The sequence below is a fragment of the Mesorhizobium sp. CNPSo 4661 genome, assembly GCF_057784215.1.
The window spans coordinates 160381-215752 of sequence record NZ_JBWGIO010000008.1; the positions used below are offsets into that span (position 1 = coordinate 160381).

Annotated in this window: 53 protein-coding genes (1 of these 53 cut by a window edge); 26 read left to right on the forward strand and 27 right to left on the reverse strand. The window is 65.2% G+C overall.

Annotated features, from left to right (window positions below):
* Together AC0YKC_RS13980 and AC0YKC_RS13985 are read left to right on the forward strand one after the other, a co-directional pair.
* A protein-coding gene (locus AC0YKC_RS13980; RefSeq protein WP_488511453.1) for a DUF6456 domain-containing protein crosses the window boundary here: on the forward strand, window positions 1–275 show its 3' end. It extends 322 nt beyond the left edge of the window; the window shows 275 of its 597 coding nt (coding positions 323–597); the start codon falls outside the window, past its left edge; the stop codon is at window positions 273–275.
* Window positions 276–356: 81 nt separating this feature from the next.
* The gene (locus AC0YKC_RS13985; protein ID WP_320296035.1) at window positions 357–1229 is read left to right on the forward strand and encodes an NmrA family NAD(P)-binding protein; all 873 of its coding nucleotides are present in this window, start codon (window positions 357–359) and stop codon (window positions 1227–1229) included.
* Between the two features lie 331 nt (window positions 1230–1560).
* On the opposite strand, the gene AC0YKC_RS13990 is transcribed toward AC0YKC_RS13985, so the two are convergent.
* The 4 genes from AC0YKC_RS13990 to AC0YKC_RS14005 all read right to left on the reverse strand — a co-directional run bounded on the left by AC0YKC_RS13990 (window position 1561) and on the right by AC0YKC_RS14005 (window position 4237).
* Entirely contained in the window at window positions 1561–2826 is a 1266-nt protein-coding gene (locus AC0YKC_RS13990) for a DUF763 domain-containing protein (RefSeq protein WP_488511454.1), read from the reverse strand.
* 136 nt (window positions 2827–2962) lie between these two features.
* Entirely contained in the window at window positions 2963–3277 is a 315-nt protein-coding gene (locus AC0YKC_RS13995) for a hypothetical protein (protein WP_320296033.1), read from the reverse strand.
* 125 nt (window positions 3278–3402) lie between these two features.
* Window positions 3403–3744 carry a hypothetical protein gene (locus AC0YKC_RS14000; protein ID WP_488511455.1) on the reverse strand — a complete coding sequence of 114 codons (342 nt, stop codon included), beginning with the start codon at window positions 3742–3744 and terminating at the stop codon, window positions 3403–3405.
* Between the two features lie 178 nt (window positions 3745–3922).
* A complete protein-coding gene (locus tag AC0YKC_RS14005; protein WP_488511456.1) occupies window positions 3923–4237 on the reverse strand; it encodes a hypothetical protein in 315 nt (104 codons plus the stop codon).
* Between the two features lie 254 nt (window positions 4238–4491).
* Here AC0YKC_RS14005 and AC0YKC_RS14010 point away from each other — a divergent pair, with 254 nt between their 5' ends.
* Together AC0YKC_RS14010 and AC0YKC_RS14015 are read left to right on the forward strand one after the other, a co-directional pair.
* Window positions 4492–6522, forward strand: coding sequence for an AI-2E family transporter (locus tag AC0YKC_RS14010; RefSeq protein ID WP_430699258.1), 2031 nt, complete (start codon window positions 4492–4494; stop codon window positions 6520–6522).
* Window positions 6523–7245: 723 nt separating this feature from the next.
* A complete protein-coding gene (locus AC0YKC_RS14015) occupies window positions 7246–7599 on the forward strand; it encodes a cupin domain-containing protein (RefSeq protein WP_320296030.1) in 354 nt (117 codons plus the stop codon).
* Window positions 7600–7651: 52 nt separating this feature from the next.
* On the opposite strand, the gene AC0YKC_RS14020 is transcribed toward AC0YKC_RS14015, so the two are convergent.
* From AC0YKC_RS14020 to AC0YKC_RS14035, 4 genes are all read right to left on the reverse strand, one after another.
* Entirely contained in the window at window positions 7652–9640 is a 1989-nt protein-coding gene (locus AC0YKC_RS14020) for an acyltransferase family protein (protein WP_488511457.1), read from the reverse strand.
* Window positions 9641–9906: 266 nt separating this feature from the next.
* Entirely contained in the window at window positions 9907–10128 is a 222-nt protein-coding gene (locus AC0YKC_RS14025) for an alkylphosphonate utilization protein (RefSeq protein WP_040980560.1), read from the reverse strand.
* Window positions 10129–10214: 86 nt separating this feature from the next.
* Window positions 10215–10700: a RidA family protein gene (locus AC0YKC_RS14030; protein WP_488511458.1), complete on the reverse strand. Its 486-nt coding sequence runs from the start codon at window positions 10698–10700 to the stop codon at window positions 10215–10217.
* Window positions 10701–11005: 305 nt separating this feature from the next.
* Complete coding sequence (locus tag AC0YKC_RS14035; RefSeq protein ID WP_488511459.1) at window positions 11006–11227, reverse strand: hypothetical protein; 222 nt, start codon at window positions 11225–11227, stop codon at window positions 11006–11008.
* 236 nt (window positions 11228–11463) lie between these two features.
* Here AC0YKC_RS14035 and AC0YKC_RS14040 point away from each other — a divergent pair, with 236 nt between their 5' ends.
* From AC0YKC_RS14040 to AC0YKC_RS14050, 3 genes are all read left to right on the forward strand, one after another.
* Window positions 11464–12396, forward strand: a complete 933-nt coding sequence (locus AC0YKC_RS14040; RefSeq protein ID WP_320296026.1) for a hypothetical protein — start codon at window positions 11464–11466, stop codon at window positions 12394–12396.
* A gap of 176 nt (window positions 12397–12572) precedes the next feature.
* The gene (locus AC0YKC_RS14045) at window positions 12573–12668 is read left to right on the forward strand and encodes a putative RiPP precursor (RefSeq protein WP_320296025.1); all 96 of its coding nucleotides are present in this window, start codon (window positions 12573–12575) and stop codon (window positions 12666–12668) included.
* Between the two features lie 563 nt (window positions 12669–13231).
* The gene (locus tag AC0YKC_RS14050; RefSeq protein WP_488511460.1) at window positions 13232–13615 is read left to right on the forward strand and encodes a hypothetical protein; all 384 of its coding nucleotides are present in this window, start codon (window positions 13232–13234) and stop codon (window positions 13613–13615) included.
* A 46-nt stretch (window positions 13616–13661) separates the two neighbouring features.
* Here the strand turns inward: AC0YKC_RS14050 and AC0YKC_RS14055 are convergent, their stop codons facing one another.
* Together AC0YKC_RS14055 and AC0YKC_RS14060 are read right to left on the reverse strand one after the other, a co-directional pair.
* Window positions 13662–13889, reverse strand: a complete 228-nt coding sequence (locus AC0YKC_RS14055) for a hypothetical protein (RefSeq protein ID WP_488511461.1) — start codon at window positions 13887–13889, stop codon at window positions 13662–13664.
* A 515-nt stretch (window positions 13890–14404) separates the two neighbouring features.
* Entirely contained in the window at window positions 14405–15304 is a 900-nt protein-coding gene (locus AC0YKC_RS14060; protein WP_434722156.1) for a LysR family transcriptional regulator, read from the reverse strand.
* Between the two features lie 132 nt (window positions 15305–15436).
* Between AC0YKC_RS14060 and AC0YKC_RS14065 the strand changes: the two genes are divergently transcribed.
* Window positions 15437–16924, forward strand: a complete 1488-nt coding sequence (locus AC0YKC_RS14065; RefSeq protein WP_488511462.1) for an MFS transporter — start codon at window positions 15437–15439, stop codon at window positions 16922–16924.
* Window positions 16925–17032: 108 nt separating this feature from the next.
* Here AC0YKC_RS14065 and AC0YKC_RS14070 read toward each other — a convergent pair whose 3' ends face one another.
* Entirely contained in the window at window positions 17033–17434 is a 402-nt protein-coding gene (locus tag AC0YKC_RS14070; RefSeq protein WP_488511463.1) for a low affinity iron permease family protein, read from the reverse strand.
* Between the two features lie 318 nt (window positions 17435–17752).
* Between AC0YKC_RS14070 and AC0YKC_RS14075 the strand changes: the two genes are divergently transcribed.
* The 5 genes from AC0YKC_RS14075 (at window position 17753) to AC0YKC_RS14095 (ending at window position 22919) form a co-directional block, all read left to right on the forward strand.
* The gene (locus tag AC0YKC_RS14075; protein WP_488511464.1) at window positions 17753–17947 is read left to right on the forward strand and encodes a hypothetical protein; all 195 of its coding nucleotides are present in this window, start codon (window positions 17753–17755) and stop codon (window positions 17945–17947) included.
* A 120-nt stretch (window positions 17948–18067) separates the two neighbouring features.
* Window positions 18068–18376 carry a hypothetical protein gene (locus AC0YKC_RS14080; protein ID WP_488511465.1) on the forward strand — a complete coding sequence of 103 codons (309 nt, stop codon included), beginning with the start codon at window positions 18068–18070 and terminating at the stop codon, window positions 18374–18376.
* A 185-nt stretch (window positions 18377–18561) separates the two neighbouring features.
* On the forward strand, window positions 18562–19932 hold the full coding sequence (locus AC0YKC_RS14085; RefSeq protein WP_488511466.1) for an NfeD family protein: 1371 nt from the start codon (window positions 18562–18564) through the stop codon (window positions 19930–19932).
* Complete coding sequence (locus AC0YKC_RS14090) at window positions 19929–20687, forward strand: slipin family protein (RefSeq protein WP_488511467.1); 759 nt, start codon at window positions 19929–19931, stop codon at window positions 20685–20687. Before AC0YKC_RS14085 ends, AC0YKC_RS14090 begins: the two co-directional genes overlap by 4 nt.
* Before the next feature lie 312 nt (window positions 20688–20999).
* Entirely contained in the window at window positions 21000–22919 is a 1920-nt protein-coding gene (locus tag AC0YKC_RS14095; protein ID WP_488511468.1) for a diguanylate cyclase, read from the forward strand.
* A gap of 66 nt (window positions 22920–22985) precedes the next feature.
* On the opposite strand, the gene AC0YKC_RS14100 is transcribed toward AC0YKC_RS14095, so the two are convergent.
* The 3 genes from AC0YKC_RS14100 to AC0YKC_RS14110 all read right to left on the reverse strand — a co-directional run bounded on the left by AC0YKC_RS14100 (window position 22986) and on the right by AC0YKC_RS14110 (window position 24178).
* Window positions 22986–23474, reverse strand: a complete 489-nt coding sequence (locus tag AC0YKC_RS14100) for a hypothetical protein (RefSeq protein ID WP_488511469.1) — start codon at window positions 23472–23474, stop codon at window positions 22986–22988.
* A gap of 66 nt (window positions 23475–23540) precedes the next feature.
* Window positions 23541–23930, reverse strand: a complete 390-nt coding sequence (locus tag AC0YKC_RS14105) for a VOC family protein (protein WP_434722161.1) — start codon at window positions 23928–23930, stop codon at window positions 23541–23543.
* A gap of 38 nt (window positions 23931–23968) precedes the next feature.
* Window positions 23969–24178: a hypothetical protein gene (locus tag AC0YKC_RS14110; protein ID WP_434722162.1), complete on the reverse strand. Its 210-nt coding sequence runs from the start codon at window positions 24176–24178 to the stop codon at window positions 23969–23971.
* Between the two features lie 223 nt (window positions 24179–24401).
* Here AC0YKC_RS14110 and AC0YKC_RS14115 point away from each other — a divergent pair, with 223 nt between their 5' ends.
* The gene (locus AC0YKC_RS14115; RefSeq protein WP_320296012.1) at window positions 24402–24779 is read left to right on the forward strand and encodes an SgcJ/EcaC family oxidoreductase; all 378 of its coding nucleotides are present in this window, start codon (window positions 24402–24404) and stop codon (window positions 24777–24779) included.
* Window positions 24780–24892: 113 nt separating this feature from the next.
* Here the strand turns inward: AC0YKC_RS14115 and AC0YKC_RS14120 are convergent, their stop codons facing one another.
* The gene (locus AC0YKC_RS14120; protein WP_488511526.1) at window positions 24893–25822 is read right to left on the reverse strand and encodes a LysR family transcriptional regulator; all 930 of its coding nucleotides are present in this window, start codon (window positions 25820–25822) and stop codon (window positions 24893–24895) included.
* Between the two features lie 184 nt (window positions 25823–26006).
* Here AC0YKC_RS14120 and AC0YKC_RS14125 point away from each other — a divergent pair, with 184 nt between their 5' ends.
* Window positions 26007–26933, forward strand: a complete 927-nt coding sequence (locus AC0YKC_RS14125) for a zinc-dependent alcohol dehydrogenase family protein (RefSeq protein WP_488511470.1) — start codon at window positions 26007–26009, stop codon at window positions 26931–26933.
* Between the two features lie 148 nt (window positions 26934–27081).
* On the opposite strand, the gene AC0YKC_RS14130 is transcribed toward AC0YKC_RS14125, so the two are convergent.
* Together AC0YKC_RS14130 and AC0YKC_RS14135 are read right to left on the reverse strand one after the other, a co-directional pair.
* Window positions 27082–30747, reverse strand: a complete 3666-nt coding sequence (locus AC0YKC_RS14130; RefSeq protein ID WP_488511471.1) for an autotransporter outer membrane beta-barrel domain-containing protein — start codon at window positions 30745–30747, stop codon at window positions 27082–27084.
* Between the two features lie 222 nt (window positions 30748–30969).
* On the reverse strand, window positions 30970–31917 hold the full coding sequence (locus AC0YKC_RS14135) for an AraC family transcriptional regulator (RefSeq protein ID WP_488511472.1): 948 nt from the start codon (window positions 31915–31917) through the stop codon (window positions 30970–30972).
* A gap of 291 nt (window positions 31918–32208) precedes the next feature.
* Here AC0YKC_RS14135 and AC0YKC_RS14140 point away from each other — a divergent pair, with 291 nt between their 5' ends.
* From AC0YKC_RS14140 to AC0YKC_RS14150, 3 genes are all read left to right on the forward strand, one after another.
* Window positions 32209–33354, forward strand: a complete 1146-nt coding sequence (locus tag AC0YKC_RS14140) for a LuxR C-terminal-related transcriptional regulator (protein WP_488511473.1) — start codon at window positions 32209–32211, stop codon at window positions 33352–33354.
* Window positions 33355–33464: 110 nt separating this feature from the next.
* The gene (locus AC0YKC_RS14145; RefSeq protein WP_488511474.1) at window positions 33465–34307 is read left to right on the forward strand and encodes an outer membrane protein; all 843 of its coding nucleotides are present in this window, start codon (window positions 33465–33467) and stop codon (window positions 34305–34307) included.
* 73 nt (window positions 34308–34380) lie between these two features.
* Window positions 34381–35100: an outer membrane protein gene (locus AC0YKC_RS14150; RefSeq protein WP_488511475.1), complete on the forward strand. Its 720-nt coding sequence runs from the start codon at window positions 34381–34383 to the stop codon at window positions 35098–35100.
* 87 nt (window positions 35101–35187) lie between these two features.
* Here the strand turns inward: AC0YKC_RS14150 and AC0YKC_RS14155 are convergent, their stop codons facing one another.
* From AC0YKC_RS14155 to AC0YKC_RS14165, 3 genes are read right to left on the reverse strand one after another with little or no spacing between them, the layout of a single operon-like run.
* Complete coding sequence (locus tag AC0YKC_RS14155) at window positions 35188–37482, reverse strand: xanthine dehydrogenase family protein molybdopterin-binding subunit (RefSeq protein ID WP_488511476.1); 2295 nt, start codon at window positions 37480–37482, stop codon at window positions 35188–35190.
* The gene (locus AC0YKC_RS14160) at window positions 37479–38462 is read right to left on the reverse strand and encodes an FAD binding domain-containing protein (RefSeq protein WP_488511477.1); all 984 of its coding nucleotides are present in this window, start codon (window positions 38460–38462) and stop codon (window positions 37479–37481) included. The genes AC0YKC_RS14155 and AC0YKC_RS14160 overlap by 4 nt, the downstream gene beginning before the upstream one ends.
* Window positions 38459–38998 carry a (2Fe-2S)-binding protein gene (locus tag AC0YKC_RS14165; protein WP_488511478.1) on the reverse strand — a complete coding sequence of 180 codons (540 nt, stop codon included), beginning with the start codon at window positions 38996–38998 and terminating at the stop codon, window positions 38459–38461. Before AC0YKC_RS14165 ends, AC0YKC_RS14160 begins: the two co-directional genes overlap by 4 nt.
* A 484-nt stretch (window positions 38999–39482) precedes the next feature.
* On the opposite strand from AC0YKC_RS14165, the gene AC0YKC_RS14170 reads away from it, so the two are divergent.
* On the forward strand, window positions 39483–40079 hold the full coding sequence (locus AC0YKC_RS14170; RefSeq protein WP_488511527.1) for a TetR/AcrR family transcriptional regulator: 597 nt from the start codon (window positions 39483–39485) through the stop codon (window positions 40077–40079).
* A 15-nt stretch (window positions 40080–40094) separates the two neighbouring features.
* On the opposite strand, the gene AC0YKC_RS14175 is transcribed toward AC0YKC_RS14170, so the two are convergent.
* Window positions 40095–40367, reverse strand: coding sequence for a hypothetical protein (locus AC0YKC_RS14175; RefSeq protein ID WP_320296001.1), 273 nt, complete (start codon window positions 40365–40367; stop codon window positions 40095–40097).
* A gap of 223 nt (window positions 40368–40590) precedes the next feature.
* On the opposite strand from AC0YKC_RS14175, the gene AC0YKC_RS14180 reads away from it, so the two are divergent.
* Window positions 40591–41421, forward strand: coding sequence for an aldo/keto reductase (locus AC0YKC_RS14180; protein ID WP_488511479.1), 831 nt, complete (start codon window positions 40591–40593; stop codon window positions 41419–41421).
* 7 nt (window positions 41422–41428) lie between these two features.
* Here AC0YKC_RS14180 and AC0YKC_RS14185 read toward each other — a convergent pair whose 3' ends face one another.
* The 5 genes from AC0YKC_RS14185 to AC0YKC_RS14205 form a co-directional block, all read right to left on the reverse strand.
* Window positions 41429–43507 carry an alpha/beta fold hydrolase gene (locus AC0YKC_RS14185; RefSeq protein WP_488511480.1) on the reverse strand — a complete coding sequence of 693 codons (2079 nt, stop codon included), beginning with the start codon at window positions 43505–43507 and terminating at the stop codon, window positions 41429–41431.
* Between the two features lie 84 nt (window positions 43508–43591).
* Complete coding sequence (locus AC0YKC_RS14190; protein ID WP_320295998.1) at window positions 43592–43951, reverse strand: hypothetical protein; 360 nt, start codon at window positions 43949–43951, stop codon at window positions 43592–43594.
* A 125-nt stretch (window positions 43952–44076) separates the two neighbouring features.
* Window positions 44077–44376, reverse strand: a complete 300-nt coding sequence (locus AC0YKC_RS14195; RefSeq protein WP_488511481.1) for a hypothetical protein — start codon at window positions 44374–44376, stop codon at window positions 44077–44079.
* A gap of 182 nt (window positions 44377–44558) precedes the next feature.
* Entirely contained in the window at window positions 44559–45344 is a 786-nt protein-coding gene (locus AC0YKC_RS14200; protein WP_320295997.1) for a DUF2270 domain-containing protein, read from the reverse strand.
* A 121-nt stretch (window positions 45345–45465) separates the two neighbouring features.
* Entirely contained in the window at window positions 45466–45672 is a 207-nt protein-coding gene (locus AC0YKC_RS14205; RefSeq protein WP_320295996.1) for a hypothetical protein, read from the reverse strand.
* Between the two features lie 338 nt (window positions 45673–46010).
* Here AC0YKC_RS14205 and AC0YKC_RS14210 point away from each other — a divergent pair, with 338 nt between their 5' ends.
* From AC0YKC_RS14210 to AC0YKC_RS14235, 6 genes are all read left to right on the forward strand, one after another.
* Window positions 46011–48305: a cation:proton antiporter domain-containing protein gene (locus AC0YKC_RS14210; RefSeq protein ID WP_320296389.1), complete on the forward strand. Its 2295-nt coding sequence runs from the start codon at window positions 46011–46013 to the stop codon at window positions 48303–48305.
* A gap of 158 nt (window positions 48306–48463) precedes the next feature.
* Window positions 48464–49594, forward strand: coding sequence for an ROK family transcriptional regulator (locus AC0YKC_RS14215; RefSeq protein WP_488511482.1), 1131 nt, complete (start codon window positions 48464–48466; stop codon window positions 49592–49594).
* Window positions 49591–50394, forward strand: a complete 804-nt coding sequence (locus AC0YKC_RS14220; protein WP_488511483.1) for an ABC transporter permease — start codon at window positions 49591–49593, stop codon at window positions 50392–50394. Before AC0YKC_RS14215 ends, AC0YKC_RS14220 begins: the two co-directional genes overlap by 4 nt.
* A complete protein-coding gene (locus AC0YKC_RS14225; RefSeq protein ID WP_488511484.1) occupies window positions 50391–51173 on the forward strand; it encodes an ABC transporter ATP-binding protein in 783 nt (260 codons plus the stop codon). The genes AC0YKC_RS14220 and AC0YKC_RS14225 overlap by 4 nt, the downstream gene beginning before the upstream one ends.
* Window positions 51174–51222: 49 nt before the next feature.
* On the forward strand, window positions 51223–52185 hold the full coding sequence (locus AC0YKC_RS14230) for an aliphatic sulfonate ABC transporter substrate-binding protein (protein ID WP_488511528.1): 963 nt from the start codon (window positions 51223–51225) through the stop codon (window positions 52183–52185).
* A gap of 106 nt (window positions 52186–52291) precedes the next feature.
* Window positions 52292–53788 (forward strand): sulfatase-like hydrolase/transferase, encoded by a 1497-nt coding sequence (locus AC0YKC_RS14235; RefSeq protein ID WP_488511529.1) that lies wholly within the window; start codon window positions 52292–52294, stop codon window positions 53786–53788.
* Window positions 53789–53838: 50 nt separating this feature from the next.
* Here the strand turns inward: AC0YKC_RS14235 and AC0YKC_RS14240 are convergent, their stop codons facing one another.
* Window positions 53839–55047: an MFS transporter gene (locus tag AC0YKC_RS14240; protein WP_488511485.1), complete on the reverse strand. Its 1209-nt coding sequence runs from the start codon at window positions 55045–55047 to the stop codon at window positions 53839–53841.
* Window positions 55048–55372: the final 325 nt, after the last annotated feature.

Genomic DNA, 55372 nt, shown 5'->3' on the forward strand with positions numbered 1-55372 from the left:
CGCAATCCTGGAGCGAGCGCATCGACAGCGGCCGGGTCGGCGGCGGCATCCCCGACCGCGTGCTGTCAGCCGGCCGGGCCTATGCACATGCAGCGTCGGCGCTGGGCCATTGGGAGGTGGCGGAGGTGGTACGAAAAATCTGCCTCGAAGGCCGGTCGGTGAAGGCCATCGCCGAGCGCACCGGCGACGGACGCGACGTGGTGGTAAAGTTGCTGAAGCTCGGGCTGGACCTGCTGGCGGTGCACTACGGGACGATGGGGAGGAAGGCAGGGTGAGCGTCACCACCTGTCAGCATCGTTTGAACCCTTCGCGCCGCCTGCCATTAACCCGGTATGGAAAAACGCGAGGACCAATCCATGCATATCATTCTGGGTGGCACTGGCCATGTCGGCTCGGCCGCGGCGGCGACGTTGCTGCGCCACGGCGAGGCGGTGACGGTGGTGACGCGCGATGCGGGCAAAGCGGCGCATCTCGTCGAACAGGGCGCCGAGGTGGCGGAGGTGGACGTGCGCGATGTAGAGGCGCTGCGCAAAGTGCTTAAGCGCGGCCGCCGCGCCTTCCTGCTCAACCCGCCTGCTGATCCTTCGACCGACACGGATACCCGGGAGCGCGAGACCGTGGCGGCTATCACCGCCGCGCTTGAAGGTTCGGGGCTGGAAAAGGTGGTGGCGGAATCGGCCTACGGCGCGCAGCCGGGCGAGGGCATCGGTGACCTGTCGGTGCTCTATGGCCTGGAGCAGAAGCTCGCGGCGCAAGCGCTTCCCGCCAGTATCATCCGCGCCGCCTATTACATGAGCAATTGGGATGGAGCGCTGGAGACGGCGCGGCGCGACGGCGTTGTCAACTCGTTCTTCCCGGCCGATTTCCAACTGCCCATGGTGGCGCCGCGCGATCTCGGCGAGGCAGCCGCGCGGCTGCTGCTGGAGCCGGTCGGGCAGACCGGTATTCATTATGTGGAAGGTCCCAGGCGCTATTCATGCGCCGACGTCGCGCGTGCTTTCGCGGAAGCGCTGGGCAGGGATGTGCGCCTGGTGTCGACGCCGCGCGAGCGGTGGGTGGAAGCGTATCGGCAGCTTGGTTTTTCCGAGGCAGCGGCCAAGGCTTATGCCCGCATGACCGCCGCCACGCTGGACGAGCCGGAGGAGCCTGAGAGGCCGGAGCGCGGCAAGATCAGCCTGGAAAACTATATCGCGGCCCTTGTGGGCAAGCAGAGCGCGCTTGCGATGTGAAAACAGACGCTTGGGGCGGGTAGGTGATCGAAGTTTGGGCTGGGGCGCGAGTCTGCTCAGCATCGGCGCTGCTCTCCATCCGCCCTTCTGGCACCTTCTCCCCGTAACTAGAGCAATTCCAGGAAAAGTGCGTAGCGGTTTTCCGTCCGGAATTGCGTAAAAACAAAGACTTAGAGCGGTTCGGCGATTCCGTGAAACGCTGAACCGCTCTAGGGCGAAGGATAGGGCGGGGCGCCCGGGGCAGCCATTTCTCCCCGTTCACGTTCGCGGGGAGAGGTGCCCGGCAGGCAATGAGGGGCGGCGCCGACCTGCGAGACTTTGCGGGCGAGCCTCAAGCATCTTTCTTCGGCGGCTTCAAATCACCTTCGGGCGCCTTCTCCCACCCGAACACGCTCCGCCCGCCCAGCAGGTGCGACTGGTCCATCTCGCCGGCGACGATCTCCTTCAAACTCGGCCCCGTCACATACCGCTCCATCCGGCGTGACTCGCCGTCCAGCCTTCTCAGCGCTTCCAGCTCTTCGCCTCGCCCGAGCTTTGCCTTGCTCACCGCCGACTTCAGCACGCCGATCGTCTCGTCATAGACCTTCAGCGGCACGGGGAAGGGGTGGCGGTCCTTGCCGCCATGGGCGAGCGAGAAGCGGGCCGGGTCTGAGAAGCGGTAGGGCGCGCCGTGCACCACTTCCGAGACCATGGCCAGTGCCCGCACCGTGCGTGGGCCGACACCGGGGACCAGAAGCAGTTCGGGGAAATCCTTCGGGCCGCTTTCGATCGCCGAGGCGATGTTGCCGTGCAGCCGGCGCATGACGATGTCGCTCTCGCGCACGTCGTGATGCGCTGGCATGACGAGGTTGGGCAGCAGCGGCTGCGCGGCGGGCTCCGGTTCGGGTTGCGGCTCCAGCATGGCAAGCTCGGTCAGGATCTTTTCCGGACTCATCGTCTTGAGCAGCTCGATCTGGCCGCCGCGGGCCTTCTCGGCGCGCCGGTCGGTGAGATTGACGATCTCGCCTTGCGCCGCGCCCTCGATCGCCGCATGCGGCTGGTCGACGAAGCTTGTGAGCCCATCCGACAGCCAGTGGTAGCGGCGCGCCTGGCGGGCGTCGCCGTTCATGCCTTGCTGCACCACCACCCAGCGCCCGTCATCAGCGACGATGAAGCCGTGCAGATAGAGGTCGTAACCGTCCTGCACGGCGGCGCTGTCCACCTTGGCGACGAGGCGGCTGGCGGTGGCCAGAGCCTCGCCATTCAGCCCGACACGGTCGCCGATGGCCAGCAACTCGCCCGGCGTCTTGCGCGAATGCGCGCCGCGCCCGCCGCAGACATGGATCCCGAGCTCGTCCGAGAGCGGGTTGAGCCCCCGCTTCAGCGCGCCGATGACCGAGGTGGTGATGCCCGACGAATGCCAGTCCATGCCCATGACGGCGCCGAAGGACTGGAACCAGAAGGGATGCGCCAGGCGCCGCAAAAGCTCGTCACGGCCGTAATGGTGGATGATGGCCTCGCATAGCACCGCGCCCAGGCGCGTCATGCGCTCGCCCAGCCACTTCGGGACCCGCCCGCCATGCAGCGGCAGATCGGCGCTGCCGCTTCGCTGCGTCACCCTTTGTTCTCCTCGGAGCTGGCGACTTAGATGGCATTTCAGCAGGGATTTGCAAGGCGTGGCAACTGCCGCTCTCCCCTTGTGGGGCCCCACAAGGGGAGATCAGCCCATCGCCGGCCTCGTCAACGCCTGCCACCTAGTACCTGTAATAGTGCCGGTGGTGATGCCTGTGGTGGTGCCGGTAATGGTGGTAGTAATAATAGTGTCTATGGTGGTACCGGTGATGATAATAATAGTACCTGTGGTATCGGTAGTGCGGGTACACCATGTAGCTGGGATAATAGTCGTCATCGTAATAGTTGCGGTAGCCGCCGTAATACGGGCCGCCATAGAACGGATAGGGCTCGTAGCCGCCCATGCCGAGGCCGAAGAACACGTGGGCGTCTGCCGGCGCGACTGTAGCCACCGCCGACGCGACGGCGATTGCCGAGGCAAGTAGAAGCTTTTTCATGGCAACCTCCTCCTGAAGGTTCACATTAACAACGCTTTACAAGCGGAAAAGCTGCCGAGGGCTGTAGGCCTCGCGCGAAAATCACCGGGATGTGTAGCCGCGCCTGCTTCCGGCGGCGGATACGGCTAGCCGCAGACGCGCACTTCCCGCATGAACCTGTGGCCATGGCTGCGGGTTCTCACCGCTTCGATCCGGCAATGGCGGCGGGCGTGCACGACATTCGGCGGGGCGACATAGCTGCTGCCTTCGTTGCCGTAGTCTGGGCCGTAGCCGGGCCCGTCATCAAGATAGGAGCCGCCCCAGTAGGAGCCATAGACCGGGGCATAGTTGTAGCTGTCGTAAAAATCGCCGAAGGGGCCATAGTCGAAATAACTGCCGCCGAGGAATACGTTGCCAGCATTCGCCGGCGCGACGATGGCGACTGCCGAGGCGAGGGCGATGACCGAGGCAAACAGAAGCTTTTTCATGGCGACCTCCTCCTGAAGGTTCACCCATGATAACGTGCGGGCACGCTGAAAAATTGCGCCGCCATGCGCAATCAGGAACATTTGAAGGCTACGTGAGCGCCCGAAGCGGCTCAGCTTAACGACGGATAACAACGCGGAGCGGATGAAAGCCGCTCCGCGCTATCCAAGGCAGGGTCGTTTAGTAACCGTTATAGCCGTTACCGCACACCCGCACTTCCTCCACCACGCGGTGGTGGTGGCGCCAGTGGCTCACCAGTTCGGTCCGGCAATGATGGCGATGATGATAGCGCACCACATAGCCGCCATTGTCGTAGTCGTCATTGTAGACGTGCCGGTAATAGCGGTGCGGGTAATACCCGCCGTAGTCGTTGTAGTACCCGTCATCATAGCCCGGACCGATGCCGATACCGAGCTGCACGCTGCCGGCGCTGGCCGGCACGATCGCGAACGCCGAGGCGATGGCGATCATCGAAGCAAGCAGAAGCTTTTTCATCGCTGCCTCCTGTGTTGGACGCCCCTTCGACAAAACAAACGGTTTCAAGCCGTTCATGTTCCAGAAAACCCCGAGGTTGCTGCCCTCGGACAGGACCTGGACCAAGTCGCCGGCAGCCTGAACCGGCGCATTGCTTCCTCTCTGTAAAGTCATGGCCCCAGGGTATTTATTAGCGTATCTGCAACCGACCTGCCCTGGGAGCGTTGCACGCCGGCGAAATATCTCTGATCATTGCCAGGCAGCAGGGAGGCTCAATGGTGGCGGCCAATCGTCGGAATGGGGTGGGTGGCGCATCGGAGTCGCGGCTGGCGAGCCTGCTCGCCGCCTCCAGGGGCCACCCGCGCACGGTGCTGCCGACGGTGGCGAGCGTCGTCACCAGCGTCGCCGCGCTTTATTTCGGGCGCGAGGTCTTCCTGCCGATCGCTGTCGCCCTGCTCTTGACCTTCGCCATCGCGCCCGTCGTGTCCTGGCTGAAGCGCGCCGGCGTCCCGCGCATCGCGGCGGTCATCGCCAGCGTCGCCGGCGCGTTCGCCGCGCTGTCGCTGTTCACCTTCGTCGTCGCCACCCAGGTCAGCGACCTCGCGCAGAACATCCCGGTCTACCAGATCAACATCCTGACCAAGGTCCGCGCGTTGAAGGAAAACGGCCTCGGCGGCGGCATCATCTCGCGCCTCAGCGGCGTCATCGAGCGTGTCGGCCAGGAGATCGACCGGCAGGAACCGCAGTTGCCTTCGGCCGCCGAGGCGCCGAAGCGCGATCCGATCCCGGTCGAGGTCGTTTCGCATGAAAAGCCGCTCGAAGTGCTGCAGAACCTGATCGGGCCGCTGATCAGCCCGCTGGCTTCCGCCGGCCTGGTCATCATCGTTGTCATCTTCATGCTGATGGAGCGGGAGGATCTGCGCGACCGCTTCATCCGCCTCGTCGGCTATGGTGACCTCCATCGCACCACGCAGGCCCTGCAGGATGCCGGCAAGCGCGTCGGCCAGTACCTGCTGATGCAATTGGTGGTGAACATCATCTATGCCGTGCCCATCACCATAGGCCTCTGGGTGCTGGGCATCCCCAACGCGCTGCTCTGGGGCCTTTTGGCGCTGGCGCTGCGCTTCGTGCCCTATATCGGCCCGATCGTCGGTGCGCTGCTGCCGCTCTTCCTGGCTTTGGCCGTGGCGCCCGGCTGGTCGCTGCTCTTGTGGACCGCCGCGCTTTTCATCGTCGTCGAACTCGTCACCGGCAACGTCATCGAGCCGTGGCTTTATGGATCGCACACCGGCCTGTCGCCGCTTGCCATCATCGTGGCGGCGATCTTCTGGACCTGGCTATGGGGGCCGATCGGCCTGGTGCTGTCGACGCCGCTCACCGTCTGCTTGGTTGTGCTTGGCCGGCACGTGCCGCAATTCGAATTCCTCGACGTTTTGTTCGGCAATGAGCCGGTGCTGGAGCCGCATGCCCGGATGTATCAGCGGCTGCTTGCCGGCGACCCTGACGAGGCGACCGACCATGCCGAAGAAATACTTGAGGAAAAATACCTGTTCCAGTTCTATGACCAGGTCGCCATCCCGGCGCTCTTGCTTGGTGAGCAGGACCGTGGGCGCGGCGTGATGGATGACGAGCAGCGCAGGCAGGTCGCCGACAGCGCTATGACGCTCGTCGCCAATCTCGACGACAGCGCCCAGCAGGAGGCCGAGGAGGAAGAAACCGAACAGGCCCCCGCCGGCGAGAAGGCAACCGACAGGAAGGCAAGTGAGAAAAAAGCAAGTGAGAAAAAGGCGGGCGAGCCGGCCGAAGAGAGCGCCGACGAGGAAGATCTCGACCTGCCGGACGGCTCCGGCATCACCGTTCTCTGCAGCGGCGGGCGTGGCGAGCTCGACGATGCCGCCGCAGCCATGCTGGCGCAGGTGCTGGAAGTGCAGGGGACCTCGGTGTCGAAGGCGAGCTTCGCGGACCTTGAACCCTCGGCGATCCGCCGCCTCGACCTGGGGGCCACCGACGCCGTCGTCATCGGCTTCCTCAACCGCCAGTCCAGCCAGCACGCGCGCTTCATGGTGCGCAGGTTGAAGCGCATCAAGCCAAAGCTGCGCGTCGGCATCGTGTTCTGGTCGGAAGTCGGCAATGGCGATGGCGAGGCCGCGGCAGAGCTCGCCGGCACCCTCAACGCCGACTTCGTCGCCTTCGGCATGGTCGATGCCGTGACCGGCGCCCTGTCCAAAAGGGCCGCCGTCACGCTGAAACCAGCCCACCGCCGCCGTCAGCCGGCGCGTCGAAAGCAATTGCAGGCCGCGCAGTGAGGGCGGGGCGCCAGCCAGTTGGCATGACAGTGAAGAAAGAAAACTCGCCGAGCCTAACCCTAATGCCCAAGCCCACAGGCCCGGCGAGATTTAACCTGATCCCCCGATCAGGACCGGCGGGAGGACACCGGCAATCTCTTTATAGCAAGACGGATGCCAGTCCCGAAACGGGACAGCGATGCTCAATGCCGCAAGCTCTGCAGGATGTCCGTTAAGTGTTGCTAATGTGCTACAGCCTATTACCTCAGCCGGCTATAGCTTCCTAGCATTGCCTGGCCGCGCCCACATGCGGACCGGCGAAGCCTTGAAAGGGGGCACCTTGAAGAAAACCTATGAGAAGCCTGTTCTGACCAGGCGCGAAAAGCTGAGCGTCATCACTGCAACGCCGCCATCTTCTCTAACCTGATCTGGTCGGAACCTGAAAGCCCGCCATCCGGCGGGCTTTTTGATTCCAGATGGAACGCAGTGGAAACACACGGGATGTTCAGCCGCCCGGCGAACGCCCTAAAGCATGTCTCCCGAAAGTGGTCCCGGTTTCGGGACAAAGACATGCTTAAGATCAAAGACTTAAAGCAGGTTGCGTGAATCCTTTTTCACGCGACCTGCTTTAGTCATCGCAACCCGTCGCCACTTTGCCTGCCATTGTCGCATCGCCGCGTGCAACGCATGCGGTCATCGGCTATGCCGTCGCCAGCCAATTCCGGCGAACCGCAGGAGCATTCGATGACCAGACCCACCATTCTCAAATTCGGCGCCGTCGAGCATGCCGAGGCCGGCGACCTGCCGGGCTGGGTCGTCGTCGAGGGCAGGCCGACCATGCAGACGGCCGTGCAGCACACCACCGAGGACGGCAAGGTAATGTCCGGCACTTGGCGCGCGTCACCCGGCACCTATCACGCCACCTACACCGACTATGAATTCGTCCATATGATCGCCGGCCGCATCATCATCACGCCCGACGGCGGCGAGCCGGTCGAGGTCGGCCCGGGCGATGCCTTCGTCGTCGAGGCCGATTTCAAGGGCACCTGGAAGATCCTCGAGCCGGTGACCAAGCATTTCGTCGTCGTGGTGGGGTGAGGGCTGGCTCGCGACTAGCTGATCTCCCCCACGAGGGGGGAGATTGGCAGCTTCACCGCCCCACCTTGGAAATCACCCTCTTCTCCACCTCCGGCTCCAGCGATTCAGCAAAGGGCGTCGCCATATGGTGCTGGTCGCGGAAGGCGAGCTTGCCGTCGATGAAGACGTGGCAAATGGTGGCGCTGCAGAAGCGGTCGGTGAGGTCGACGTAAGCGGCGTTGGGGATGCTGTCGACGATGTCGCGCTCCACCGCCGCCATCTGGTCGTTGGCGGCATAGGCGCGCGTCTGGTCGCAGCGTGAGGGTGTTTCGTCCCGCCAAAGCGCGCGCGCCACGCAGGTGTCGACATTGGCGTTGTTGAACGGCACGTCGCGGATGAAGGCGACCTTGAGCCCGGCCTTGCTCAGGCTGGTGAGGGTGGAACGCAGGCCGGCCCGCCAGTCGGCGTCCTGGCTGTCCGTGTCGCCGCCGCGGCCGGCCATCTTGCGTCCGCTGGTCAGCGCCAGCTCCGAGATGACCACGAGCGCCGGCCTCGCCTGGATGATCTCGGCGATTGCCTGCTCGCGCCAGCGGTCGCACTCGCTGTAGGGACGCTTGAGTTCGGACGACCAGACGCTGATGCGCGAGGCGCGGCAGGAATTCTTCAGCCAGGTCACCACCCGGTAGCCGTTCTTCCGGCCCGCCTCGATCAGCGGCGTCGACCAATGGTCGGCGTGGGAGTCACCGAAGAGCGCGATGACGCGTTGGCCATCGCCGAACACACAAGGCTTCGGCGTCACCGTCTCGTTGTCCTGCACGCAGCCCGCCCTGGCGCGCGCCGTCGAAGGTTCGGCTGCGCTCGCGGCGATGATGCGCTGCTCGAAGTCCAAGTCGTGCACGGCCAGCCTGGCATTGCCGTAGGCGGCTGCGACGCCGGTGCCGGTCAGGAGGAGGGCCGGCACCAGCGCCCGCGCCGCATTGGCCATCAGCCAGCCGTTGCGGCGGATCGGGTTCTCGATGAGGTGGTAGCTGAGGGCGGACAGCGCCAGCGTCAGCGCAAGGCAAAAAAGCCGCTCGGCCGGCGTCAGCTCCGGCGCCAGCATGCCGGCATAGACAATGACCGGCCAATGCCAGAGATAGAGCGAATAGGAGAGCTTGCCGATCCATTGCAAAGGCGGCAGCGCCAGGGCGGCATTCACCCAATTCCGTTCGGAATTGCGCAAACGGCCGTCCCTGGCGCCGGCCGCTCCCGCCTTGAGCAGAAGGACCGTGCCGGCCACCGGCACAAGCGCCAGAAAGCCGGGGAAGGGAGCGTCCTCGCTGAAGGTGAGATAAGCGGCCCCGATCATTGTCAGGCCGGTCAGGCTCAACGCCCGCCCCAGCAGCGGGCGTTCCTGCAACAGCCGCGCCGGCGCCATCGATGCGAGGCCGCCGGCGGCAAATTCCCATGCGCGCAGCGGCGAAAAATAGAAGGCCCAGGGCTGCGACACGCTCGTCAGCCAGGCGCAGAAGACGAAGGAGATGAGGCCGGCAGTGCCGATCACAACGACGATGCCGCGCTTGCCCGGTCTCACCCAGGCCGCCAGCATCAAGAGCGCCGGCCACGCGAGATAGAATTGCTCCTCGACCGACAGCGACCAGTAGTGGATGAACGGGTTGCTCGTGGCATCGCTGGCGAAATAGTCGAACGACCAGCGGATCAGCCACAAATTGATCATGTAGGCCGACGCGAACATGGCGCCCTTGGAATAGAGCGCCTGTTCCTCCGGCGACAGGATGACCGCGCCGGCCGCAAGCGTCACGCCGATGACGAAAAGTGCCGCCGGCAACAGGCGCCGTGCGCGCCGGGCATAGAAGCGCAGAAGGTCCAGCCGGCCGGTGTCGGAGATCTCGGCGACGAGATGGCGGGTAATCAGATAGCCCGAGATGACGAAGAAGATGTCGACCCCGGCAAAGCCGCCGGGCAGCGCCGTCAGGCCGAAATGGTAGGCGACGACGCCCGCCACGGCCACCGCCCGCAACCCTTCGATGTCGGCCCGGAAATCCTGCGTTGATACTGACACGAATACGAACCTCGCAAACGTCGTTCGTATCCCGCCTGCCTCAAAGCCTCGGCCCTATGGGATGATATCGCAATGCAACAAATCTAACGCGGTGCAACATTTGGGGAGAGTCCTTCCTTCTCGCCGTCCACGGAGAGAAGGTGCCCGAAGGGCGGATGAGGAGCAGCGCCCTGCCCATGTTGGCGAGGCTCCGTTGCTGTCGTGCTTTTGCCAATCGCCAGCCGCCCTCGGCATCGACCGGGAGGGGGTAGGGCCTCGGCCCGCCATCACGCCTTCTTCAGGAACTCGGTCTTCAACACCAGGCCCTTGACCTGCTTGGTGTTGCATTCGATCTCGCCGGGATTGCCGTTGAGCCGGATGTTCTTCACCAGCGTGCCGCGCTTGATCGTTTCGGACGTGCCCTTGACCTTGAGGTCCTTGATGAGGGTCACGGAGTCGCCGTCTTTCAGCGGCGTGCCGTTGCTGTCTTTCACGATAGGGTCCGTCATGGCGGGTCTTTCATTGGTTGGATGGCCTCGGCCCGCCTATCGCGCCGACCACGGTTTGGTCAAGCCGCGCTGGAACCAGGTGAGGCTCACCGCCCAAGCATCACTTCGGCCTCGATCTCGACCGGGAAGTTCAGGGGCAGCGCGGCGACGCCGATCGCCGTGCGGGCATGGCGGCCGATTTCCAGTCCGAAGACTTCGAGGATGAGGTCCGAAAAGCCGTTCATCACCGCCGGCGTTTCGGTGAGGCGCAAAGCCGAATTGACCATGCCGTGCACGCGGCACCAGCCGGTGATCCGGTCAAGGCTGCCGAGCTCGCGTTTCAGGCTGCCGAGCATCGACAGTCCGACCTTGCGGGCCGATGCCCGTGCTTCCTCCAGCGACACGCTCTCGCCGACGGCGCCGAACGGCCCGGCGAGCGATCCGTCCGGCTCCTGCGGCCCGTGGCCGGAGATATAGGCGCGGTCGCCGCGCACATTCACCCAGGGAAAGGGCAGCACCATGCCCGGCGGCAGTTTCAGCGGCGGTGGCAGCACGATGCCGAGCGCGGTAAGCTTTTCGTCGGCACCCGGCATGGCATGTCCTCCCTCGTCGCACGTCGCCGTTACGGCGCTACAGCCGAGCTTTCCGGTTCGCGGGGCATTCGTCAAGAACGACTTGGATATGAAGAAGAATGATCGGGGGCTGGCTGGAAGCATAGCCGGCGGCGCCAAGCCCCCAGCCTTCAGGGTGGCCAGGCGGCTGTTGGTTCGGCCGTCCGGCCGCTGCTTTTTCCCAGCCGATCCCGGATGGTGAACCGGCTATGGGTCCCCTGGAATGGCTACCTTTTGTCTTACGCGGTTCCAGACCAAAACCGCCGAGCACAGCTTCCGAAATTGATTTAGAAATGAAGGTCCAGCGGCTGCGGATAGGCTTGGCCTGGTTCGGCGCTCTTCGACTGCAGGCCCGCCGAAGGCACGATGCCGCCGGTGGCCGCCTGGTCGAGCAGCGGCCGGCTCTTCTCGTGGCCGGTCTTTGCCTCGGTCGGGGGGATTTTCGTTTTGGCTTCGGCAGCTTGCGACAACGCAAGCGCCATGACAAGCGCGGATAGAACGAGTTTCATGACAGCTCCCCTGCATTCATCCCGGAACGAGCGTAGCGCTGCCTGTCCATCCGCAAAGGTCGCGCGCGCGGAACATTGTGGAATTCTCTGGAATTCCAGTAATATTAGCATATGGAAATAAGATAGATGAAATGGAGGCCATTTGCCGGCGTGCTAACCCGGATCGTTGGGGAAGCTCGGTGATTCCTGCCGGACGCCGACATCGTTAGGCGATGAAAAATAGCGGGGCTAGCGGCATGGCGCAGCACATCGCGCAAAAACTTAGGCTGACTTCGGCCTTGCTGGGAACCGTGACCCGCAAGGATCTGGCGGCGGCGTTCCGCGCCGTCAATCCGAACACCGCGTTCGATCTCGGTCGCGCCGACAAATGGCTGCAGGGTCGCGCGCGGCCGCGCCAGATGAGCGTCTATGACGACTGGGCGAGACTGCTCGAACTGGAACAGCCCGGCGCCTGGATCGCCGAGAGCGAACTGCCGGCCTTCAGCGCCGCGATCGCGGCCCGCCACGGCATCGACAGCGCCGAGCTGGAGCGCCGCGCCGGCATGCAATTCGATGCTTCCGGGCACGATGAGCGCGGCCTTGGCTCCGGGCTTGCTGCAACCTATGCATGCTATTCGCGCGCCTGGTCACCCTATTATCGCGGCCAGCTGATCAAGGGTCGCCTGTCGATCGAGGCCGGACCGGGCGTCCACGGGCTGACGGCCACCTATGGCGAGACCTTGCCGACCGGGCATTTGCAGCTGGTCGGCCCGGTGATGCCGGCACAGCGCGGCCTCTATCTGCATCTCAAGGATGTCGGCGGCGACACGCAGTTCTTCCTATGCCTGTTCCCGCAGACACAGCCGGTCAGCGCGCTCGGCGGCTATATGTGCGGCTCCGCCGTCATCGGCCCCGAAGCGCAGCCCTCGCTGACCCGCATCCTGCTGGTGCGGCTGCGCGATGCGGCATCCGGGATCGGGACATGGGGCGGGTACCTGCCGGCCGGCGGTTCGATCGCCGCCGACCTGGCGAGCCTCGGCGTCGCCCTGGAACATCCGGAAGCGGTCGACCGCCAGCTCGACAAATTCCTCGACGCCTACAGCGACGACGGCGCTATCCAGATCCCGCCGGCCGAGTTTCGTGCTGTCCTCGAGTTGTTCGACCGCCATTGGCTGCAGCATGCGGGCTGACCCGGGACGATCTTAAAGCTGTCTCGCGGCGGCGTCGGATGTTGCCGGCCAGCCACAGCCCGCGTCCTTTCGGTTGCAGTCAGCCCGCATTGCACGTCGATCACGCAAATGTTCTTTGACGCGACTCCGATTCGCGCTGCGTGCTGCACGCGCTAAACTTGGGCAAAGGGGTGCCTATGAAGAAGACTTACGAGAAGCCGGTGCTGTCGAAGCGCCAAAAGCTGTCGAGCGTCGTCGCGGCCGCCGTCGCTGGTTCGAATCCCGCGCCGTAACGTCGGCGCACGGACAGGATCGGCTGGCGCGCCTATCGGTTCGCCGGCCAGTTGTTTGAAACCGGTTTCCTGGCGGCCAAATTGGCCTCCTCGCTTGACGCGGCGGACACCGGGCATATGTTGCTGTCCTGTTTTCATCGCCGACCGGGCCCCGATGAAGTAGACAGCCGATGAAGAAGCCATATTGCAAACCAACGCTTGCCAGACGTGACAGGCTTTCGGCGGTGACCGCCGCAGTGCCGTCCTCCGGCTTCACGTTCTGATTTTCTCGGGAACGCGCCATCGCTTCAAGGCAAGCGGTTTTGAAGCTGAAAGCCGGCCCGGCCAGGAGCGGGCGGTACACCGCGCAGGTGCCCGCCCGTCCGGCGCCGCCGCCAAGCTGCTGAAACCCCGTCCGTCCCCAACAGCAACGGTCATGGCGTGACCAGTGGTTTGCGCATTGCCATTGGCGCGGAGGCCTGTCAACGCCGCCGGCGAGCGGCCTGGCAGCGCCTTTTTAGCCGCCTTTTCGTACCCGAAGCACGCTTTGCGGTCATGCCGGAGCCAAGCCAAGAAGCCCTGAAATGGCGGAATTCCGGGCTTTTTCGATGGCCGACAGACCGCGTCGCATATATATGCGTATCCGCTTGAATAAGCTGATTTTTCGCCGGTCGTATTGGCCCTTCGACCCCGACTTTTTTTGGGCGCAATTCGGCAGTGCAGCATCGGCGCCCGGCGACGACGGGTTTCGCCTTGAAAGCAGTATCGGGCGCATCTGTGAGCCGTTTTATGATCCGCTCATGAAAGACGTGATACAATGTCGGCAACGAATGGGGGAAGTTGCGATGGCCAATCGGTTGTTCGAGGTTCTTGCCAGACGGCGGTCATGGCTGGATCGGGTCGCATTGGGGCTGCTTGTCTTCCTGGCGACCTTGGTCGCCGCGCTGATGGGCGGCGCCAGCACCTGAAAGCTACTCCGGGAAAAAACGCGAAGCATTCAAAGCCAAGGATCGCCTATTTCCTCTGTCCGATTGCTTTGAATTCGAAGGTCGTGGGCCTGAGTCTGACCGGCCTCGGCCGCTCGGTGAGGTCGACGACGCGGACCCACCTGTCGGCACCGGCACGCAAGGTCACTTTCTGGCCAAGCGCCTTCTCAGCCGCCTCGAAAGGCGTCTTGGCTTCGGCCGCATGGACCGCGACTACGGTTTCGCCGTCTATTTCCTCGATGCGATAGGCCTTCATGCGCGCCTCCCGGGGCGCCGCTTTACGTTTCTCGCGTGGGCATCTTTATATTAGAAATTACAAATAAAAGGCAAGGTTGCACGCTCCTGCACCTGACCAGGGATTGATAGGTTCACTCCTGCAGGACAGAGGGCGCGCCGTAGCCGCGCAGTCCCGTTCCGTTGCAGGCCTGGCAGGGAAGCCGTTGTCCAGGACAATTGTCGTGCAGCGTGCCTGGCGGACAACATGTGCCGTTGGAGAGGGTTCGTTTCTCGCAGACGAACACCTTGCCTGCGCCTTGGCACAGAGGGCAGGCAAATTTCCTGAAGTCGCTCAATCCGCCTCCTTCCCAAGCGCCCAGCAATGTCCATGGCCGGCACTGGGTTCCGCGCGAGGAACATTGGCGATGTCCATATTATTAGTCTTATCTAATGTACCGACAATATGACTTTCGTCACGACCTCGGCGGCGAGAATTGGGGTGGTTCATTGGCCGGTCTGTGGTCCGCTCGCGACGTCCTGGCCTGTCGGAAGAGGTCAGGCGCTGCGCCCGCCACACACGTCCCGCACCAACCCGCGCAGCCAGCGATGCGCCGGATCGGCATCGAGCCTCGGGTGCCACAAGAGCGAGATCGTCAGCGCGGCGAGCTTCACCGGCAGCGTGAAGGTGAACAGGCCCGCGCGCAGGGTGCCGGTATAGCGCTCCGGCACGGTGGCGATGAGGTCGGAGCCGCGCGCCAGCGCCAGCGCCTCGGCAAAGCCGCCGACCACGGTCGTGACCTTGCGCGTCAGCCCGGCGCGTTCCAAGGCGTCGTCCACCGGGCCGCGGTCGAGGCCTCGGCGCGAGATCAATATGTGCCGGCCGGCGGCGAAGCGGGCGGCGGTGATACGGCCTTCGCTCAAGGGATGGCCGGCCCGCGCGACGCCGACAAAGCGGTCGCGGAACAGCGCCTGCGTGCGTATCTCGGGTCCGGTCGAGCCGCCGACCACGCCGGTCTCCAGATCGACCGCGCCCTCGCGCATCGGGCCGCTGTCCTTGTCGGGCTTGGGCACGAAGCGCAATTGCACGCCCGGCGCCTCCTCAGCCACGCGGGCCAGCAGCGTCGGGCCGAAATTCTCGACGAAACCGTCGCTGTTGCGGAGCGTGAAGCTGCGGTTAAGCCGCGTGAGGTCGAGCCGTTCGGCGGGTCGCAGCATCGCTTCGGCCTCCGTCACCAGCCGGCCGACCTCGGCGCCGAGCTCGACGGCGCGCGGCGTCGGCACCAGGCCGCGCCCGGCGCGCACCAGCAGTGGGTCGTCGGTCGCGGCGCGCAGCCTCGCCAGCGCCCGGCTCATCGCCGAGGGGCTGAGCTTCAGGCGCCGCGCGGCCTTGGCGACGCTGCCTTCGGCAAGCAGCACATCCAGCGTGAGGAGCAGGTTGAGATCGGGTCGCGACATGGCGCGACCCTAGCACGGATCCGTCAAGGAGACATGGCGTTTGGTGCACTATTCAAGTGCAAATGCTGCGTGTTCCGCCATATCAGCCGCGCGCATATCTTCCCGGCAAGTTCAACCGACGGAGAAGAAATCATGGCCGACATCGCCGAAACCCGCGCCGCGGCTGGAAGCCGTTCGACAGCGGGCGCGCTGGCCAGCCTGTCGCTTGCCATGCTCATCGCTTCGCTCAGCACCAGTATCGCCAATGTCGCGCTGCCGACGCTGAGCGTGGCTTTCGCCGCGTCCTTTGCGGCGGTGCAATGGGTGGTGCTGGCCTATCTGCTCGCCATCACCGCGCTGATCGTCAGCGTCGGGCGTCTCGGCGATCTCGTCGGCCGCCGGCCGCTGCTGATTGCTGGCCTTGCGCTGTTCAGCACTGCCTCGCTTGCCGCCGCGCTCGCGCCATCGCTGGCCCTGCTGATCGCCGCCCGCGCCGTGCAGGGCCTGGGCGCGGCGGTGATGATGGCGCTGACGATCGCTTTCGTCGGCGAGACGGTGCCGAAGGAACGCACCGGCAGCGCCATGGGCCTGCTTGGCACCATGTCGGCGATCGGCACGGCGCTCGGACCCTCGCTCGGCGGCGTGCTGATCGCCGCCCTCGGCTGGCGCTCGATCTTCCTGGTCAACGCCGGGCTCGGCGCAGTCGCGCTGCTTGCCGCCTGGCGGTTCCTTCCAGCGGCGATGGCCGCCGGCGAAGCAGCGGGCATCGTCCGCCGAGCGATGGCCGCCGGCGAAGCAGCGGGCATCGTCCGCCGAGCAGCAGGCGTATCTGGAAAGGCGAGGGGGCGCTTCGATATGCTTGGCACGCTGCTGCTTGCCGCCACGCTTGTCGCCTATGCGTTGTCCATGACGACGGGGCGCGGCCATTTCGGTGGCCTGAACATCGCGCTGCTTGGCGCGGCAGTGGCCGGCGCGGCGCTGTTCGTAGTCGCCGAGGCCAAGGTGGCGTCGCCCCTGGTCAAGCTCGCGCTGCTGCGCGACCCGGTGCTGGCGCCGAGCCTCGCCATGAATGTGCTGGTTTCGACGGTGATGATGGCGACGCTGGTCGTCGGCCCGTTCTTCCTGTCCCGCGGGCTGGGCCTCGGCGACGCGGCGACCGGGGCCGTGCTGTCGATCGGGCCGGTCGTCTCGGCTCTATGCGGGGTCATTGCCGGGCGTGTCGTCGACCGCCTTGGCGCGGCCGCGATGATCGCCACAGGACTGGCGCTGATGGTTGCGGGCTGCCTCGCGCTCGCTGCGCTGCCAGGCCTCTTCGGCGTTGCCGGCTACGTGGCGGCCATCATCCTGCTCACGCCGGGCTACCAGCTCTTCCAGGCGGCCAACAACACGGCCGTCATGGCCGATGTCGACAACAACGAGCGCGGCGTGGTGTCGGGCATGCTCAGCCTCTCGCGCAATCTCGGCCTCGTCACCGGCACGGCCGTGATGGGCGCGGTGTTCGCCTTCGCAGTGGGGACGGGGAACATCGCGGCGGCGACGCCTGAGACGGTTGCCGGCGGAATGCGGTTCACCTTCGTTGCGGCTGCGGTGCTGGTGGTGGTCGCAGGGGGGATTGCGTTGGCTGGAAGAAGGAGCGCGTGATCTCTCCCTCGGAGGGATCAAGGGAGAGATTTCAGGCTTCCGCGATCGCGTAATTTCGCCATGGGCCGCAAGGACTATCTTTGCCTGGCGGCGGTGCCCATTCCGCCTTCAGCCGGAGCCTCGGCTACCCCAACGAACCCCACCCACCGTGGCTCCGGCTTCCCTCAAGCTTCCACCGGTCGCAAGACGCTCGGCCTCCATTTCCAGTTCTGTCAATTTCGACTTGATCTCATGCGGTTCCGCATGTTCGAGCCCGACCACGTCATTGCGCGTCTGGCGAAGCGCAATCACGATCTCGTCTAGCTTGGCGTGGATGGCCGCGGTGTCCCGGTAACCCTGGATGAGGACTACCCCGGTGATGACGATCGCCGCCACCGACAAGGCGTAAGTCACGACGTTGGTCAGTCCGAAGGGCACCAGGAGGGTGCAGGCGACCATGGCGGCGAGCATCGCGTAGAAGCCGGGCGGCCGCGACAGGAAATCGGCGGCACGAAAGAGGAGGCGGTTCATCGCCGCCTACCCGAGCAGCAAGCCGGCTATCAGCACGGTAAGCAGCATCGAGGCCGGCACGGCAAGAAGCCAGCGCGCTTCCAGAACACTGTTGTGGTCGTCATCCATGCCCGTTGCTCCAGTTGGCAGCTTGGTGCGGCGAATCCGATCCCGGCAAACGACGACGGAAGGCCTTCGTTCCGCTGATCGGGCGACGGTCCGAGAGCTTGTCGGACTGAAGTCGGACAGGGCAGCGAAGAGGGCCAGGCGCGGCAACCAAAAGCGCCGTTCGGCATTGGCAAGCGCGCCAATTTTCTCGCACGCCGAAAGGGAACCGACATGAGCCTTGATAGACCCGTGGACGATGCGGAAGACCAGCCATACGAGCCGGCCTTCTTCGCCAGCAAATACGGTCTGCCGCCGCGGCTTGCCAAGACGATGATCGAGGCCAATGGCAGCGGGAGACGCGCCTGCGATGCCGCGGCTGCGACCTACCTCCGCTATGTCGCGCTTCGGCGCCGGCAGGGCGGTTGAGCCCGGCTGCCGGCCGCGCTGAACAGCCCGCATCGTTGCCATGCACATCAGCCCGGAACCAAAGCGGCGAACAGCGGTTTACACGGCGAAGGGATGCTTCAGGAATTGAGGAATAGAGCAATGAAAACAGTGCTTCTTGCTGCCCTGGTGCTCTGTGTCGCCGCACCCGCCGTGGCTTCCGCGGCGGAGGCCGATGTCGTCATCAGGACCCATCACAGGCATTATTATCATCACCGCCCCGCCGTTATCATCAACGAGGAAGGCCACCGTCTTCATCACCGCCATCACGGCACGGTCGCTTTCTATGACAATGGCGAGCGCGCCTGGCGTTATCGCCATCACCGCCGTGAGGACGCCGTGGTCGTCACGGGTTCGATCCACCGGCACCATCACCGTCCGGTCGTCGTCGAGGGCGGCTCCGACTACTGAGGTTCCGCGGCCCGGCTCGTGCGTGTGACGCATGGGCCGGGCGCAAAGCGATTGCAGTGATCGGCGAAAGCGCCAGAGCGCGTGATCTTCGCTCGGGCGGCCGTCGGGGGAGATTGCGCGTTACGCCTTCAACGCCCATTGGACTTCGCCGCGACACAACCCATATTTGAGCCATGGCTTTGAGCGTGAGCATCGCGCGGGTGGCCGTTTTCGCCGCTGCTCTCATGGCCGCGGCCGTCGTTTCTCCCTTCTCTTCCGCCGGGAGCGGGAAGGTTGCGTTGAGCGTCGCCATCGACGGCGCCATCGGGCCGGCGAGCACCAGGCAGCTTGAGGAAGCGCTCGACACCGCCGCCAAGCGCGATGCCGCGGTCCTCATCCTTCAGCTCGATACGCCGGGCGGCCTGGTCACCTCGATGCGCGAGATGATTGCCGACATCCTGGCCTCGTCCGTGCCGGTCATCGGCTATGTCGCGCCCTCTGGTGGCCATGCAGCCAGCGCCGGCACCTACATCCTCTACGCCACCCACGTCGCGGCGATGGCGCCCGGCACCAATCTCGGCGCCGCGACGCCGGTCGAGCTCGGCGGGTTGCCGTCGCTTCCGGGCAGCGACAAGGACAAGGACCAGAAGGATGCCACCGGGCGGCCGGCGGGCGACGCGATGATGGCCAAGGTGACCAATGACGCGGTCGCGCTCATCCGCTCGCTCGCCGAGATGCGCGGGCGCAACGGCGACTGGGGCGAGAAGGCGGTGCGCGAGGCGGCGAGCCTGTCGGCCAACGCCGCCCTGCAGGAACATGTCATTGACTTCGTCGCCCGCGACACCACCGAGCTTCTGCAACTTGCCGACGGGCGCACCGTCGAGGTGGCCGGCAGGAAAGAAGTGCTGGCGACCAAAGGGCTGCCGGTCGAGACGCTGGAGCCTGGCTGGTTCATCCGGCTGCTGGCCGTCATCACCGACCCGAATACCGCAATCATCCTGATGCTGGTCGGCGTCTACGGCCTCGTCTTCGAGTTCACCAGCCCGGGCGCCGTGGCGCCGGGCGTCATCGGCACCATCTGCCTGGTGCTCGGGCTCTATGCGCTGAACCTCTTGCCGATCAACTATACCGGTCTCGCGCTGATGCTGCTGGGCGTTGCCTTCCTGATCGTCGAGGCCTTCAACCCCACCGTGGTGCTGGGGTTGGGCGGCGTCGCCGCCTTCCTGCTCGGCTCGGCCATGCTGCTCAAGGTCGAAGGGCCGGGTTTTGCAATGTCGTGGGCGGTCATCGGCCCGGCCGCCGCTCTGACGCTCGGGCTGGCGCTGCTCACCGGCACCTATGTCTGGGCGGCGCGCAAGAACCCGCCGCGCGTCGGCGGCGAGGCCATGCGCGGCCTTCCCGTCGAGATTCTCGACTGGCAGGGCGGCGAGGGGCATGTGCTGGCTTTGGGCGAGCGGTGGCGGGCGAAGGCAGGCGAGCCAATGCAGCCCGGCGACCATGTCGAGGTGACCGCTGTCAGCGACCTCGTGCTGACGGTGCGGCGTCGCGATGCAGGCAACAACGGAGCAATAAAATGATGGTCGGTTACGTGGCCTATCTCGTCATTGCGGTGGCCGTGATCATTTTCCTGGCGGCGGCAATCCGCATTCTCAGGGAATATGAGCGCGGCGTGGTCTTCACGCTCGGCCGCTTCACCGGGGTCAAGGGCCCCGGCCTGATCATCCTCGTCCCCTTCGTCCAGCAGATAGTGCGGGTCGACCTGCGTGTGGTGGTGCAGGATGTGCCGCCGCAGGATGTCATCTCGCGCGACAACGTCTCGGTCAAAGTCAACGCTGTGCTCTATTTCCGCATCGTCGACGCCGAGCGGGCGATCATCCAGGTCGAGGATTTCATGGCGGCCACCAACCAGCTCGCGCAGACCACGCTGCGCTCGGTGCTCGGCAAGCATGAGCTCGACGAGATGCTGGCCGAGCGCGACAAGCTCAACAGCGACATCCAGGAGATACTCGACCAGCGCACCGATGCCTGGGGCATCAAGGTTTCCAATGTCGAGATCAAGCATGTCGACCTCAACGAGAGCATGATCCGCGCAATCGCCAAGCAGGCCGAGGCCGAGCGGCTGCGCCGCGCCAAGGTGATTAACGCCGACGGTGAGCAGCAGGCAGCGGCGAAGCTGGTCGAGGCCGGTCGCATGCTTGCAACCGAGCCGCAGGCCATGCAGTTGCGCTATTTCGAGGCCCTGCACGATATCGCCGGCGAGCGCTCGTCGACGGTGGTGTTCCCCCTGCCGGTGGAACTGCTCGGGCAGTTCATGAAGGCGCAGGGCAAGTGAGGCATTGACACTGCTCCTCCCCCAGCGGGCGGAATCAATCCGCCTCGCCTCCGGAGCCCTTGCCGCATTCCGCCAACACCTTGCCGATCGCTGCGCCAGAGCCTTTCAGGGGAAGCTCGCCTCGCCATATTTGTCCGTGGACACAGTCACGACGCCCTTGCCGCGCAAAAGCGAAAGCAGGGGCGAGGGACTTCGCCATGGGGAGGCTGTTTCTGGCCGTGTTCAGCACCTTGCCCACTGCCCGCCAAGACGCAACCTGGAACCACCTTGGGTGGCGGCTTTAACCCGGAAACAACTTTTCAGGCGCTTTTAATGACCCGATTGGAAATCGGTAACGGAGCCATGTGGCAGCATCTTACTGCAAATCTCGTTGCGGTGGCGCTGTTCGTCTCCGGCTGGAACTACGTCCAGCCCTGGCTTGAGGGGCGTTCGCAGAAGTTCAGGCTGCTGGCTTTCGGCTGCATCATGGGCTGGGGCGCGCTGACCTCGATGCTGCTGAGCGTCGAACTGCGGCCCGGCGTCCTCCTGGACTTCAGAACCTCGCTGGTCGCGACCGCCGGCCTGTTCGCCGGCCTGCCGGGCGCCCTGGTCGCCGCCGCCTTTCCGCTGGGATATCGCTTGGCGATCGGCGGACAGGGCCTGCCCGCCGGCCTGATCGGCATCGCGGTGGCAGTCGCCGCCGGCGTTCTCGCCAATCGCATCATGGGCCAAAGGCAACCACGCGCCTGGCAGGTGCTCTTGTTTGCGCTTTGCGTCGGCCTGGCCGTGTTCGTGCCGGCTTCCATCCTGCCGCAATCGACCGCGCCCGATATCCGCCTGATCCTGCCGCTGATCGCGCTCAACGCCGCGGCAACCGCCGTGGCCGGCCTCGTCGTGCTGCACACGCAGCTTGTCACCAAGGAGCGCGACCTGCTGCGCGCCGCCGTCGCCCAGGCGCCGGACTTCTATTACGTCAAGAATATGCGCGGCCAGTTCGTCGCCGTGAACCAGACGGTCGCCGCCCACAATGGTTACGATCATCCTGTGCAGATGACGGGCAGGACCGATTTCGACATAGCCGACGCGGCTCGCGCCCAAATCCTCTTCGGGCAGGAGCAGAGGATGCTGAAATCGGGCGAGGGGATCGCCGATTTCGAGGAACAGCTCCCCGACATAAAGGGCAATCTCCGCTGGTTCTCGACCTCGAAGACGCCGGTGCGCGATGTCGACGGCAACGTCATCGGCCTCGTCGGCGTCACGCGGGACATAACGGCGCACAAGCAAGTCGAACAGGCGCTGCTCGAGGCCAAGAACCAGCTATCCTATGCGCTCTCGGAAATGTCGGACGGCCTTGCCATGTTCGACGCCGAAGGCGCGCTGGTCTTTTGCAATGAGCAGTACCGGGAATTCTTTCCGCTGACCGGCGACCTGCGGGTGCCGGGCACGCGACTGCGCGACATCCTCGAAGCTGTGACGGTGACCGGCGAGCAGGTGGGCATTCCCAAGGGCCACGAGAGGGAATGGATAGATGCAGTGGTCGGTGCGCTTCACACGCCCGGCGAGCAGCAGATCAAGCTCTTCGATGGCCGCTGGCTGATGTTGAGGACGCGGCCCACCGAGGCCGGCCTGGCGCTCGTGGTCGTCTCCGACATCACCGAGATCAAGAGCACCGAGGGAGAGCTCACCACGCTCAGCAACCAACTGGCGCAGCTTGCCAACACCGATCCGCTGCTTGGTGTCGGCAATCGCCGCGCCTTCGATCAGAAGCTGGCCGGCGTGGTCGCGGACGCAAGCCAGTCCGACAGGGAATTCGCGCTGCTGCTGATCGATGTCGACTCCTTCAAGGCCTATAACGACCGTTACGGTCATCTCGCCGGAGATGAATGCCTGCGCCAGATCGCCGACTGCCTGCGTCAGCGCACGCGTGCCAGCGATTTCGTGGCGCGCTATGGCGGCGAGGAATTCGCCGTCATCCTGCCCGAGGTGTCGGCGGCCGGCGCGATCCGCGTTGCCGACAATTTGCGCGCCGCGGTGCGCGAGCGGGCGCTCGAACACGATCGCAGCGAGCGCAAGGTCGTCACCATCAGTATTGGGGTCGCCACCAGCGCCCCCGCCGCTCGCCACAACCCGACCAGCCTGATCCTCCGGGCCGACAAGGCGCTCTACGCTGCCAAGGCAGGCGGACGCGACGCCACGCGTCTGGCCGAGCCGGACGTTGGCTTCCAACCAATTCCGCTTCCACGCAAGGCATGAAAAGCTAGAGTGCTCCAAAACGCGGCGGGAAAAGCGCCAGAACGCACGGGCGCCGGCGCTCAGGCATCAATCCGCCTCGCCGCCCGAACCCTTGCCGCATTCGGCCAGCACCTTGCCGATCGCGACGCCGGAGCCTTTCAGCGGAAAGCTCGCCTCGCCATATTTGTCGGCGGAGACCGTCACCTCGCCCTTGCCGCGCAGCAGCAGCGAGAGCAGCGGGTCGGAGGGGCCGGAGAGCTCGGCGGTGAAGTAGTTGTACATCGCCTCGAGCTCAAGCTTTTTCGTCAGGCTCTTGTCGCCGGCCTTGAAGGTGAAGGAGCCGCTGATGCCTGGCTCCAACTGCCCGCCGGCGGCGCCGAGATCGAAACTCAGCATCGGCTTCTCGAAGCAGGTCAGCATCAGATGCGCGTCGCCCTTCGGCCCGCCGCAGACCGAAGCCGTCATCACGCTGCCGCCCTCGTCCTCCTCCATCTGAGCGGACCAGGCGCAGGACGCGGCATGGGCGGGCTGGCTGGTGAGGAGTGCCAGGATGAGTGTCGGCAATGCGGCTTTCATGATGTCCCCCTAGGCTAGGGGGGATCATACAGGGATTGGCGAAGGGCGGCGAGTGGCTGAGTGCGCTCACCTGCTCTCGGCCGGCTGGAACAGTTCCACCAGATTGCCGGAAGGATCGACCAGCAAGATCTGCTTGCCGCCTGGACCAGTCACGATTTCATTGCGGAAGGAGAGGCCGGCCGTGCGCAGCCGGGCAACCTCCGCCGCAAGATCCTCGACGATCAGATGAATGCGGTTCCAGCCTCCGGGGCCTGGCCGCTCGCCGTCAGGCATCGGCCTGCCGGCCGAGCTGGTCGGGCCGCTCAGCAGCAGCCGAAGGGCTCCGCGCGTCACATCCGCGAAGGCCGGCGCATGGTTGGAAAGCTGCTTGAAGCCAAGGTGCTGCGTGTACCAGGCCAGGGCATCCTCGACATTGTCGACCATGTAACGGACATTGACAGTCTCGGACGCGGACATGGTCTTGCCTCCCTGATCTCTTTCAAAACTAGGCCAAGCTACCGCCAGGCAGCCTCGTTCTTCTGCTCATAGTCGCGGAACGCCTTGATCAGGCCGCCCAGGACCTCCGCCGACGTTTCGAACATCGCCTTGAGTTGGGGCTCGTCAACCTTCGTTATATCATCCCGGAGGTGGTCTTGTATCTCCTGGAACGCTTTCTGCATTTTCTGGGTGTGATGCCGCGGATCGCGGTCAGCTGCGCTTGCCATTGTCCGTCTCCATTTTTGTGAAGCGCTCTGTTGCAAACGCGGGCGGCTGCGGGCGGGTTCCGTGGGTCGGCCAGCGTTTCGTTTCAAATCTGGGGTTTCTTCGGCGGGCGGGAGATAGGCGACGGCCAGTCTCCTTGCGGGGCAGATTGCACGCTCCTTCGCCGGCGCTTGCCGATATCGGCGTTTGCTCCAGCTATTTCACCGGCGTACGGAGACAAAAATCATGACCGAAGACGAAGCCGCGATCCGCCAGGTGGTCGAAACCTGGATGACGGCGAGCCGCAAAGGCGATCTGGAGACCGTGCTCGGCCTGATGACCGAGGACGTGGTCTTCATGGTTCCCGGCAAGGAGCCGTTCGGCAAGGAAGCCTTCGCCGCCGCCTCCAGGGGCATGGGCGAGACAAAGATCGACGGGGTGAGCGACATCGTCGAGCTCAATGTGCTCGGCGACTGGGCCTATATCCGCAACCGCATCGAGATGGCGGCGACACCGCCGGGGGGCGAGCCGGTGCGGCGGTCGGGCTATACGCTGACGCTGCTGAAGAAGGAGGCCGATGGGCGTTGGCGGGTGGCAAGGGACGCGAACTTGCTGGCGGGGTAGGCGCCGCCCTTATCGCCCCCTCGGATCCCGCGCCGCTCCCCCGCGCCGGTCCCCCGCGCGCGGAACACCGGGTTCGCGATCGCCGGCCCGATGCCTGCGATGGGCATCCGCCATTACCTCCGCCACGGCGGTACCGGCGCGAAGCGCTTGCCGATCCAGTCGGCGAAGGCGCGGGCCTTGGCGGCCTGGCCCTTGGCCGAGGGCATGACCACATAGACCGCGCCTTCGTCCGCCAGTGTCCAGTCCTCAAGGATCGGGACCAAGCGGCCACCGGCGAGCTCGCGGCCGACCAGCCAGTCGGTGCTCATCATCAGGCCGACGCCCTGCACGGCGGCCTCGACCAACACCTCGGCATCGTCGCTGACCAGCGGTCCCGAAATCTCGACACGCGCGTGCCGGCCCTCGCGGTCGGTCATTTCCCAGGCCGGAAAAGTCTGGAAGCCGGAGAAGCCGAGGCAGGCATGTTTGAGCAGCGCCTGCGGCGTTTCCGGCCTGCCCCTGCGGGCGAGGTAGGAGGGCGCCGCGCAGAGCAGCCGGCGCCGCGTCGCCACCTTGCGCGCCACCAGGCGAGAATCCTCCAGGCTGCCCAACCGCACGGCGACGTCGAAATTCTCGGCGACGAGATCGACGAAGCGGTTGGAGAATTCGGCCTCTATGCGCACATCCGGAAACTCGGCGAGGAACTGCGGCAGGAACGGGGCTATCCACATGCGCCCGAACGTGCCGGGCAGCGCCAGCCTGAGCAGCCCGCGCGGCCGGCCGCCGGCATGCGCGGAGGCGGCGGCTTCGGCCTCGTCGACAGAAGCCAGGATGGCGCGCACGCGAAGCAGGAATTCCGCGCCCGCCTCGGTCAGCGACACGCTGCGCGTCGTGCGGTGCAGCAGCCGCACCCCCAGCCGATCTTCCAGCGATTGCAGCCGGCGCGACAGGATGGTCGCGTCACGCCCGACCCGCGCCGCCGCCCGGGTGAAGGAGCGCGCCTCGGCGACGGCCGCGAAGGCGGCCATCTCGGCAAGGGCCGCGGGTTCGTGGGATTGCTGCATCATTTGCAATACTCAAATGCAAAAGCCGACAATTATCGAGGAATAGCGCAACAGATAGGTTCGCTCAACCGTCAATCGATCAGCCCACGGAGTGAACCCATGAAAGCCATCGAACTCAGCCAACCCAGGCTGGGACGCCTTCCGCGCCGCCAGCGTCGCCACGCCCGAACCGCAGCGCGGCGAGGTGCTGATCCGCCAGCGCGCGGCGAGCCTGAATTTCGTCGACGTCGCCGTGGCGAGCGGCAACTATCCCGGCCCGGTTTTCCCGCTCATACCCGTCGCCGACGGCGCCGGCGAGATTGTCGCGCTCGGCGAGGGCGTGACAAGGTTTGCCGTTGGCGACCGCGTCGTCGCCCATGCCAAGCCGCGCTGGATCGGCGGCCGGCCGCGTCCTTACGAAATGACTCAGATGCGCGGCATTTCGCTGCCCGGATCGCTCGCCGAATATGTCGCCCTGCCGGCCAATTCCATCGTGCCGGTGCCGGCGCATCTCTCCTTCGAGGCGGCCTCGACCCTGCCCATTGCCGGCACCACCGCCTGGAACGCGCTCCGCGCCGCCGATGTCGGGCCGGGATCGGTGGTCGTGCTGCTCGGCACCGGCGGCGTCTCGATCTTCACGCTGCAGCTTGCCAAGGCGGCCGGCGCCACCGTGATCATCACCTCGTCTTCGGACGAGAAGCTGGAGCGGGCCAAGGCGCTCGGCGCCGATCACCTGATCAATTACCGCTCGACGCCGGACTGGGACGGCAAGGTGCTGGAATTGACCGATGGCCTCGGCGCCGACCTCATCGTCGAGACCGGGGGCACCGCCACCTTCGCCCGCGCCGTCAACGCCACCGCGCCCGGCGGCACGCTGTTCACCATCGGCTTCGTCACCGGCGCCGAGGCGACCGTCAACCTGTTGCCGATCATCATCAAGGCGCTGAAAGTGGTGGGCAACAACACCGGATCGGTGTCCGACCTCAAAGACACCGCCCGCGCCATCGGCGCCGCCCGGATCGAGCCCGTCGTCGACAAGGTGTTTTCGCAGAACGAGGCGACCGAGGCCTATGCCCACATGGCCGCCGGCGGCTTGCATTTCGGCAAGCTGGTGTTCGGCCTGGATTGGTAGGGGAGCCTCCGTCCGAGATTGGCGAAAGCCGGCGAGCAGCCGATCTCCCCCATAAGTGGACAAGTGGGGGAGATCAGCAGTTTCCAGCACAGCCGCCTGGATCAACTTCTCCAGCGTGATCGGCACCGGCCCTTTCGCCGCGTCGTCGTCAGAACCTCACATTGAGGTTTGCCTTGGCGCCGTTGTCGACGCCGTGGGAACCGAACTGGCCGGCATAGGATAGGCCTAGCGTGGCATTGGCCGACATCGGCAGGTCGAACCCGGCCTCGATCACCGCGCTGTCCCTGGCGACAGGCACGCCGGCGATGGTGAAGGCATCGCCGCCGGCAAAGGCGAAGGTCGAGCTCGGTGTGACATCGCCAAAGGCATGGCGCCAGCCGAACGTGCCGCGCGCGGTCGCGCTTATGCCGCCGAGCGCGACGTCGGTCGAGGCGCGCAGCCCCAGCGTGATGAAGGTGGCGCTGGCGGTTGAACCGGCGCTGGTCAGCGCCGCGGCGCCGCCTTTCTCGGTGAAGCCGTCGGTGTGCACGCTGACATAGGCGAGATTGGCGAACGGCTCGAACTTGAACCGCCCCGCATCGGCCTTGTAGGCGAGTTCGCCGAACACCTGCGCCGTGCCGGCATCATAGTCGGCCGACAGTTGGTCGGCGAAGCCGTTGAAGGCGACCGCGCGTTTTGTCGAGATGCTGTTCCAGCTGTAGGCGGCGCCGGTGCGGAAGGCGATGGCGCCCCAGTTGGTGCCGCCGTAGAGACCGACATGGTAGCTGTCGGCGTCGCCGGAGGAATGGCGGGCGTGGGTATCGAAGGAGGAGTGGCTGTAGCCGCCGAGCAGGCCGACGCGCCAGCCGCCAGCCAGTGTATCGGCGCCGGCCAGCAATCCGCCGGTGGCGCGGCTGAAGGCGGCGGCATTGCCGTCCGAGTCCGTATTGCCCCAGGAACCAAAAGCCTGGCCCCAGACCGCGAAACGGTCGGTGTCGGCGGCGACCATTTCGGGCCCGCCTTCGCCATAGGCCATGACGGGCAGGGGTGCAGCACCAGCATCGCCGAAGGCAGCAGCGATGCGATTGGTGGCGGCGTCGCGCAGGAAGCGGCTGTCTTGCACCAGCATGCCTTTGGCCGAGGCATGGATCTCGCCCGACAGCTGGTCGAAGGCGTCCCGGGCAACTGATTCGCTCGGCAACGCCATGATGGCGTCATGGAGCGTGTTGCCGCTGCCCAAGCTTGCCGCGCCGCCGGCGGTGGCGATCTGGTTGGGCGTCAGGCCGACCGATGCAAAGGACTTTGCCTGCACCACGTCGAGATAGACATGCGTCGCGTCGTAATTGGCGAGAAGACCGATGAACGGGCCGCCCCCGTTGAGCGTGTAGGTCCCGCTGACGCCGCCATCGGCTTGAAGCACCGTGTAATGCGTGCCGAGCACATAAGGCGCGGCATCCGTCTTGACCACATCGAGGATCGCGCCGGCGGCGATTGTCGCCGTGCCCGTCGCCAGCAGGAGATCGGACTGGCCGGTCGAGGTCAGTTCGACCTGGTAGGTCGAGCCCGCCGCCTGGTCGATATCGCCCGCGACATTGAGCGTGCCGATCGAATTGCCCGGCGCGATGATGCCGCCCGACTGCGCCGCGATGCCGCCCACCGTGCCGTTGCCGCCCAGCACGCCGCCCGAGATCGTCACCAGCGAGTTGGCCAGCGAACCGTTCACGGCCAGCCGTCCGCCGATCACGTTGGTCGCGCCGGTGAAGCCGCTCGAATCGGCTGTCAGGTTCGTCGTGCCGGCGATCTGGTTGATCGTGCCCAGTCCGCTGACCGCCGCAGCGAAGGTGTAGTTCGCGCCGGTATGATTGAAATTGACCGCGCCGGTGCCGGCGCCGAACTGCAGCGCGGCCGGACCGAAGATGCCGGCGCCCGTCGCTGCGAAGCCTGCCGCGCCGCCGATGTTGAGCGTGCCGACGGAACCGGCATGGCTGGCTATGGTGACGGTGCCGCCGACCGAAACCGTGCCGCCGTTCGAAATCGTCAGTGTACCCGCGCCGTCGACGCCGACATCGAGGCCCGCGCTGCTGGTCCAGATCGAGCCGCCGCCGTCCACCGTCGCCGTGCCGGTCGAGCCTGGATTGTAACCGAGGTTGCCCCAGGCATTGCTGACCGCGCCGCCGTTCGAGACATTCAGTGCGGCGGTTCCGAGGCTGCCGACATAGAGGTCGCCGCTGTTGGCCCAGACAGAATTCGCACCACCCACCGTCACGGTACCTGTACCCGTGGCGGTGCCACCAATGATGCCGGCTGCGCTCTTGACGGTTCCCCCGTTCGAGATCGTCAGTGTGCCGGTGCCCGCGTTGCCGACGAGCAGGGTTGAGCCGTTGAGCCAGCTCGAGCCCGCGCCATCGACCGTCACCGTGCCGGTAGAGCCCCCCGAGTAACCCACCTGGCCGACAGTGTTCTTGACGGTGCCGCCGTTACGGATGGTCAGCGTGCCGATGCCACCTCCGCTGACACCGACATAGAGAGCCGAACTACCGTTCCATGTCGAGCCCGCGCCATCGACGATCGCGGTGCCAACGGAATAGTTGCCGACATAGCTCATCGTGGTGTTGACAGTGCCGCCGTTCGAAATCGTCAGCGTGCCGGTGCCATTCTGGCCGACGGCGAGAAGGTTTGCGCCATTTGTCCATGTCGAGCTCACGCCGTCGACCGTGACCGCCCCGGCAGAGCCCGCAACTTTGCCGACATAGGCCCCGTCACTCGTGACCACGCCGCCATTGGTGATCGTCAGTGTGCCCGTGCCAAGACTACCGACGGTGAGCTTGCCGCTGTTGGTCCATACAGCGCCCATGCCGTCGACCATCGCCGTGCCGATCGAGGCGGCACCATAGCCGACATAGGCCGAAGCACTGTTGACTGCGCCGCTCTTCGAGATCGACAGTGTGCCCGTGCTGAGACCGCCGACATACAGGTCCGCGCTGGTCCAGGTCGAGCCGGCGTTGGCGACGGACACCATGCCGGTCGAGCCCGTCGAATTGCCGACATAGGCCGTGAGATTGCTGACCGCGCCGCCGTTGGTGATCACCAGATTGCCGTTGCCGAAATCGCCAACAGCCAGGTTGGAACTGTTTGTCCAGGTCGAGCCGGTGCCGTCGACCGTCACCATGCCGTTGGAGCCTGCATGCCAACCGATGGTGCCGGTGGCGTTGCTGACCGCGCCCCCCTTGGTGACAACAAGCGCGCCGGTGCCATGTTCGGCGACATACAGGTCGCCGCTGTTGGTCCAGGTCGAGCCTGTCCCATCGACGGTCGCGATGCCGGTGCCGCCATAGCCAACATGACCCACGGTATCGCTGACACTGCCGCCGTTCGAGATCGTCAAGGTGCCGGTGCTGTTCGTACTCGACGCGAGGAAAAGGTCCGAGCTGTTGCTCCAGGCCGAGCCTGCTCCGGTAACGGTCACGACCCCGTTGGCGTTCGAAAGATAGCCTACAAAGCCGGCGGTGCTGGCGAGCGTGCCGCCGTTCTTGATCGTCAGCGAGCCTGTGTAGCTGTCGATGGTACCGAGAAACAGATAATGCGCGGCCGCATTCGGCCCGTTGACCACGGTCGGATTCGGGAACGTCGCATTGAGCGTAACGTCGTCGCCCGACGTCGGAACAGCACTGTTGTTCCAGTTTCCGGCGGTGAACCAATCCGTGGAGGCGGCACCGGTCCAGGTCTCGGCAGCCGAGGCAGTGATTGGCTGGCCCAGGCCGACCAGCGCGGTCGAGGTCAACGCCAGATACTTCAACGCCTTCGCCTTGCGGCTTCCAACCCTATGCTTCGGCATGCAATCCCCTGATATGACGATCATTTCGCCCTGCGCTGGCATGTCATCGGAGCCAGCCCTTGTCTTGGGCAGGGCCGCACTGGAATTGGACTGGAGCGAGATGCGGCAGCTTTTCCGTGCACTGTGATGGTTTGGCACCATCGGTCGGCTCGGGAACTGAAAGGGTTCCGACGGATAGGAAAGGAAATCGCGTCCCGCGGCGTGTTCCAGACATGTCGCGCTCTATCTGGCGCTGCTTGGCGTGTAGCCGAAGCGGCGGCGGAAGCAGCGATTGAAGTACGACACATCGCTGAAGCCGCTTATCAGCGCGATTTCGCTGACGCGCATTTCGTCATTGTGTCTTTGCGAGAGCATCCTGTGTGCTTTCTGCAAGCGCATTTCCAGAACACGCTCGGAGAAGCTGATGCCTGTCTCCTGGAGCAGGTCCTGGACATAGCGCGCCGACAGGCCGAGTTCCTTTGCGACGCCTTGCGCGGAGATGCCGGGATTGGCGAAATTGTCCGCAATCTTCGCCAGCACTGCCTGCAGCCTTGCCGCCCGAAGGCCGCGCAGGCCGGCCAGTTCGGCATCGTCGCCTTTCGCGCCGGTGACCAGCCCGATCAGATCGACGATCGTTTCCGTCGCGTGGGTTATCAGGTCGGGCGAGGCGAGGGGGCGGCCGCTCTCGAGCAACTGGCAATAGCGTTTGAGAAGATCGAGGGCTTCGTTTTCGACACCGATCTTCAACGCCAGCCTGTCATCGATCTGCGGGAAGGCCTGGGTGAGGATCGCGCGCGGGACGACCACGTTCGTCCACAGGTTTCGGTCGGCCCCGGTCATTTTCAGCGCTTCCGCCGCCGTGACCAGGGCTGCTTCGCCACGGCCGACGCTGTACTCGCGGCCGGCCTGCGCCCCGGTCAGCACGGTGTCGGCCCTGTTGATTAGCAGCAGATATCCGTCATTGCCGTCATCGGCGATGTTGCTCGTCTTCCTTGTCGCGTGCTTGATTGTCCCGGCCATCTGGCCAAGCACCAGCGATCCGACGGCCGTGGCCTCGATCGCTGCTTCGAAAGGCAGTTTTTCCGATATGCTGTATTCGACCGACCAGATCTTGGCGACATGGATATCCTGCCAGAGCGAAAATCGATCCCGGTCGCCAAGATGCTCCGGCAAATCAGCCGATGAAAACACCGTCTTTCGTGACAAGGAAGCGCCCCGCTAACACCCGCAGTCTCAAAAAATCGAACGCGACGCTTTCCATTCCAGGAATAACCAGCAACATTGATGGCGTGGCGTTCAACCGGTTGAACGCCTTAAACGTGCTCAACCACGCTTGGCGTCACCCGAAAGTATTACGCCAGCAAAATCCTTCAGGCGGGATCGGTGCCTTGCACCGGGTCGCAGTCAAAACGTTGCTGGTTTCATCGTTTGCCCGCCACCCATCATGCGAGGGGCGGAGCATGCTGAGGTGTAGGAGAAACGGTGGAAAGGCTGAGCCGCGAAGTCCTGAGTTCGATTGTCGGCGATATCTACGATTGCGTGTTGAACCCGGAAGGCTGGACCGGGGTCATGGTCCGCATCACCGAAACCATGGACGCGGCGTATAGCACCATCGCGCTTGCCAACATTGAAGGCAATCACGGCCGCTTCGCCGCCCGGTCGCCCTGGGATGCCGAGCAGATGCGTGTGCTCCAGGAGGATTACGACTTTGAGGCGATTCCCGGACTGAAGGCCGTGGTCGTCGGCGATATCGACACGCCCGTCGCGACGCTCTCGCATATGAGCGAAGCCGAACTCCAGCGGACGCCTTTCTTCCAGAATTGGGCCAAACCGCAGGGATTGCGTGAAGGCTGCATCATCAAATTCGTCCATACACCGGATCGGATCGGCCTCATGGGTTGCACCACGCGGGCCGACCGCGAGATCATATCCGCCGAGGAGCAGCATTTCATGGCATTGCTCTCGCCGCATCTGCGCCGCGCCTCCCTCATCGGGGATCTGCTCGATCAGGCCCGCGTGACCGCCAGTCTTTATCGCCAGGCGCTCGACTACCTGGCCGTGCCTGTCGTGCTGACTGGTGCCAACGGGGCAATCCTCCATGCCAATGGGGCTGCTCAACAGATGTTTTCGGCGCAAGGTCCCATTCTTTCCCGGCATGGCCTGCTCCAGGCGCAGAATACGGCGGTGGTCCCCGCCCTGCAGGAAGCGATCGCCAGTGCCGCGAGCGCGGATGCCTCGCTTGGCTCGCGCGGCATAGGCCTGCCCATTTCGGCCGCGGGCCAGCCGCCCGCCGTCGCCTATGTATTGCCCTTGACCGAAGGGACCGCGCGGGCGGCTTTCCGGCCGGCCTGCGCCGCTGTTTTCGTGTCGACCACGACGTCCGCCTCGCCACTGCCGGAGGCCGTTCTCACCACGCTGTTCGACCTGACGCCGGCGGAGGCGCGCGTCCTGCTCAGGATCGGCAGCGGCTTGTCCGCGTCCAGGAGCGCGGTGTCGCTCGGCATCGGCGAGAACACCTTGAAGACCCACCTCAACCGGATCTTCGCCAAAACCGGCACGCGGCGCCAAGCCGATCTCGTCAAACTCATTTCGGACATAGGCACGCCCCTCGCGGCTCCCGGATCATAGTGGTGGGGCGTCTGAATTTGCTTGCCTCCCCCTTGCGGCGGGATCAGCAGCATCGCGCCGCGCGGCACGCGCCGATCGGCTGCGGCTGATCGGCCACACCGAGCCGGAAAATGCCGCGGCGCGTTCCAGGACAATTCCAGTGCGGCTCAGCCCAAGACGCGGCCGGCGGACGATGCAACACCAGGGCCTCGGCAAGCAGCCGGATTCCCGCAGGGCATTACCGCGGCGGGGAACGCAACATTTGGGGCAGCAACCTGACAATGAAAACCATTCTTCTCGCCACAGCCATCATTCTCGCGCCTGTCGGCATGGCATGCGCGGCGGACGTCAATGAGGGTTCGCCTGTAGCCGCCTACGACTGGTCCGGTCTCTATGCCGGCGTTCAATTTGGCTACGCGGCCGGAAAATCCAATCTCTTCATCGCCGGCGCCGGCGTTGGGGGTACCGACGTTAGCGATCCCGTCGATCCGAATGGTTTTATTGGCGGCATCCATGTCGGCGTCAACCAGGAATTGGCGAACCGTTTCGTGCTCGGTGCCGAGGCTGACCTTGCGTACAACAATGTCGATGGACTTACGACCTTCGCCAATGGCGGCAACACGTTGCTCAAGAGCGAACTCAAGTGGTCGGGGTCGGCGCGGCTGCGGGCCGGCTATGCTTTCGATCGGACTTTGCCTTACATCACCGCGGGCGTGGCCGCGGCCAAATATGAACTGACCGCGATTACCGGCACTCCCAGCGGTGACATAACACTCCACAACGAAGCCTATATTGGCTGGACTGTAGGAGCCGGCGTCGAGCACGCCTTCACCGACAAGTGGATCGCTCGCGTCGAGTATCGCTACTCCGACTTCGGCAGCAAGGCTCTCTCGGCCGCGGCCGGTCTTGCCACGGTGACGAACGTCGATCTCAAGACGCACGATTTGCGGGTCGGCCTCAGCTACAAGTTCTGATCTGTCCGAACAAAACCCCGCGGCGGCATTTTTCCGCCGGGGAAGGCAACACTTTGGGGACAGCAGACAAGCAATGAAAACAGTACTTCTCGCCACGGCCTTTCTACTCGAGCCTGTCGGCATGGCGTCCGCCGCGGACGTCGATTCAACCTCGCCCGTCGCGGCCACCTACAACTGGTCTGGCGCCTATGTCGGGGCACAAGCCGGATATGCCTGGGGCGATGCAAGGGTCGGTCAGACTTTTGCGCCTGGCAGTTTCGAGGATTACGGCTGGGGCTACAGCCCATCCGGCGGCTTCGGCGGCTTGTATATCGGCTACGCCAAGCAGTTCGACGGCGGCCTGGTTCTCGGTGTCGAGGGCGACTACAGCTTTGCCAACGTCAAGGACACAACGGCCTATCAGGCTCTGGGGGTCGACGATCCTGCCTTCGGTGGCGTGCTCGAGCTGAAGGCGGTCGGGTCTGTCCGCCTGAGAGCCGGCTACGCGATGGATCGTTGGCTTCCCTTCCTCACCGGCGGCCTTGCGGTGGCAAACTACAAGCACACCACCGTCAACCTTCCGAGCGGAGATGCCTATGCCGACGTCGACGATACGATTGCGGGCTACACACTGGGCGCCGGTCTCGAGTACGCCGTAACCGACAATTGGCTCGTCCGGGGCGAATACCGCTTCGCCGATTTCGGCCGTCACACCTCTGTGCGTCACTCGACCTTCGATGGGGCTCCTATCAACAAGGATGCGATCGAACTGACAACGCACGATATCCGCGTCGGGATCGCCTACAAATTCTGATCAGCCGTCTCGCGCGAACAGAACCCGGGCGCGTCGGGGTGCCTGAAACGCGTCCATACAGGGAGATTGGCCGCTTCAGCGCGGGCGCTAAATCAACTTCTCCAGGGTGATCGGCAAATCCCGTACCCTTTTCCCCGTCGCGTGGAACACCGCGTTGGCAATCGCCGGCGCGATACCGACGATCGCCAGTTCCCCGACGCCCTTGCCGCCAAGCGCGGAGGAGTGCGGGTCGGGGATGCCGACCGAGATCGTCTGGATGTCGGGGATATCGGCATTGGTCGGCAGCATGTAGTCGGCGAAATTGCCGTTGACGATGCGGCCGTGGCGGCGGTCGACGATGCCTTCTTCCAAGAGCGCCTGGCCGATGCCCATGATGATGCCGCCCTTCCACTGGCTTTCCGCCAGCTTCGGGTTGTAGAGCCGGCCCGAATCCAGCGCTGACACCACGCGCGACACACGCACCGTGCCGAAATCCTCGTCGACGCGCACCTCGACGAAATGCGCGCACCAGGAATAGCGCGAATAGTCGCCTTCGGTGTGTGGGATCGACATGGCGATGGTGGTGTAGTTCTTGTAGCGCTCCTCCGGCGTCGTGCTTGCCGGCAGCGTGTCGCCCTTGGCCTCAATCTTTTCGCGGCCGACAGCGGACATGAACTCCGCGATCGACAGCTCCGGTCCTTCGCCGCGCGGCGAGGCGATGCGGCCGTCCCGCACCTGCAGCGTGTTCGCCTGCAGCTTCTGGAAGGGCGAGCGCGGGTCGGAAAGCGCGAGCCCGATCAGCTCGTCCAGCGCCTGGCCGGCCGCCTTGTAGACAGCGCCGGTCATGACGCCGGCAAGCCGTGAGCCGCCGGTGACGCCGGCGCGGGCGAAATGCGAGTCACCGAGCTTCACCGACACCCGCTCCACCGGCACGCCGAGCGTTTCGGCCGCGGTCTGCGCCAGGATCGTGTAGGTGCCCTGGCCCATGTCGATGGAGGAGCTTTCGACCTCGACCGAACCATCGGCTTTGAGCTTCACCACCGCCTCGCCATGCGCGCGCCGCACCGGATAGGTGCCGGCCGCAACACCCCAGCCGATGAGCTGGTGGCCGTCGCGCATCGAGCGCGGCGCGTTGCTGCGCTTCGCCCAGCCGAAGGCCTCGGCGCCGGCGGCAAAGGCCTCGCGCAACTGGCGTGTTGACCACGCCTTCTTGGTGTGCGGGTCCTGTTCGGCATAATTGATCAGCCGCATCTCCAGCGGATCCAGCCCAAGCTCATAAGCAAGCTCGTCGATGGCGCTTTCGATGCCGAAGGCGCTTGGGTTCTCGCCCGGCGCGCGTTTTGCCCCCGGTACCACCGTGTTGACCCGCACGACATTCTGCTTCGAGGAGAAGTTTGGCGTGGCATACATGATCGAGGTGACCGAACCGAGCGGCTCGACCCACATGCCGTCGACGGCCGTCTCGTTGACGCCTCGATGTACGATCGACTGGATCTTTCCATCCCTGTCGGCGCCGATGGCAACGGTCTGCCGTGTCGCGGCGCGGCCGCCATAGGACGTGAAATTCTGCGGGCGGTTGAGCACCAGCTTCACCGGGCGCCCGAGCATCTTTGCCGCCGCCGCCGCCACCGCGCTGTGGGCGAGCGCCAGCGCCTTGGAGCCAAAACCGCCGCCGATATAGGGCGATACGAGCCGCACATTTTCGAACGGCACGCCGAACCATTCGGCATAGGTACGCGCCATGCCGTCCAGCCATTGGCTCGGCTCCCAGATGGTCAGCTCGTCACCTTCCCAGCGCGCGATCAGCCCATGCGGCTCCATCGCCGCCTGGAATTCGCGCGGCGTGTTGTAGGCCGCGCAGATGCGCACTGGCGCCTCGGCGAAGGCAGCTTGAGCGTCGCCCCATTCCTTGGTCATGGCGTCGATCGGGATGCCGTCGCCGGCCTTGCCGTCGCTCAGGTCGACGATGGCTGGCGTTTCGTCATACCAGACCTTGACGAGTGCTGCCGCAGCCACCGCCTGCTCGAAGGTCTCGGCCACAACGGCCGCGACATGCTGGCCGGAGTAGGTGACCGCGCGGGCGAGGGGATTGTAGGTTGGTTGCGATGGCGGATTGCCCAGCCAGTCCGATGCACCCTTCAGCTCCATGATGGTGTCGGGCGTCAGCACGGCGAGCACGCCAGGCGCGGTCTCGGCCGCGCGCGTGTCGATGGCGTTGACGTTGCCCGCGGCGATGGTTGCGCCGACGAGCACCGCATGCGTCAGCCCTTCGAGCTGCTGCTCGACGGCGTAGTGGGCCGCGCCGGTGATCTTGGCCGGACCGTCGACGCGCGACAGGCGCCCGCCGACCGCTTCGAGCCGCGCGCTGTCCGACGCGGCGTGTTTCATGTCATGAACGGTCATGCCGTCTCTCCCAATTTGAGGATTGCGCGCGCGATCACGCGCGGCGCCAGCGCAATCTTGTAGTGGTTGGCGCCGTGGTCGACAGCGCCCTCCATGGCGAGCTCACTCGCCTTGCGGACGATGTCTTCGTCGAGCGCCTTGCCCTTCAGCGCGTCCTCGACGGCACGCGCGCGCCATGGCTTGGTGGCGACGCCGCCCAGCGCGACGCGGATGTCGCGGATGGTGCGACCATCGCCTTCGAGCTCCAGCCCAACGGCAGCGCTTGCCGCCGCGAATTCATAGGACTGGCGGTCGCGCACCTTGATGTAGGTCGAGCGCCTGGCCGCGGCCGAGCCGGGGATTTCTATTGCGGTGATCACCTCGCCGGGGCGGATGTCGCGCTCCTGCTCGGCGGTGGCGCCTGGCGCGAGGAAGAAGTCCTCCACCTTGAGCTTGCGCTCGCCAAGATCGACCTCGGCGTCGAAGGCGACGAGCGCCACCGCCAGGTCGCCCGGATAGGTGGCGATGCAGGCCTCGCTGGTGCCGAGCACGGCATGGCCGCGCGTCACCCCGCCGATCGCCGAGCAGCCGCTGCCCGGCGCACGCTTGTTGCAGGTCGGAAAATTTTGCGGATCGCGGAAATAGGGGCAGCGCGTGCGCTGCATCAGATTGCCGCCGATGGTGGCCATGTTGCGCAACTGCGCCGACGCCGCCTGCCAGAGCGCTTCCGACACGGCGGGGAAGAGGCTCTTCACTTGCGGGTTGTCGGCGACATGGCTCATCTTGGCCAGCGCGCCGATGAAGGCGCGGTCGGCAGTCACGTCGACAGCGTTGAGCCCTTCGATGTGGCTGATGTCGATGACAACAGTAGGTTCGGCGACGCCGCATTTGGCGAGGTCGATGAGCGTCGTGCCGCCGGCCAGCAGCATGGCGCCGGGAAGGGCTGCGGCGTTGCGCGCGGCCTCGACGCTGTCGGCGCGGAGATAGGAAAAGTCTCTCATGAGCGCAGCTCCTGTGCGGCCTGGCGGACGGCGGCGACGATGTGCGGATAGGCGCCGCAGCGGCAGAGATTGCCGGCCATGTACTCGCGGATTTCCTCGTCGGAGCCGGCATGACCCTCGCGGATGCAGGCCACCGCCGACATGATCTGTCCCGGCGTGCAATAGCCGCACTGGAAGGCGTCCTGCTCCAGGAAGGCGGCCTGTACGGCGTGCAGCGTGCCGTCTTCGTCGGCAAGGCCCTCTATGGTGGTGATCGAGCGGCCCTCGACCTGGGCCGCCAGCGTCAGGCAGGCGAGCACACGCTCGCCGTCGACATGCACGGTGCAGGCGCCGCACTGGCCCTGGTCGCAGCCTTTCTTGGTGCCGGTGAGATGCAGCCGGTCGCGCAGCGCGTCAAGCAGCGTCACACGCGGTTCGACGTCGAGGGAATGCGCGCGGCCGTTGATGGTGAGATGGATGGAAAGCGCGGTGGGACTGGCCTTGCTGTTCAAGATGTGGCCGTCTTCGGGAGGATCGATGATCGTCTGGCTGGTCATAAGGCGTCGGGCTCCGATTGCTGGACGCTAGGCGGATGGAAATGGGGCTTGAGCGGAGAGGGACAAGGGCGACGTATGAGGGGAAGCGCCGGCGGCGAAGAGACTAATCTCCCCCCTTGCGGGGGAGATGCCCGGCAGGGCAGAGGGGGGGTGTGAAGGAACGCGGCGTTTGCGGCTGTCGTTCACAAGCCACCCTCGCAGAGGAAGTGCCTGTTATCGGCTGAGAGGTCGGCGGGACAGCACCCCCCTCTGGCCTGCCGGCCATCTCCCCCGCAAGGGGGGAGATTAGCAGTTCCCACGTCCCACTCCAGCGGCCAGGCAAAGCTTTCCGTCCTTCTCTACGTGACATACCGCTTCCCCTGGTTATATGATAAAGGTACTCCACTAAAGCGGAGGTGCCTCCGTTTATTTAACTGGGGTCTGGCCAGTGATGGTTCAACCCCCCATATTGCGTTCGGTGGAGAAAAAAGTGCCTGACCGTGAAATGACCGCTGAAGCGACGCGCGATCCGCCGGCGCCAAAGCCGTTGCGCGCCGATGCGCAGCGCAACCGCGACAGACTGGTCGAGGTGGCGGCGCAGGCTTTCGCGGCCGACGGCGTCGACGCCTCGCTGGAGGAGATCGCCAAGCGGGCAGGGGTCGGCATCGGCACGCTCTACCGCCATTTCCCGACGCGCGAGCATCTGGTCGAGGTGGTCTATCGCCGCGAGGTGGAAGGGCTTTGCCACGCGGCCGACGAACTGGCGCGCGAGCATCCGGCCGATGTCGCCCTCGAACTTTGGATGCAGCGCTTCGTCGACTACATCGCCACCAAGCGCGGCCTCGCCACCAGCCTGCGCCTTCTGCTCACCACCAACTCGACGCTGTTCTCCGACACCTCCGGCCGTGTCTCGGGCGCGATGCGGGGCCTGATCGAGGCTGCCGCCGCCGCAGGCAAGATCCGCCCCGATGTCGACGCCTCCGATGTCATGCATGCGCTCGGCGGCATCTACTCCGCGCCGAACACGCCCGACTGGCGCGAGCGATCGGGGAGGCTGGTGAAGCTTTTGATGGACGGCTTGAGGTTTGGAGCGAAAGAATAGGGCCCAGCGAGGCGGCTATCCCTTTTCTTCCACCAGGATGACTAGGGATTCGGGCACCACGCCGTCGAACTCCATGGCATCGGCAGCTGCCTTGCTCTGCATCAGGGCCGCCAGCTTGTCCATATCCGGAACGTCCATCATTACAGCCACCCGGTCACGATTCTGCGGATCGACGAAGGTGCGGATGTTGGTTATGCCAAGCGGACCGAATAGTTCCTTGCGCTTAGGTGATGTGAGCCAGTGCTTGGCGCCTTTTTTGATATCGTGGTGGCCGATGACAGTTGGCATGAGATCCTCCCGCGGTGACGCCGGCAGGCCAAATCGACCGCCTTGTTGCGATCTACCGCCTGTCAGTCAGCGCCTTTTCCGTAGGCCTGTCAATTAGCGATTGCTGATGGACCAGAGGAGGCCGACAGCTGCAAGGACGCCCATTTTTCCGCACATCAGCTCGTCATTCCAAATCTGGAAACTACATAGGCGGGGCCAACCCACAGTGCAGAAGGAACGATTCATGCCTGAACAGTTGACATTGAACGACGCCGCCACGATCCCTCAGATCGGCCTCGGCGTGTGGCAAGTCGATCCCGACATCACCGCCAAGGTCGTGCGCTGGGGCATCGAGGCCGGTTATCGCCTCATCGATACCGCCGAGGGCTACCGCAACGAGGAAGGCGTCGGCGAGGCGATCCGCGCGGCCGCCGTGCCGAGGGACGAGTTGTTCATCACCTCCAAGCTGCGCAACGGCGCGCATCAGCGCGACGAGGCGTTGCGCGCTTTCGACGATACGATGCGGAAGCTCGGTATCGACCGGATCGACCTCTTTCTCATCCACTGGCCGGTGCCCAGCCAGAACAAATATGTCGAGGCCTGGAAGACGCTGGTTGAGCTAAAGCAGGCCGGCCGTATCAAGTCGGTGGGCGTCTCGAACTTCAACCAGGATCATCTGGAACGCATCATCGGCGAGACCGGCGTGACGCCGGTCGTCAACCAGATCGAACTGCACCCGCGCTTCCAGCAGCGCGACAAGCGCGAGTTCCACAAGAAGCACGGCATCCATATCGAGAGCTGGAGCCCGCTGGGCAGCGGTCGGCTGCTGGCGGACCCGACGCTGGAGAAGCTGGCGAAGAAGCACGGCAAGTCGGTGGCGCAGGTGATCATCCGCTGGCACCTGCAGGAGGGCCTGGTCGTCATTCCGAAGTCGATCCACCAGGAGCGCATCGCGAGCAATTTCGACGTTTTCGGCTTCGAGCTGGATGCGAGCGACATGCAGACCATCCACGGCCTGGATTCGCGTGATGGCCGGACGGGGCCGGACCCGGCGACGGCGGCGTTTTTGTTCTAAACGAAAGTCAGAGGCCTGGCGGGGACCCGGTTACGGCAAAATACTGGAGCGCGCCGGGCAGGCCGCTTGCTTTCATCTCGCCTTGTTCCTCGAAGGTCAAGCCGGAGCCGACGACTAGGTCGCGCATCGTTCGCGATGCGATGATCTGGCCCGGCTTGGCATGGTCCAGAAGCCGCGCCGTGACTTCGATGGCGATGCCGGAAAAGTCCTCGCCACGCGCCTCGCACTCGCCGATGTGAATCGCCGCGCGAACCTTGAGGCCGCATGGCCCCAGGCGATTGGCGATCGCCATCGCGCATTCGATCGAGCGCGTCGGCCGCTGGAATGCGGCAAGGAGCGTGTCACGCGATCGCCTGATCTCCGAGCCGCCGCCAAGCAGCAATCCGTCGCGAACGATGTCTGCCTGCCCGGCCGCTTTCGCGTCGTCGGCCGCGCCGTCGATGGCGAGCGCCAGCACCGATATCAGCACCTTTTCCGCTCGCGCCGGCGGCAGCGCACCGATCACGAAATCCCTGATCTGGTCGATTAGGCCGTCGCAGTCCTCGCCCCAGATCACGTGGTCCCTTCCGGCAAGCTCGACATATCTGGCGCCTTCGATATGCGTCGCCAGATAGCGTCCTTCCTCCGGCTTCACCCAGCGATCGCCGGTCCGCTGCAGCACGAGCGTCGGGACATGGATCGCCGGCAGGATGTCGCGCACGTCGATCTCGGTGCCCCAGCGCCAGAGCGCGATCGCGTCGGCCGGCGAGGCCGAATTTCTGAGATAGGCGGCGAACCACTCGCGCTCGACCATGTTTTCGATCAGGCTGGGCGCGGCGTTGCGCATGTCGGCGGGCTCGCCCCATTGTCGTTCGACGGTGTCGATATCCTGTTGCACCTCATCGACGGTTCGGGCCCAGGGATAATCCTTCGACCATGTGCCTCTGGCATAAGCTCCAGTGAGCACCAACGCGGCGGTGCGTTCTGGATAGGTGGCGGTAAACAACAGGCACATCGGTCCGCCCTCGGAACTGCCGAACAGCACCGGGCGATCGGAGCCGACATCGTCCAGCACGGCGCGCACGTCTTCCATGCGCTGTTCCAGCGTCGGCAGGCCGACATTGCGGTCTGAGAGGCCGGTGCCACGCTTGTCGATGCGGATCAGACGCGAGAAGGAGCCGAGCCGCTTCAGCACATGCGCCAAGCGCGGCGATGCCCAGGCCAGGTCGAGATTGGAGACCCAGCCCGGCACGTAGACGAGGTCGACCGGCCCATCGCCGGTCACCTGGTAGGCGATGTTCACCCCCGACGATTTGACATAGTGAGTTGGTGGCCGCGCGGGTTCGGGGCTCGAAGCCGAGGGCCGGGCAGGAGACGCGATGCGGCGGGCGCGCAACTCGTCATGCAAGTGCCGGGTTTCGGCTTCCGGCATCAGCCGCAGCTCGCGCTGCAGCGCGTCGCGGCAGACCTCATATTGCTTCAGCGCCAGGTTGACGCGCCCTTGAGCCGCGTAGCTTCGCATCAGGGCACGATGGGCATCCTCGCGCAGCGGCTCCATCGCCAGCAGGCGCATGGCGGCCCGTATGCAAGCGGCGGGGTCAGCTGCGGTGGTGTAATGATTGATCAGCCTGTCCAGCGCCGCGACGGCGATCGCCCGCAGGCGCTCGCGCTCGACCCGCAGCCATTCCTCGAACGGCTCTTCCCGCAGGCCGAGCCCGTCGAGCAGGTCGCCGCGATAGAGGGCGGCGGCCTGTTCGAGATCCTCGGGCGCGGGGCCCGCGGCCAGCGCCTCGAAGCGCGCCACGTCGAAATCGATATCGTCGAGGTGAAGCGCAAGGTTCGCGCCGTCGGTGAGGAAGCGCCCCCCGCCCGCGACGCTTATCGCCTTGCGGACGGACGACACCGCCTGCCTCAGGCTCATCCGCGCCTGGGCCTCGCCATTGAGGCTCCAGAGCAGCGCCGCGAGCTTTTCGCGCGACTGCGCCTGCCCGGCCTGCAGCGCAAGGTAAGCCACCATGCCGCGCGCCTTGCGACTGAAGGCCGGAGCCGTCGCCCCGACGCCGTTAAAGTCGAAACCACCCAGCAGGTGAAGATGCGGCGCCGTCATCGGAAGCCACCCCGACCATGATCGAGGCAATTCTTTCGCTTAGCAGTCTCTAATTCAACCCGGATCTCATGCGGCCAGCATTTTTCACGATTTGATCACGCCGGTTGCTGCGTGTCTCTCACGGTCCTCCTCCAGATTATCCGCATTGGACATCAATCTGAGGAGGATGCCGTGCAACGCCCGAGCGAATGGCCAATCTGGCATGGCGACGACCAAATCGGCGGGCAGGACATCAGCGCGCCGTGTCGGCATGATATTGCGCTGGCGTGGTACCTTGACCGGCAACGCAAGCATCGGCAGGTGAGTACATCCATCGTCGACTTCGAAGGGTTCGCGCTTCGGCTTCTTGCCTTCGCGACCTGGATCGGGTCGGCACTCTCTCGGCGTGCCGAAAAAGTTTTTGCAACTAGGTTTAAGCCCAGAAGCCGCCTTCTGTAAGATCACGACAGCTAACGCCGCTTATTGGCGAAAGCCGGTGCACAGCCAATCTCCCTCCTTGTGGGGAAATGTCCCCTACTGGGGGATCGGCCGTCACGGCCGCTTGCACCAAATAGTCGGGGTAGGCCGCCTTAAATCCCATCGCCGTCCACCAGCGGCACGTCCTCACCCTCCCACGGGCTTGGCATCGACCGGCGCCCAGCGGTCGGCAGCGGCATCCAGCATCTGAGCTCCGGCTCGGCATATTCGACGACGCGGCCGGGCGAGGAGTCCGACGCCCGCCAGCCTTCCTCGCCGAACTGGTCGGCGCGCGACCAGTAGGCCATGTCGACCTCGGCCGGCCCCTGTTCGGAGGAGCGCACCGTCACCAGGATGCGGCTGCCGTCCCGCGGCGCGCTCGCCATGTTGCGCCATTGGTCGGTGTCGTCCATGCGATCTCCTCCAGAAACAGACACTTGGACCGGCTTTGCGATTCAAAGCCTGAAGCCATTGCTGGGCAGTAGGCACTAGGCAGTAGGCAGTAGGCAATAGGAAAAAGGGCGTTGCGAGGCAGCATGGAAAGCGGCTATCCCCCTACTGCCTACTGCCTACTGCCTACTGCCTAGTGCCTCACTCACACATGCACATCGCCGAAGGACAGCTCGCCGTCATCGGAGCGGACCAGGAAAGCGGCGGCAAGCAGCGCCAGATAGCAGGCGCTCACCCCGCACACGACGACGACGCCGGGGATGGGCCCCAGCGTCGCCACTCGGAACGTATCGACGAGCGAGGCGCCGAAACCGATCGGAGAGCCTTCGCGCGAGAGGCTTGGCGTGGTGATCTTCAGGATCCAGGCAAGCAGCAGGATCGTGTACATGAAGATGTAGTTGCGGCGCAGCCGGCGGATCAGCGCCGCGCGCTGCGAGATCAGGAAACGCGGCGAGCGCAGGCCTTCACCCAGTATGGCCAGCCAGTTGGAGGCATAGTCGGGCTGCGGCGAAAATATCTGCGCGAAGTAGTAGCGCTCGAACTGCCGCACGCGGGCGCGGTAGACGTCGAAGAAGCGGTAGCGCCGCGCCTCGATCCACAAAAGCAGCGTGATCAGGAGCATCGCGAACAAAAGCACGCCATGATGCGCGCTGGGAGTCGACAGCGACACCGACAGCATCGCCGCCACCACGGTGATCGCCCAGTTGCTGGTGCGGTCGAGCCGGTCGCGCCAGCCGGCCATGCGCGCGATCTCGGCGCGGTGGAAATGCGACAGCGTCGTGGTGAATTCGGCAGAGCTGAGCTTCAGCGCCAGCGTGTCGGAGGCGCGTGGAGGTGCTGCCTTCTCGGTCGATGTTGCCGGCGCGCTCGCCTCGGTGGATTTCGAGGCCGTGGCCGCGCCGGTGGATTTTGCGGCCGTCGTCTGGGACATTTTGCCATGCGCCTCCCGCCGCCATGGCCGGCCGCATCCCAACTAAGAACAGGCCGGCCACACCCCGTATAGCACAACGTGCGGCCGCCCCAAAATGTTCCCGCCTTTTCAGGCGCATAAGTCAGGATGCAAGCGGGGGAAGACCACCATTCGCGCGCCGCGGAAAGGGTAGCACATCGGCCATCGGCCTGGCATGCTGGGCTGCCGCCACCGCCTCGATCACAAGGTCGAGCGCTTGAAGCGCGGCACGGCTCGTTTCATCGTCGCCACGCAGGTAATGGCACGCCCGGTCGAGGTGCAGGTGGGCGGCGGCAAAGTCGCTTTTCATTAGCTTCTCCTTATTGCCCCGCCTTGGGCCAACATCGTCGAGTCGCTTTACCGCGAAGCAAAAATCGGCCGTGGCATTTGATTAGAATTGTAGAAGCTTTTCCTCGCCCTTGCCAAAGGCGGGGCGAGGTATCCGCGAGCCGGACGGAGAGGATCTTTCGTAGGGCGAATGTCTTCCTCATAGAGACGCTTTTACCGGTCGAACCGGCGTTCTCCCTCTCCGTCTCGGCTTCGCCGAGGCACCTCTCCCCATTTCATGGGGCGAGGAAAAGCCGTGCAACGATCCTCGCGCCAAACCGTTATGCCGACGCGAGGAATGAGGGGTGCATATTGTTCAACATGCTCAATCGGCGACGGTCGCTGTCGATCTGGATCGCGCTTGGTGCTGCCGCGCTCGCCCTGATGCCCGCCGTCGCCTTCGCGGCCGAGAGGACCGGCATGTCCTCGGAAGGCATCTTCGTCGCCGAGCTGATCCTGCTTCTGGTCGTCGGGCGCGGTATCGGCGAGGTGCTGGAAATACTGGGCCAGCCCGCGGTGATGGGGCAGCTGATCGGCGGTATCCTGCTCGGCCCTTCGCTGCTCGGCTGGGTCTGGCCGGAGGCCGAGCGGCTGGTCTTCGCCGGCGACGCCTCGCAGAAGTCGATGATCAACGCCATCGCCCAGCTCGGCGTTCTGATGCTGCTCCTGCTCACCGGCATGGAGACGGATCTGAGGCTCGTGCGCCGCGTCGGCCGCGCCTGTTTTTCGATCTCGGCCGCCGGCGTCGCTGTGCCTTTCGCGCTCGGCTTCACCGCCGCGCAGTTCATGCCGGCTTCGCTGCTTGCGACCGGCAGCGAGCGCATCGTGGCCGGGCTGTTCCTTGGCACGGCGCTTTCCATCTCCTCGGTCAAGATCGTCGCCATGGTGGTGCGCGACATGAATTTCATGCGTCGCGACCTCGGCCAGATCATCGTGTCCTCGGCCATCATCGAGGACACGATCGGCTGGGTAATCATCGCCATCACCATCGGCATAGCAACCAAGGGGCGGATCGAGATCGGCAATCTTGCCTTCACCATCCTCGGCGTCGCGGCCTTCATGGCGTTTTCCTTCACGCTCGGGCGCCGCATCGTCTTCGACGCCATCCGCTGGACCAACGACACGTTCCGTTCGGAATACGCGGTGGTCACCGTCATCCTGGCCATCATGGGCGCGATGGCGCTGATCACCGACCTGATCGGCGTCCACACCGTGCTCGGCGCCTTTGTCGCGGGCATTTTGGTGGGCGAGTCGCCGATCCTGTCGCGGCATATCGAAGGGCAATTGCGCGGCATCATCACCGCCCTTTTCATGCCGGTGTTCTTCGGCGTCGCCGGCCTGTCGGCCGATCTCACCGTGCTGATCGACCCGCAGCTGGCATTGCTTACCGTGGCGCTGGTGGTGATCGCCTCGATCGGTAAGTTCGGCGGCGCCTTCATCGGCGCGGAAGTCGCCGGCATGAGCCGTGCCGAAGGCATCGCGGTGGGTTGCGGCATGAACGCGCGTGGCTCGACCGAAGTGATCGTCGCCTCGATCGGCCTCTCGATGGGCGTGCTGTCGCACAACCTCTTCACCATGATCCTCACCATGGCCGTCATCACCACCCTCGTCATGCCGCCGACATTGCGCTGGGCGCTGCGGCGCCTGCCGATCGGCGAGAACGAGAAGAAGCGCCTGGAGCGCGAAGAGGTGGACCAGCGCGGTTTCGTCGCCAATCTGGAGAGGCTTCTGGTGGTGGTCGACGAGGGCGTCGTCGGCCGCTTTGCCGCCTATCTTGCCGGCGTCATCGGCGCCGGCAAGCCGATGACAGTGCTGCATTCCAGCGGTGAGATCGATGCCGAGCCAACCGAGGGGCTGCATCTGGACGAGATCGAAAAAGGTGCGGAGGACAGCCGCGAGGCCGCGAAGAAATCCGACGAGAGCCCAGTGCGCGAAGCGCCGGTCACCCGCCGCCAGCATGAGGAGCTTTCGGCCGAAACGGTCGCCAGGGAGGCGCGCAAAGGCTACGGCATGCTGCTCGTCGGCCTCGGTCGCGCGGTCACCTCCAAGGGCGGCTTCTCGCACCGGCTGAACGAAGTCGCCGGCGCCTTCGATGGGCCGCTCTGCCTGGTGCTGAAACCGGCAGCCGTAGGCCGCCAGACGCCGAAGCTCGGCCCGGGATCGGGCAAGATACTGGTGCCGGTCAACGGCACTGCGGTCGCCCGCCGCGGCGCCGAACTGGCCTTGGCCATCGCCGCCGTCACCGGTGCGCCGGTCAAGATGCTCTATGTCGCCAGGGTTGGTCGCGACGAGCCACGCGACACCGTCTCGCATCGCCGCAGGGAAGCGGTGCTGAAGGATATCGTCGCGCTCGCCGACCGCTACGGCGTCGAGATCGAGACCGCGATCCGCAGCAGAGCCGCAGCCGCCGATGCCATTGCCCGCCAGGCCAGCCGCAGCGTGGCGTTGATCGTCATGGGCGTGGCGCGGCGCCAGGGCGAAGAGTTGATCTTCGGCGAGACGACGACCGGCGTGCTGAGGCGAAGCCCATGCCCGGTGGTGCTGATCTCCGACGAGCGGGTGAAACGCGACGAGAGCGACCGCGAGGCGGTGCGCACGGGAACGGGGACTGGGTGATTAGCCAATCTCCCCCACGAGGGGCTAGATCGGCAGCTTTGTCGCCGCGCTTTATCTTCCAACCCCGGTCTTCCAATCCCGCAAAACCAGCACTTCACCAACCTCGCTTGACACCCTCGAATTAATTTCTAAACATTAGAAAATAAATGGGAGGAACAATGGGCATTCATCACGGCGCGATCCTGCGCATCCTGAGGGATGACGGTCCGCAGTCGCGGGCGGAGCTGGCCCGCCGCACGGCACTGTCGCCGACCGCGCTCACGCATCTCACCGCGCAGCTTTTGAAGGACGGCATCGTCTCCGAGCTCACGCAGGCGGCCGGGGGCGGGGCGCCGATCGGCCGGCCTGCCGTCGGCCTGGCGCTGGTGCCCGATGCCCACCACGTCGTCGGTGTGCATATCGGGGCCGGCACCATCCACGCCGCGGTCACCGATCTGCGGGCCTCGGTGAAGCAGCTCGATTCCTTTCACTTCGACACCTCGACCATCGAGCCGGCGCGCGTCATTGCCAAGGTCGCCCGCATGGTCGACAGCCTGATCCGCAAGACCGACGCCGACCGCTCGAAGATCCTCGGCATGGGGCTTGGCGTGCCAGGCCCCGTCGACATCAAGCGGCGGCGCAACCTGTTGTCGATCAACTACGACTGGCGCGACGTCGCCTTCGCCGACGAACTCGAAGGCGCGCTCGGCATGCCCGTCGTCGTCGAGCACAATGTCAGCGCTATGGCGTTGGCGGAGTCGCGCTACGGCATCGGCCGGGAGGCCTCGGCGCTGCTCTACATCTATCTGCGCACAGGCCTCGGCGCTGGGCTGGTGGTCGATGGCCGGCCGTTCCGGCCCGGCGGCCATGGCGCAGTCGAGCTCGGTCATATCCAGGTCGTCGAGCATGGCGCGCGCTGCGCCTGCGGCAGCACCGGCTGCCTGGAGACCTTCCTGTCCGAACGGGCGTTGTCGCGCGCGGCGGGCATCGACACGCCGCATCCGAAGCGACTGCTCGCAGCCGTCGAAAAACACCCCGAGGTCTGGAACGAGGCCGTGCGTCATCTGACAACGGCCATCGCCAGCGCCGCCAACCTGCTCAATCCTGACCTGATCGTCTTCGGCGGCCATCTCGGCGAGGCGCCGGAAAGCTTCATCGACGCCATTCGCGCCGGCGTGCCGCCACGCGTGCTGCCGCCGATGCGCGACATGATGCGCTTCGAGCGTTCGAGCATCGGGCCGGGTGCCGGCGCCATCGGCGGCGCGGCAGTGGCGCTCGACCATCTGTTCTATTCGGGGGCTCCGCGATGAGTTCGGTTGCTGAAAAGTCGCGCGCCGCTTCCGCGGCCGGCCGGCCGGCCGTCTTCGACTATGGCAGCCTCGCCTTGAACATTGCCGGCGTGGTTGCCGGCATCGCGATCTGGTGGGTGCTCACCGCGAGTGGGGCCGTCGGCCTGCCGCGGCCGCCCGACGTGCTGTCGCGCTTCATCGAGCTTGCCGGCAACGGTCAGTTGTTGCGCGACACCGCCGCCAGCCTGGCGCGTGTGCTCGCTGGCTTCCTGCTCGGCGTGCTGCTCGCCATTCCCGTCGGCTTCGCCATGGGCTGGTACAAGGTGGCGCGCGCCCTGGTGGAACCCTACCTGCAGTTCTTCCGCATGATCCCGCCGCTGGCCATCATTCCGCTGGCCATCGTCACGATGGGCATCGAGGAGACGCCGAAGATCTTCGTCATCTTCCTGGCCTCCTTTCTCGCCAGCGTGGTCGCCACTTATCAGGGCGTGATCAGCGTCGACCGCACCATGATCAACGCCGCGCGCGTGCTCGGCGCCGGCGACTTCACCATCTTCCGCCGCGTCGTCGTGCCGGCCTCGACGCCCTTCATCCTGGTCGGCGTGCGCATCGGGCTGGGATCGGCCTGGGCAACCGTGGTCGCCGCCGAGCTGATCGCCGCCCAGTCCGGCCTCGGCTACCGCATGCAGCAGGCGCAGCTCTACTACGACTTGCCGACGATCTTCGTCAGTCTCTTCGCCATCGGCATCCTCGGCCTCGCCATGGACCGCGCGCTGCAGGCGATCGAGCGGCGGCTCACCATCTGGCAGGAGCGGATATGACCCCGAAGATCGTCTTCGACAACGTCTCGCGCCGCTTCGACCTGAAGGGCAGCTCCTTCCTGGCGCTCAACCGTTTCTCGCTCGATGTCGGCGAGGGCGAGTTCGTCACCGTGGTCGGCCCTTCCGGCTGCGGCAAATCCACCGCGCTCAACATCGCCGCCGGCCTGCTCGAGGCGAGCGACGGCCGAGTGACGGTGGACGGCAAGCTGGTCAGCGGGCCGGGGCCGGAACGCGGCATGATCTTCCAGCAATATGCGCTGTTTCCCTGGCTCACGGTGCGCGACAATGTCGAGTTCGGCCTGCGCATCCGGGGCGAGCCGGCGGCGCGCCGGCGCGAGATCGCCGAACGCTTCATCGATCTGGTCGGGCTCGGCCAGTTCGCCGACGCGCTGCCGAAAACCTTGTCGGGCGGCATGAAGCAGCGCTGCGCGATTGCCCGCGCCTATGCCGTCGATCCGGTCATCTTGTTGATGGACGAGCCGTTCGGCGCGCTCGACGCGCTGACCCGTGTCCAGCTGCAGGACCAGCTTCTGGAAACCTGGAGCCGCGAGCGCCGCACGGTGATGTTCATCACTCACGACGTCGACGAGGCGGTTTATCTCGCCAACCGCGTTGTCGTCATGGCAGCGCGGCCCGGCCGGCTGCAGGAGGTCATCGAGGTCGACCTGCCATATCCGCGCACCGAGGCGATCCGCCTGTCACCCGAATTCACCGCCATCCGCAACCGCGTCTGGCACGCCGTCTATCACCAGCCACCCGCCGCGCAAGCCGCCCGGTGAGGTGGCCCGGTCACCAACATCAACGACAACAGGGAGAGAGAAAATGACATTGAACAGACGTGACTTCATGGCCGCATCGGCGGCGATCCTGGCGGCTGGCGCGCTGCCGGCAAGGGCCGAGGGCGACACCGCCCGCATCGGCTACAACGGCGATTTCTGGGGCGCTTCAATCGCCAGCATCGCCGACGCCAAGGATCTCTGGGCAAAGCACGGTGTTGCCGCCAACACCAAGGTCTTCACCAACGGTCCGATCCAGGTCCAGGCGCTCGGCGCGAACAGCCTGGAATTCGGCTATCTCGGGCCGGGCGCGCTGTGGCTGCCGGCCACCGGCAAGGCCAAGATCATCGCCGTCAACGATGTCGGCTTCTCCGACCGCGTCATCGCCCAGGCCGGCATCAAGTCGGTGGCGGACCTCAAGGGCAAGAAGGTGGCGGTGCCGGCCGGCACCTCTGGCGACATGTTGCTGAGGCTCGCGCTCGCCAAGGCCGGCATGAAGGTGGACGACATCGAGATGGTGCCGATGGACCCGAGCACGGTGGTCGCCGCCTTCTCCTCCAAGCAGGTCGACGCCGCCGGCATCTGGTATCCCTTCGTCGGCATCATCAAGAAGAGCGTGCCCGACCTTGTCGAGATCGCCAAGAACGATGATTTTTATCCGGCCACCACTTTCCCCAGCGTGTTCATCGCCCGCAACGATCTGGTCGAGAAGAACCCCGACCTGGTCAAGAAGGTGATCGGCGCCATCAAGGAAGCGCAGGACTATCGCGCCGCCAATCTCGACGAGGCGGTGGAGATCACCGCCAAGCAGCTCGGCATCCCGGCCGAACAGCTCAAGACCGAGGCCGGCTACGGCAAGCTGATGACGTCGGCCGATGTCGTGAAGCTCACCAAGGACGGCACCGTCGCCGGGTGGTTCCGCGCCATGAACGAGCTGTTCAAGACCTTCGGCAAGTTCGACACCTCGCTCGACCCGAAGGACTACTACATGGCCGACCTTTACCTGCAGGCCTGACACGAGCAATGCGTCGCTCCGGGCATCGGCCCGGGGCGGCGTCACCGCGAGGCGGCGGCCTCGCCAAGTTTCATGCCCAAAAGAGTGCCCGATGACCAAGTCTCCCATGAACGTCCTTTACATCGACATCGACAGCCTGAGGCGCGACCATCTCGGCTGCTATGGCTATCACCGCAACACCTCGCCGGTGATCGACAGCCTGGCGGCCGAGGGCATGCGCTTCGAGAATGTCTATGTCTCCGACGTTCCCTGCCACCCCTCGCGCACGGCGCTGTGGAGCGGTCGCCACGGCATGCGCACCGGCGTCGTCGGCCATGGCGGCACAGCCTGCGAACCGTTCCGCGAGGGCGCCGAGCGCGCCTGGGCCGGCACCTTCTACGAGGAAGGCTGGATGCGCGCGCTGCGCGACCTCGGCTATTACACCACCACCATTTCCAGCTTCGGCGAGCGGCATGGCTGCTGGCACTGGTATGCCGGCTTCAACGAGATCATCAATCCCGGCAAAGCCGGCATGGAAAATGCCGACGAGGTCTCGGCGCTGGCGCTGGACTGGCTGAAGCGCAACGGCTCGCAGAAACAGTGGTTCCTGCACGTCAATGTCTGGGATCCGCACACGCCTTATCGCGCGCCGGACGCCTTCGGCGATCCCTTCGCCAAGGAGCCGATGCCGGCATGGGTGACCGAAAAAATGTTCGAGAAGTCCCACGCCGGCTATGGCCCGCACAGCCCGCAGGAACCGTCCGGCTTCGACGTCGCACCGGGCGGGTCGAAATGGCCGCGCATGCCGGCGCCGATCGACACGATGGCCGACGTGAAGGCCTGGTTCGACGGCTACGACACCGGCATCCTGTATGCCGACCACTACATCGGCCTGATCGTCGAGGAGCTGAAGCGCCAGGACCTGTTCGACAAGACCATCATCGTGATCGGCGCCGACCATGGCGAGAATCTCGGCGAGCTCAATGTCTGGGGCGATCATCAGACCGCCGACGAATACACCTGCAACGTGCCGCTGATCATCCGCTGGCCGGGCGCCGAGGACCTGCACGGCGTCAATGACGGCCTGCACTATCATTTCGATTGGGCGGCGACGCTGATCGATCGTCTCGGCGGCACGGTGCCGGCGCCGTGGGATGGCCGCTCCTTTGCCGCCGCGCTTAGCCAGGGAGAGCAGGGTGGTCGCGACTTCCTGGTGTTGAGCCAGGGCGCCTGGGCGGTGCAGCGCGGCGTGCGCTTCCGCCACGAGGGCGCCGACTGGCTTATGCTGCGCACCTACCATGACGGCTACAAGGATTTCGGCCCGGTCAGCCTGTTCAACCTGTCGGACGATCCGCATGAACAGAACGACCTGACGGCCGAAAGGCCCGATATTGTCGACCATGCCAGCCGCCTACTGGAGGACTGGCGCACCGACATGGCCAGGCGAGGCGACAGCGACGTCGACCCGCTGGTGACGGTGATGCGCGAGGGCGGGCCGTTCCACACGCGCGGCGAACTGCCGGCCTATATCGAGCGCCTGCGCAAGACAGGCCGCCAGGCCGCGGCGGCGGAACTGGAAAAGCGCCACCCCGCGCCGCCGGCCCGCCGCCAGTCGTTGAACTAGTCGCGGGGCTGCGGCCGCCGGTTCTTCGGGCGGCCGCATTCCTGCCAACGTCACGCCATCTGCAGTTTCTGCCGGCTGGGTTGCGGCGGGAAGGCGATGGCGATGCCGGCGGCGCCGAGCCCGATCAGCGCCGAGCCGATGAACAGCCAGTGATAGCTGGCAGTGGCGTCATAGATCATGCCGCCGGCAAGCGGCCCGAGCGACATGCCGAGACTTGAGAGCATCGTGGCGGCACCTAGGATGGTGCCGATGATGCGCAGGCCGAAATATTCGCGCGCCAGCACAGCGTAGAGCGGCATCACGCCGCCATAGGTAGCGCCGAAGATGACGGCCAGAAGGTAGAACTGCTCGAGCTGGCCGACGGTGAGGTAGGCGGCGATGACCAGCCCCTGAATGGCGAGCCCGGCGACCAGCACCGGCTTCACGCCCAGCCTGTCGCCGAGCACGCCGTAAAGCACGCGTCCGCCAAGGCCGGCGAGCCCCTCGACGCTGTAGATCGACACGGCCGCCATCGGCGCGACGCCGCAGGACATGGCATAGCTCACCATATGAAAGATCGGGCCCGAATGCGACGCGCAGCAGGCGAAGAAGGTCAAGCCCAGCACGATGAATTGCGGCGAGCGCAGCGCCTGGCCGACGCTCATGCCGGGATCGTCGGTGACAGGCGCCGGCGTGCCGTCGCTTGCCGCGACCGCCGTCGGCGGCTGGCGCACCAGGAAGACAGCGGGCAGCAAGAGCACCCAGGCCATGACGCCGATATCGAACATGGCGGTGCGCCAGTCATAGGCCGTGATCAGCCAGCGGGCGAAGGGCGAGATGGTCATCGGCGCGACACCCATGCCGGCCGAGACCAGCGACACGGCGAGGCTGCGATTGGTGTCGAACCAGGCGGTGGTGAGCGCGATCATCGGCGCGAAGAAGGCGCTGGCCGCCAGCCCGACGATGACGCCATAGCTGAGCTGGAAGGTTAGCAGCGAATGGGCGCGGCTCGCCACCACCAGCGACAGGCCGAGCAGCACCGCGCCGACGAGCACGACGGGCCGCGCGCCGACCCGGTCATAGATCGCGCCCCAGGCGAAACCGCCAAGGCCCATCACCAGGAAGTTCAAAGTCATGGCGCTTGAAATGCCGGTGCGCGACCAGTTGGTGTCGAGCGACATCGGCTCCAGAAAGATCGCCAGCGAAAACATCGCGCCGAGCGCCACGCAGGTCATCAGCGCGCCGGCCGCGACGATGACCCAACGATAGGAATGGTTCATGGTTCTGCTCCCATGCCGAAAGGCATCCTGTTTGATGCGGCACGGTTTTTCCAGTCCACCGGGCCGTTTGCGTCCGAAGGACGTCAGGGCGGGAACCGATCCTACAATCTGGTTGCATTTTTTATCTAGTTTTTTGGCGGGTCAGAGATTGCCGATTGTCTGAGAGGCAAGTGCTCTACGGCGCCCCCTTCTGTCCTGCCGGACATCTCCCCCACAAGTGGGGAGATTGGCAGTTCTCGCGCCTGCGCTCTTTCTACGACTTAGGAGATTGGCGAAAGCCGGCGTGACATCTGATCTCCCCCCTCGTGGGGGAGATGGCCGGCAG

Coding starts and splice junctions, on each gene's coding strand:
- AC0YKC_RS14065 (WP_488511462.1), top strand. CDS start 15,437: ATGGCCGACATCGCCGAAACCCGCGCCGCGGCTGGAAGCCGTTCGACA.
- AC0YKC_RS14220 (WP_488511483.1), top strand. CDS start 49,591: ATGAGTTCGGTTGCTGAAAAGTCGCGCGCCGCTTCCGCGGCCGGCCGG.
- AC0YKC_RS14225 (WP_488511484.1), top strand. CDS start 50,391: ATGACCCCGAAGATCGTCTTCGACAACGTCTCGCGCCGCTTCGACCTG.
- AC0YKC_RS14100 (WP_488511469.1), bottom strand. CDS start 23,474: ATGAAAGCCGCATTGCCGACACTCATCCTGGCACTCCTCACCAGCCAG.
- AC0YKC_RS14045 (WP_320296025.1), top strand. CDS start 12,573: ATGAAGAAGACTTACGAGAAGCCGGTGCTGTCGAAGCGCCAAAAGCTG.
- AC0YKC_RS14080 (WP_488511465.1), top strand. CDS start 18,068: ATGAAAACAGTGCTTCTTGCTGCCCTGGTGCTCTGTGTCGCCGCACCC.
- AC0YKC_RS13985 (WP_320296035.1), top strand. CDS start 357: ATGCATATCATTCTGGGTGGCACTGGCCATGTCGGCTCGGCCGCGGCG.
- AC0YKC_RS14050 (WP_488511460.1), top strand. CDS start 13,232: ATGGCGGAATTCCGGGCTTTTTCGATGGCCGACAGACCGCGTCGCATA.
- AC0YKC_RS14120 (WP_488511526.1), bottom strand. CDS start 25,822: ATGCAGCAATCCCACGAACCCGCGGCCCTTGCCGAGATGGCCGCCTTC.
- AC0YKC_RS14205 (WP_320295996.1), bottom strand. CDS start 45,672: ATGAAAAGCGACTTTGCCGCCGCCCACCTGCACCTCGACCGGGCGTGC.
- AC0YKC_RS14180 (WP_488511479.1), top strand. CDS start 40,591: ATGCCTGAACAGTTGACATTGAACGACGCCGCCACGATCCCTCAGATC.
- AC0YKC_RS14035 (WP_488511459.1), bottom strand. CDS start 11,227: ATGAAACTCGTTCTATCCGCGCTTGTCATGGCGCTTGCGTTGTCGCAA.
- AC0YKC_RS14105 (WP_434722161.1), bottom strand. CDS start 23,930: ATGTCCGCGTCCGAGACTGTCAATGTCCGTTACATGGTCGACAATGTC.
- AC0YKC_RS14070 (WP_488511463.1), bottom strand. CDS start 17,434: ATGAACCGCCTCCTCTTTCGTGCCGCCGATTTCCTGTCGCGGCCGCCC.
- AC0YKC_RS13995 (WP_320296033.1), bottom strand. CDS start 3,277: ATGAAAAAGCTTCTACTTGCCTCGGCAATCGCCGTCGCGTCGGCGGTG.
- AC0YKC_RS14165 (WP_488511478.1), bottom strand. CDS start 38,998: ATGACCAGCCAGACGATCATCGATCCTCCCGAAGACGGCCACATCTTG.
- AC0YKC_RS14015 (WP_320296030.1), top strand. CDS start 7,246: ATGACCAGACCCACCATTCTCAAATTCGGCGCCGTCGAGCATGCCGAG.
- AC0YKC_RS14175 (WP_320296001.1), bottom strand. CDS start 40,367: ATGCCAACTGTCATCGGCCACCACGATATCAAAAAAGGCGCCAAGCAC.
- AC0YKC_RS14145 (WP_488511474.1), top strand. CDS start 33,465: ATGCCGCGGCGCGTTCCAGGACAATTCCAGTGCGGCTCAGCCCAAGAC.
- AC0YKC_RS14025 (WP_040980560.1), bottom strand. CDS start 10,128: ATGACGGACCCTATCGTGAAAGACAGCAACGGCACGCCGCTGAAAGAC.
- AC0YKC_RS14115 (WP_320296012.1), top strand. CDS start 24,402: ATGACCGAAGACGAAGCCGCGATCCGCCAGGTGGTCGAAACCTGGATG.
- AC0YKC_RS14160 (WP_488511477.1), bottom strand. CDS start 38,462: ATGAGAGACTTTTCCTATCTCCGCGCCGACAGCGTCGAGGCCGCGCGC.
- AC0YKC_RS14130 (WP_488511471.1), bottom strand. CDS start 30,747: ATGCCGAAGCATAGGGTTGGAAGCCGCAAGGCGAAGGCGTTGAAGTAT.
- AC0YKC_RS14170 (WP_488511527.1), top strand. CDS start 39,483: ATGACCGCTGAAGCGACGCGCGATCCGCCGGCGCCAAAGCCGTTGCGC.
- AC0YKC_RS14090 (WP_488511467.1), top strand. CDS start 19,929: ATGATGGTCGGTTACGTGGCCTATCTCGTCATTGCGGTGGCCGTGATC.
- AC0YKC_RS14030 (WP_488511458.1), bottom strand. CDS start 10,700: ATGCCGGGTGCCGACGAAAAGCTTACCGCGCTCGGCATCGTGCTGCCA.
- AC0YKC_RS14185 (WP_488511480.1), bottom strand. CDS start 43,507: ATGACGGCGCCGCATCTTCACCTGCTGGGTGGTTTCGACTTTAACGGC.
- AC0YKC_RS14240 (WP_488511485.1), bottom strand. CDS start 55,047: ATGAACCATTCCTATCGTTGGGTCATCGTCGCGGCCGGCGCGCTGATG.
- AC0YKC_RS14195 (WP_488511481.1), bottom strand. CDS start 44,376: ATGGACGACACCGACCAATGGCGCAACATGGCGAGCGCGCCGCGGGAC.
- AC0YKC_RS14210 (WP_320296389.1), top strand. CDS start 46,011: ATGCTCAATCGGCGACGGTCGCTGTCGATCTGGATCGCGCTTGGTGCT.
- AC0YKC_RS14235 (WP_488511529.1), top strand. CDS start 52,292: ATGAACGTCCTTTACATCGACATCGACAGCCTGAGGCGCGACCATCTC.
- AC0YKC_RS14060 (WP_434722156.1), bottom strand. CDS start 15,304: ATGTCGCGACCCGATCTCAACCTGCTCCTCACGCTGGATGTGCTGCTT.
- AC0YKC_RS14150 (WP_488511475.1), top strand. CDS start 34,381: ATGAAAACAGTACTTCTCGCCACGGCCTTTCTACTCGAGCCTGTCGGC.
- AC0YKC_RS14155 (WP_488511476.1), bottom strand. CDS start 37,482: ATGACCGTTCATGACATGAAACACGCCGCGTCGGACAGCGCGCGGCTC.
- AC0YKC_RS14010 (WP_430699258.1), top strand. CDS start 4,492: ATGGTGGCGGCCAATCGTCGGAATGGGGTGGGTGGCGCATCGGAGTCG.
- AC0YKC_RS14110 (WP_434722162.1), bottom strand. CDS start 24,178: ATGGCAAGCGCAGCTGACCGCGATCCGCGGCATCACACCCAGAAAATG.
- AC0YKC_RS14095 (WP_488511468.1), top strand. CDS start 21,000: ATGACCCGATTGGAAATCGGTAACGGAGCCATGTGGCAGCATCTTACT.
- AC0YKC_RS14055 (WP_488511461.1), bottom strand. CDS start 13,889: ATGAAGGCCTATCGCATCGAGGAAATAGACGGCGAAACCGTAGTCGCG.
- AC0YKC_RS14075 (WP_488511464.1), top strand. CDS start 17,753: ATGAGCCTTGATAGACCCGTGGACGATGCGGAAGACCAGCCATACGAG.
- AC0YKC_RS14200 (WP_320295997.1), bottom strand. CDS start 45,344: ATGTCCCAGACGACGGCCGCAAAATCCACCGGCGCGGCCACGGCCTCG.
- AC0YKC_RS14215 (WP_488511482.1), top strand. CDS start 48,464: ATGGGCATTCATCACGGCGCGATCCTGCGCATCCTGAGGGATGACGGT.
- AC0YKC_RS14005 (WP_488511456.1), bottom strand. CDS start 4,237: ATGAAAAAGCTTCTGCTTGCTTCGATGATCGCCATCGCCTCGGCGTTC.
- AC0YKC_RS14000 (WP_488511455.1), bottom strand. CDS start 3,744: ATGAAAAAGCTTCTGTTTGCCTCGGTCATCGCCCTCGCCTCGGCAGTC.
- AC0YKC_RS14040 (WP_320296026.1), top strand. CDS start 11,464: ATGGCGCAGCACATCGCGCAAAAACTTAGGCTGACTTCGGCCTTGCTG.